Consider the following 56,512-nt stretch of genomic DNA (forward strand, 5'->3'; position numbering starts at 1 on the left):
GCTTCCAACGGATCCACATCCCGATGCCCAAACGCCGGCGAAAACAACTCAATCGTCTCCGGATCCACATGCTGCAAACCCTTCGTCGGATGCCGCAACACACTGCTGCGATACGGCGCATAATCCAGCCTCGGCTGCGTCAACACCACCCCGCCACCCGCCACCGACTCCCGATACGCGCCCCCAAGCGCCCCCATCTCCAAACTCAACTCCCGCTGCGTCTCCATGCCGGCGCCGGGCGCCTCCAGCACATGGCTGTTCTCGAATGCCTCGGTTTCTTCCATGGCATGCCCTCCCTTTTCTGTCTTCGGTGTAACGGTGCTCAACTGTGGGGCCAGCCGGTGTAGGCCTCGGCAAGGTACTGCTGTCCGTAGCGTGAGGACGCCACCCCGGCCAGTTCGCCCAGGATGCGTTTGCGCTCGAAGCTGGTTTGGTCCTCCCGGGAGTGCAGCATGGTGGTCATCCAGAAGGAGAAGTTCTGTGCCTTCCAGACCCGCTCCAGGGCCGTGTCGCTGTAGCCGTCCAGCAGTTCCGGCGAGCCGGTGGCATAGAACTGCCCGAGGGCCTCAAAGAGCACCCTGACGTCGGCCAGTGCCAGGTTCAGGCCCTTGGCCCCTGTGGGCGGGACGGTGTGCCCGGCGTCGCCGGCGAGGAACATGTTGCCGTGGCGCAGGGGTTCGCAGACGTAGGAGCGGAAGGGCAGGACCATTTTTTCAAAGATCGGGCCGCGCTTGAGCGTAAAGCCGTCCGGTCCGTCAACGCGCCTTTGCAGCTCCGCCCAAATCGCCTCGTCGCTCCACGCAGCGGCGTCCTCGCCCGGGTCGCACTGGAAGTACATGCGCTGAACGTGGTCGTTGCGCTGGCTGATCAGGGCAAAGCCGTGCTCGGAATTGGCATAGATCAGTTCCGGTGCACTCGGCGGCGCTTCAACCAGGATGCCAAACCAGGCGAAGGGGTAGGCGATGAAGTGGTCACTGCGCTTTTCCGCCGGGATGGCGCGCTTGCACATCCCCTGGGAACCGTCGGCACCCACGATGAAGTCTGCCTGCACCTCGAAACGCTGTCCGGCCGGGTCGGTGAAGCGCATCTTCGGAACGTCCGTCTCGAGGTCCAGGACTTCGGTGTCCGTAACGGAAAACCGCACGTCACCGCCGTCGCGCTTGCGGGCGGCAGCCAAGTCAACGAACACCTCGTTCTGCGCGTACAGCCACACGGACTCCCCCACCAGGTCCTGGAAGTCCAGGCGGTGGCTGGTCCCGTTGAAACGCAGGTCAATGCCGTCATGCCGGTGGCCCTCGGTCAGGACGCGGCCATCGACGCCGGACTCGGTGAGCATCTTCACGGACCCGGCTTCCAGGATGCCGGCGCGGTGGGTGTGCCGAATGGTTTCGTGGTCGCGCTTTTCGATGACGATGCTCGCAATGCCGGCCCGTGAAAGCAGGTGGGACAGCATGAGCCCGGCCGGGCCGCCGCCGACAATGCCAACCTGCGTCTTGATGACCTGTGTGGCTGCTGGCATGGGATCTCCTTTGGGAAATGTGTTGCGGGTCTCCCACCACTGTGGCACCGGCAACACCCAAAGCCCTCAAGCATTCTCATTGAATGATAAAAGTGCCGGCATCGCCACTCCCTAGCCCCGCCGCTCCCCCACGGCCCGGGCTATGCCCCTGGCCCCGGTCATGAGGGCTGGCAGGACGGAGTGGACGGAGACTGCCTGCCGGGCCACCACCACGCCCAGCGCGGCAATGGCCGTGCGCCCGGGCCCGAGGACCGGCACGGCAATTCCCGTGGTGTCCTCATCCACCAGCCCCTCGAGGGCGGCGTAGCCCTGGGCCCGGATGCGGGCCAGGACCCGCCTGAAGTCGCCGGCCCCCGCGTCGCCGGGCAGGGTGGCCGCCGGGTGGCGGAGCAGGTAGGCCTCCTGCACGTGCGCGGGGGAAAAGGCGAGCAGCACAAGGCCGGAGGATGTGCGGTGCACCGGCAGGCGGCCTGCGACCCGGGCCTGGTTCACCACCGAATCGCGTCCGGACAGCCGCTCGATGAACAGCACCTCGTCATCCTGGAGGACCCCCAGCTGCGTATGCTGGCCAACCACCGCCTGGATGTCCTCCATGAACGGCATGGCGGCCTCGCGCAGGGTCAGTGCCGACGAACTCCGGCTGGCCAGCTCCCACAGCCCGTACCCCAGGCGCACTGCGCCCGAGGAATCCCTGCGCAGGAAATCATGGGCGGCCAGCTGGTCCACCAGACGGTAGGCGGTGGCCAGCGGCACGTCGGCACGGACCGCCAGGACGCCAACGCTCATGGAGGGGACGTCGGCGTCGAATGCGCCCAATATCCGCACCAGCCGGTCCAGCGACGAGTCCCCCGACTTGGAATTTGCCATGGGGCAATGTTCCCATGTGCGGGCATACCGTGATTCGCGTGCAGTGGAAGGCCGGCATTGTCGCGGCAGCCACGGGCGGACCATGCTGGTTGCATGCCCACGATGCAGCCCTTGGCCAACCAGTGTGGCCGCCCCGTAACTGCGCACCTGCCGCCCGCTTCGGCAAGTGCCGCCACGATGACACCCGCACCGGCCCACCCCTGGACACGGGCAGCTCCCCTGCTTCGGGTTCGCGGCAATGACGCCCACCCGCTCCATGCCTCAGGCCTGGCCATGGCGCTGCCGGGGACATGCCGCTGCTGGGGATGTATCCGGAAGGCCGACGCCGGCTACACCCCCGCAACGGATTGACGCATCATTGGGATCATCGACGGCCACGATTCCCGCCCCACGGCCCTGACCATTGAGGACCGGATTGTCAAGGAGGCCGACAAGACCCGGCGGCTGGCCCCGGATGGCCTTGACACCGTCATGGACTGGTTTGGCCTTGACCGGGCACAGGCCCTGCAGCTGTGCTCGGAGCGCGCGCCCACCCACCGGTTTACCGAAGGGGCCCGGACCATTGAAGGGGCCCTGATCGCCTTGGAGTCGATCACGGTTTCGCCCCAGATGCGGCCCTGCCTTTAGCCTGGCCGGTCCCCGACACTAGACTCGATCCAGATCGGGGACCCCAGTCCCCCCAGCTGGCAGGAGGCAGCCATGGCCGGAGGCGGGCGCGACGCCGGGCGTTCGGTGACGTCGAAAGTCCTGGCCATCTTGGAGGTTTTCGAAAAATCCCGGGGGCCGTTGAGCCTGACCGAGATTTGCGGGCAGTCCGGTTTGCCGATGAGCACCGTCCACAGGCTGATGGGCGAGCTGACCGATTGGGGGCTGCTGTCCCGTGGAGCCAACGGACGCTACCAGCTTGGCATCCGGTTGTGGGAACTGGCCCAAAACACCGGCAGGCAGCTTCGGGAAGCCGCCAGGCCCCATGTCCAGGACCTTTTCTCGCTGACCGGCGAAACCGCACAGCTCGCCGTTCGGGAGGGCCACGAAGTCCTCTACATCGAGCGCATCTACGGCACCAAACGCGTTCCCCGCGCCTCCCGCGTGGGCGGACGCCTGCCCATGCATGCCACCGCCGTGGGGAAGGTCCTGCTTGCCTTCGGCGAGGACTGGGTACGCACCGCCTACCTCAACCGTGAGCTGGAACGGCCCACGGCCTTCACCCACGCGAACGCCGGGCTGCTGGCCGCCGAACTCGACAGGGCGCGCGAGCAGGGCTATGCCACCACCGTGGACGAGATGCGCCTTGGCGCGTGTTCCATCGCCGTTCCCGTCCTTCACACCGGCAGGGTCGGCGCAGGACTCGGCCTGGTGCTGCCGTCGGCACAAGCTCCCGGCATGACGCGGCACCTGGCCGCTTTGAGGGGGGTTTCGGCCAAAATTGAGCGCGCGACCGCACACATCCCGCTGGAAACGCTGCTGGGCGTCCATCTGAGCGGGCACGACTGACGGCGGCAGCGCCGGTACCATGATTGACTTCCGCTCAGTGGAAGAAAGGTATTTACACCGGGCTGTGATGGGGGCAACACTGGGGGGGAAGAAATCCGGTGGCGGCGCAAGCCGCACGGCCGGTGGTCAATCAAAGGAGTCCAGATGTCCTCCCCCGCGGAAAACGCCCCCGGTTGCCCGTTCGGCCACGGCGCAGAGGCACCAGCCGGGCACCACGGCTACGAACCGTTCCAGATGAAGGACCCGTTCCCGGCCTACGCCGAAATGCGCGCCGAACAACCGCTCATGTTTGATGAGCGCATCAACTACTACGTCGCCACCCGCTATGACGACATCAAGGCCGTCTTCGACGACTGGGAGACTTTCTCCAGCGAAAACGCCCAGGCCCCTGTGCGGGAGCGCGGCGAGGCAGCCAAAAAGATCATGCTCGATGGTGGCTTCACGGCATATTCCGGCCTTTCGGCCCGGGTCCCCCCGGAGCACACCCGGATGCGTGCCATCGTCCAGAAGGCCTTCACCCCGCGCCGTTACAAGGCCCTGGAACCGGCCATCCGCGAAAACGTGGTCACACGCCTGGAAACCATGCTCGCCCGGCCCGGCCGCGACGGGGACATGGTCCGGGACCTGGCCTACGACATTCCCACCATCACCATCCTGACCCTGATCGGCGCCGACACCTCAAAGATCGACACCTACAAGCGCTGGTCGGATTCCCGCGCAGCCATGACCTGGGGAAACCTCAGCGACGAGGAGCAGGTCCCACACGCCCACAACCTCGTGGAGTACTGGCAGGAATGCCTCCACCTGGTCGGTGCCGCCAAGGAATCCGGCGGCGACAACCTCACGGCGGACCTGGTCCGGGCGCAGGCCGAGGGAGCCGGGATCTCCGACCATGAGATCGCATCCGTGCTGTACAGCCTCCTGTTCGCCGGCCACGAGACCACCACCACGCTGATCTCCAACTGCGTCCGCGTCCTCCTCGCGCACCCCGCACAGTGGGGCCAGGTCGTGGCCGACCCCAAGAAGATCCCGGCCGCCATAGACGAGATCCTGCGGTATTCCGGCTCCATTGTGGGCTGGCGGCGCAAGGCGCTCAGGGACACCACCGTCGGCGGCGTCGACATCCCCCAAGGCGCCGGCCTGCTCCTGCTGATGGGCTCGGCGAACAGGGACGAAGCACGGTTCGAGGACGGCGAGGCCTTCGACATCTCACGCCCCAACGCCCGCGAACACCTCTCCTTCGGCTTCGGCATCCACTACTGCCTGGGCAACATGCTCGCCAAGCTGCAGGCCAAGATCGCCCTGGAGGAGATCGTCCGCCTGGCCCCGACCCTGCAACTGGTGGCCCCGGAGTCCATCACCTTCCGCGAAAACCTTTCCTTCCGCGTTCCCGAAACCGTCCCCGTCACCTGGGAGTCCTAGGCCATGAAAAGCAACAGCTACATCCAATTCTTCGACGGCGGCATTGAACCGACGCTGGACAACCTCGGCGGCAAGGGTGCATCCCTTGTCACCATGACGGAGGCCGGCATGCCGGTCCCGCCCGGATTTGTCGTCACCACGGCCGAGTTTGACGCTTTCATGACGGCTGCGGGGATCGCCGACAAGATCGCCGCAAGGTTGAAGGGGCTCGACCCGGAGGACGTCGCCGAGGTGGACCGCCTCTCCGAGGCAATTCGCACGGACATCTGCTCCCGCCCCATCCCCGAGGAGCTTCGCGAGCTGACCCGCAGTGCCTACGAGTCGCTGATGTCCCGCTTCGAGGCCCCCGTTCCGGTCGCCGTGCGGTCCTCTGCGACGGCCGAGGACCTGCCCGATGCCTCCTTTGCCGGCCAGCAGGACACCTACCTGTGGCTGGAGGGATTCGACTCCGTGGGCGAACACATCCGCCGCTGCTGGGCGTCGCTGTACACCTCCCGCGCCATCATCTACCGGCTGAAGAACAACATCCCCGACGCAGGCCTGTCCATGGCCGTCGTGGTGCAGAAGATGGTCAACAGCAAGGTGGCCGGCGTCGCCATGACCCTTGACCCGGCCACGGGCGACCGCTCCAAGATCACGATTGATTCCTCCTACGGGGTGGGCGAAATGGTGGTCTCCGGGCAGGTCACCCCGGACAACATCCAGCTGGACAAGGTCACCTTGGCGCTCATCCACGAATCCCTCGGCACCAAGCATGCCGAACTGGTCCCCGACGCCGCCTCACACTGCCTCGTCGAACGCGAGGTGGACGAGTCCCGCCGGTCCGTCCGCAGCCTCACCGACACCGAGCTGGCAGCCGTGGCCCGGATGGCCAAGCGGGCCGAAAAGCACTACAAGTGCCCGCAGGACATTGAATGGGCCCTGGACGCCGACCTGCCCGACGGCGAAAACCTGCTGTTGCTCCAATCCCGCCCGGAGACCGTCCACTCCTCCAAGCCGGCCACCGCGCCTACGCCGATCGTGACGGGTGGCTATGCCGCCACCTTCGGCTTCACCCCCAAGCTCCCTGCCTGACTCGGCCCGTCCGCCCCGTTTACCGGCACTTCACCACATCAACCCGGCTCAGTGCTGAGCCACCACGAAAGGGCATGACATGTCCATGAAATCCTTTCCGAAACCCTCGGAGCTGGCCGTCCCCGCCGGCGCCGAAGGCTGGGAAAAGCTGTACCCGTACTACCTGACCTTCCAGGAAAGCCTCAAGGATGAAGAGGACGCCAAGTTCTGGTTCTGCGATTCGCAGCACTGGCCCACCGTCTTCAAGCCCTTCGAGACCATTGGCGGGGAGTTCGCGGTCAAGTGCCTGGGCCAGTACAACGCCCGCCACCTGATGATCCCCAACGCCAACGGGATCGAGTTCCGCATCCATCTGGGCTACCTGTACATGTCCCCCATCCCGGTGCCGGAGGAGCAGATCGCCGCGCGCGTGCCGCTGTTCGAGGAGCGGGTCGGCCACTATTTTGCCAACTGGAACGAAAAGTTGGCCCAGTGGCACACAAAGGTCCGCAGCACCATCACCGAAATGGAATCCCTAAGCTTCGCCAAGCTGCCGGACCTGGTCCCCATGGCGGACATTCTCTCCGGCAAGGCCAAGGACGGCTCGGAGGTGCTGCTGGAAAACTACGACCGGCTGATCCAGCTGGCCTACCAAAACTGGCAGTACCACTTCGAATTCCTGAACCTGGGCTACATTGCCTACCTGGACTTCTTCAACTTTGCCAAGGCGGTCTTCCCCAACATCCCCGACCAGTCCATCGCCACCATGGTCCAGGGCGTGGACATGGAGCTGTTCCGCCCCGACGACGAATTGAAGGAGCTGGCCGCCCTCGCCGTCGAACTCGGCCTGCAGCCCTCCTTCACCAACACGGACGACGCCGCCGCCACCCTGGCCGGGCTCGCTGCGGTTCCCGGCGGCGAACGCTGGCTGGCCCGTTACGAGGAAGCCAAGGACCCCTGGTTCAACTTCACCGTCGGCAACGGCTTCTACGGGCACGACAAGTACTGGTACGAGTACCAGGAGATTCCGCTGGGCTACATTGCCGACTACATCCGCCGCCTCGACGACGGCCAGGAGATCATGCGGCCCAAGGAGGCGCTGATCGCCGAAAAGGAGCGGATCATCGAGGAGTACCGCGAACTGCTCGACGCCGACAACCAGGCAGTGTTTGACGCCAAGCGCGGCCTTGCCGCCACGGCCTACCCCTATGTGGAGAACCACAACTTCTACATTGAGCACTGGACCATGGGCGTGTTCTGGCGCAAGATCCGCGAACTCTCCCGCATGCTGCATGCCGAGGGTTTCTGGAACGAGCCCGACGACCTGCTCTACCTGAGCCGCAACGAGGTCCGCGATGCCCTCTTCGACCTCGTGACCGGCTGGGGCGTCGGCGCCAAGGCACCCATCGGCCCCATCTACTGGCCCGAGGAAATCGAACGCCGCCGCATCATTGTCGACGCACTGAAGACCGCCCGGCCACAGCCGGCGCTGAACACACCGCCGGAATCCATCACCGAACCGTTCACCCGCATGCTCTGGGGCATCACCACCGAACAGGTGGAGCAGTGGCTCGGCGCCGGCGAGGCCGTTGAGGGCGGCGGGCTGCGCGGCATGGCCGCCTCCCCCGGCATCGTCGAGGGCCGGGCCCGCGTCATCCACGGCTCCGACCAGCTCGCCGAGGTGCAGCAGGGCGAAATCCTGGTCGCGACCGTGACCGCACCCAGCTGGGGCCCCATCTTTGGCAAGATCAAGGCCACCGTGACGGACATTGGCGGGATGATGAGCCACGCAGCGATCGTCTGCCGCGAATACGGGCTCCCCGCCGTCACCGGCACCGGATCGGCCTCCACCACCATCACAACGGGACAGTGGCTGCGCGTCAACGGCACCAAGGGCACCGTCGAAATCCTCGACCACCCCCCGGTCTCGGGACCCGGCGCCCACAGCCACACACATGGGGAGCAGATCGATGCCTGATCCTACTGCTGCCGCCCCGGCCGCCCGGACCGTGCTCATCACGGGTGCCGCGGGCGGGCTGGGCCGGGCCTTCGCGTCCGGCTTCGGCGCCCGCGGCCACCGCGTGGTCGTGGCCGACGTGAACCTTGCCGGCGCCGAGGAAACGGCCGCACAGCTCAGGGCCGGCGGGGCCGAATCCCTGGCCCTGGAGACCGACGTCACGGACGCGGCGTCCACAGAGGCGCTCGCCGCCCGCGCCGCCGAATTCGGCGGCGGCCGCATCGACGTCGTCCTCAACAACGCAGCCATCTACGCCACCGTCACCAGGACGCCGTTCGAGGACATCGACCCGGCCGAGTGGGACCTTGTCATGAACGTCAACCTCAAGGGCCCCTGGCTGGTGACCCGGGCGGCGAGCCCCTACCTCCCCGACGGCGGACGCGTCATCAACCTCTCCTCCGCCACCGTTTTCTCCGGCTCGGAAAACTGGCTGCACTACGTGGCCTCCAAGGGCGGAGTGGTCGCCATGACCCGCGTCCTGGCCAAGGAGCTGGGGAGGCGCAACATCACCGTCAACACGATCGCCCCGGGCTTCACCCTCACCGAGGCCAGCTACGGGCTCATGGACAACGCCGAAAACTACGGGGTTGACCGCGGGGCGCTAAAGCGGGCCAGCCAGCCCCAGGACATTGTGGGCGCGGCACTGTTCCTTGCCGGCCCGGACAGCTCGTACATCACCGGTCAAACCCTGGTCGTCGACGGCGGCCGGCAGTTCATCTAACCCACACCACCTGAAGGAGGAGCCATGCCAACGGTTCATTTCACCGACACGGCGGGAACGGTCCGCGACATCGAGGGCAACGTCGGCGATTCGGTCATGGAGACCGCCGTACGCAACGGCGTACCGGGCATCGTTGCCGAATGCGGCGGCTCGCTGTCCTGTGCCACCTGCCACGTCTTTGTCCGCGATGACGACTTCGCCGCCCTGCCGCCCATGGAGGACATGGAGGACGAAATGCTCTACGGAACAGCCGTGGACCGCGAGGACAACTCGCGCCTGTCCTGCCAATTGCGCCTGCACGAAGGCCAGGAACTGCACGTGACGACCCCCGAAACCCAGGTGTAGGACCATGGCTGGGAAGGAAACCGACCTCCTGATTGTGGGCGCCAGCCAGTCCGGGGTGCAGCTGGCCATCTCCCTGCGCGCCTTGGGCTTCGAGGGGCACATCACGCTGCTGGGCGACGAGGACCACCGCCCCTACCAGCGCCCGGCCCTGTCCAAGGAATTCCTGCAGGGCACGGTGGAAAGCGAGTCCCTGATCTTCCGTTCCAACGACTACTGGGACGAGCACAACGTCACCCTGGTCAAGGGAGCCCGGATCGTCAGGGTGGAAAAGGGCGCCGACGGCTCCGGGGTGGCCCATGCAGCCTCCGGGGAGTCGTTTGCATTCAAGCGCCTGGCGCTGACCGTTGGCGCGCGGGCGCGCCACATGGACGTGCCCGGCGGCGACCTGGCCGGGGTGGTCTACCTGCGCAATGCCGACGACGCGCTGAACCTCAAGCGCATTGCCCCGGAGGCCACGGACGTGGTGGTGGTCGGCGGCGGCTTCATCGGGCTCGAGGCAGCCTCCAGCATGCACAAAATGGGCAAGCGTGTGACCGTCCTGGAATACGGCCCACGGCTCGTGGGCCGGGCCGTGGGTACGGACACCTCCGAGTACTTCCTGGACGCCCATCGCGGGCGCGGGATCGACATCCGCCTCAACGCAAGGATCGCCCGGCTGGTGGATTCCGGGGAAGGCGCCGTCTCCGGCGTCGAACTGGAAGAAGGCACCGTGGTGCCGGCGCAGATTGTGCTGATCGGCATCGGGGTCATCCCCAACACCGAACTGGCCGAACAGATGGGCCTGGCCGTGGAAAACGGCGTCGTGGTCGATTCAAACGCGCTGGCCTCGGACGGCACCACAGTGGCCGTGGGGGACGTGGCCAACATGCCCAACCCGCTGCCCGGCGCCCCGGCAGGGGAACGCATCCGCCTGGAGAGCGTCAACAACGCCATCGAACATGCCAAGGTGGCCGCGTATTCCCTCATGGGGCGGCGCGAGGACTATGCGGGCATTCCGTGGTTCTGGTCCAACCAGGCCGATCTGAAACTGCAGATCGCGGGCCTGTCCCTGGGCTACGACTCCACCGTGGTCCGGCGGGACGACGAACGCGGCAAGTTTTCCGTCCTCTATTACCGCGGGGGGCAGGTCATCGCCGTCGACTGCGTGAACACCCCCCTTGACTTCATGGCCGTGAAGAGCGCCCTGGCGAAGGGCCAGAACATACCGGCCGGCGCGGCTGCCGACCCGGCCGTTGCACTTAAGACCATCACCACGGACGCCTGAACCTGATTCCCCAAAGGAGCACCATGAACAACCACAACAGCACCGCCGCGGGCAGCCAGGCCCCGGCGTGGAGCCCGCCGGAACCCGGTCTTGACGCCCGGGACCCCCGCGCGCTGGCGTTCGCCGCGGCGCACCCGGTCCGGCCCATCCCGGCCACCGGACCGGTGGACACCACACCCATAGCGGGCACCCCCGCCCCCGGCCTCGAGGCCTTGTGGGGTGCCGTCGTGCCGGAAACGCGGACCCGCGGCAACGACATCCACCTGCCCATCTCGCTCGCCTTCGCCGCCCGGCTGTGCGACGCCCACCCGGAGGCGGACCGCGAACTGGTGCTCGTGGCGGTGCTCTTGCACGACACCGGCTGGGCGCACGTGGACGAATCCCGCATCATCTCCGAGGGGTTTTCCGGGGACTGGCGCACGGCCGCCATCCGGTACGAGCACGAAGCCGAGGGCTGCAAGGTGGCCCGGCGGGTGCTGCCGCCGCTGGAATACTCCGGGCCGTTCATCGACCGGGTCTGCGAGATCATCGACGGCCATGACACCCGGCACGTCGCCTACTCCCTCGAGGATGCACTGGTGCGCGACGCCGACAGGCTGTGGCGGTTCGACCAGGCCGGCATCGCGCTGGCGTCGTCCTGGTTCGGCATGGACCCGGCCACCTACACCGACCGCCTGGCCGGTGAAATCATCCCCGAACTCATCACGCAGGCGGCTGTTGAGATGGGCACCACCGACCTCTCCCGATCCACGGCCCTGCTCCAGACGAAAGTGATCCGATGACCTCACCCGCGCTCGCCGCCAGGGCCGCCCTCACCCTTCCGTACACCCATGTCGAGTCCATGTTCATCGACGGGAACTGGGTGGCGGCGGACGGGACCGGCCGCAACCAGGTCACGGACCCCGCCACGGGCCAGGTCTGGGGTTCCGTGCCGGACGGCTCCGACACAGACGTGGACAACGCGGCCGGAGCCGCGCGCCGGGCCTTCGACACCGGGCCGTGGCCACGCCTGGCCCCCGAGGAGCGGGCAAAATACCTGCTGCGCATCGCGGACGAGGTGGAACGCCGGGCCGACGTGCTGGCCCTGACCAACACCCGGGAGAACGGCTCTCCCATCGCCGAATCTCGCGGCGCCGCGGCCAATGCGGCCGGGATCTTCCGCTACTTCGCAACCCTGGCCGGCTACCTCGGACGCGAGGACGTCCGCCCGTTCCCGTCCGGCGTCGGCGAGTCCGTGGTCCGGCGCGACCCCGTGGGCGTGTGCGCCCTGATTGCCCCGTGGAACTTCCCGATCAACCTCATGGTCATCAAGCTGGCGCCCGCCCTGCTGGCCGGCTGCACCGTAGTGATGAAGCCGGCCTCCCCCACCCCGCTGTCGCTGCGCCTGATCGTCGACTCCGTCGCCGCGGCGGGCGTGCCGGCCGGCGTGGTCAACATGGTGACCGGGTCGGGGCGCCTGGGCGATGCCATGGTCAGGCACCCCCTGGTGGACAAGGTTGCCTTCACGGGCTCTACACCGGTCGGGCGAAAGATCGCCTCGGCCGCCGGCGCCCTGCTCCGCCCGGTGACACTGGAACTGGGCGGCAAGTCCAGTGCGATCGTGCTGCCGGACGCCGACCTCGATGCCATGGGCGGCGTGCTGGTGCGCTCCTGCATGCGCAACACCGGACAGACCTGCTACATTTCCACCCGCATCCTCGCACCGGCCTCCCGCTACGGCGAGGTGGTGGACATGGCCACCGCCACGATCGCCGCCGGGCGCCAGGGCGACCCGCTGGATCCGGCAACGGTGTTCGGCCCTGCGGCCACGCCCGCGCAGTTCAAGACCGTCATGGAGTACGTCGCGTCAGGGCATGCCGAGGGCGCGCGGGCCACGACGGGCGGCCGGGCGGCCGTTTTGGGCGGCGGACTGGAGAACGGCTGCTTTGTGGAACCCACCGTCTTTGCCGACGTCGAGCCTGCCATGAAAATTTCCCGGGAGGAAATCTTCGGCCCGGTGCTGTCCATCCTGAAGTACGACGGCATCGAGGAGGCCATTGCGCTGGCCAACAACACCGGGTTTGGCCTGGGCGGGCTCGTCTTCGGTGCCGACCCCACGGCGGCGCTGGCCGTGGCGGACCGCATTGACTCCGGCTCCGTTGGCATCAATTTCTTTGCCTCCAACCACTCGGCACCCTTCGGCGGGCGCCACGACTCGGGGCTCGGCACGGAGTATGGCATTGAGGGGCTGAACGCCTACCTTTCCTACAAATCCATCCACCGGCGCGCATCGGCCCGTGGCGTGTAGGCAGGAACCCGCCGAGCGGGAGTCTTGCGCCCGGCGGCAACAGGGTCCTTACTTGTTGCAGGACCGAAATCAACCTGTGGCGCCGCAGACCGGCGGCATCCTGTTTCAGGTCCCCGACAAGGCAGGTCCCCAACAACACCCCGTACAGGAGGAACCAATGTTCGCTCGAGTCAGCAGCTACCATCCCGGCCCCGGGAGCACCGGCGAGCCGTCAGCCGACACCGTCAACCAGTTCCTGGACATGCCGGGCTGCAAGGGCTTCTACTACCTTGTGGGCAAGGATGGCACGTCCCTGTCCATAACGCTGTGGGAAGACGAAAATGCGATGGCCGTCAGCCAACAGGATTCGGAGCGGATCCGCTCGGTGACCAGCGCACAGCAGCACATGGAAATTCTCGGCGTGGATGGCTATGAAGTCCTGACGAGCCGGCTCAGGGACTGACCCGGCCGCCCCATGGCTTCCGCTGCACCGGTGCCCGTAGGATGGCAGCGTGAATGCGGGTTACGGGAAGTTCTCGACCCGGCTGTCCGAGGCGGTTTCGACCCTCGCCCCCGGGTACTTTGCACTGGTCATGGCCAGCGGCATCATCTCCGTCGGGCTCGAACTGGAGGGCTTCGGCACGCTGTCCGCCGTCCTGCTGGGGCTGTGCCTGACCGCGTACGTGGTGCTCCTTGTCCTGAACGTGGTGCGCCTGGGCGCCTTCCGGGGGGCCATCCGCGCTGACTTTCTGCACCCGGGCCGTGCGTTCGGCTTCTTCACCTTCGTTGCCGGCACCAACGTCCTTGGCGTGCGGCTGGACCTGGCCGGCGCCCAAGTGGCTACGGCGGTGCTGCTGGCCGTTTCCGGGCTTGCCTGGGTCGGGCTCGGCTACGTGATCCCGTGGATTGCCGTGCTCGGCCGGGAGGAGAGGCCCATCTTCAAGGAGGCCAACGGGACCTGGTTCATCTGGTGTGTCGCGAGCCAGTCGGTGGCGGCGGCGTCGGCCACACTCGAGCCACTGGGCGGCCAGTGGGAGGCGGGACTGGCGCTGCTGGCGGTCGTCGCATGGTCAGTGGGCCTCATCCTTTATGCGGCGGTGGGGATCTTCGTTTCCCTCCGTCTCATGGTGTACCCCGTGCGTGCACGGGACCTCGGCCCACCGTACTTCGTGTCGATGGGGGCACTGGCCATCGGCGTCGTCGCGGGGGCCCGGATCGTCGAGATGACCGACGCCCCGGTGGCCGTGGAGGTCCACGAACTCGTCGCGGGCATGGCGGTTGCGCTCTGGGCCTTCGCGTCCTGGCTGCTGCCGGTCCTCATCGCGGCGGGCTGCTGGCGGCACTTCGTCAAACGGGTGCCCCTCGTGTACGAGGCCGGAATGTGGAGCGTCATCTTCCCCCTGGGGATGTACGCCGTGTCCGGGATTTTTCTGGGACAGGCGGACAGGCTGCCCATTGTCCTGGCCATCGGACGGGCGGAACTGTGGTTCGCCACCGCGGCCTTCCTCGCCACGTTCTCCGGCATGGCCCACCACCTCTGGCGCACGCTCGTGGCCCCGCACCGTGGTCCGGCAGCGTCGGCCAGCCTGGGCGAAGGGTGAAGGGACCGCACAAGTGACCGGACATCCAGCCGGCGTGCCGGTGCAGGCGGGCCGCCGCACCGGCCTCCCACGCTGCTCACCAGCCCGCCATTGCCTTCAGCGTAGCCGCCCCCGGCAGGGCCCTCCCCACGATGTCGCGCACGGCGGCGTAGGCGAACACCAGGCCGGGGCCGATCGTGATGCCGGGTGCCGGGTAGGTCCCGCCCATCATGGACTGCATGTCGTTGCCCACTGCGTAGACCCCGCCCAGCCGTTCGCCCTCGCCCCCCAGGACCGCTGCCGCGGCATCCGTAATGAAACCGGTCGAAGCTCCAATGTCCCCTGGAAAGAGCCGCACTGCGAAGTATGGGGATCCGTCCACCGGCGCGATGTTCGGGGCCCCGGTCTCGGAACCCGGGTCCCCATTGAAGCGCTGGTACTCGTTCATCCCGCGGTGGAATTCCGGGTCCTCACCCTTCGCGGCCCAGGCATTGGTCCGGGCGACCGTCTCCTGCAACTGGCCGGCGGGCACCCCCAGCAGTGCCGCCAGCTCCGCCAGGGAGTCGCCACGCAGCAGGTAGCCGTCGTCCAGGTAGCGGCGCAGCTGCCGCTCCCGCTGGTACGGGCGGACCATGCCCAGGCCGTACCTTCGCATCCCGGTGGCGTCGGTGATCAGGAAGGACGGCGAGGCCGTACCCGGGTCCTCGTGGTTTTGCATGATCATTTGGTTGCCGAAGAGGTGGTAGCTCGTGGCCTCGTTGAGGTAGCGGCGCCCCTGCTGGTCCACCACGATCATGTGCGGCTTCGCGCGGTCCATGACGAAGTGCGGGAACACGGCCCAGGACCCGTCTTCGCGCCGCCGAGTCGACACGGGCGCATAGAAGGCGTTGGCGAATCCGCCCGTGCCGTAGTGGCCGCCAAGCCCGTCGAGAATGTCGTGGGCCTGGCCGGTGTGGCCGGGTGCTCCGGGGCACCATTCCATCCGGTGCCCCGGCAGCAACGCAGCGCGGCGCTGCGGGTCGCGGTTGAAGCCGCCCGATCCAAAGATGAGGTGGGAGACGGTGATGGTGAGGTCATGGCCGTCTTCCCGCACGCCCACCTGCCACGCATCGCCGTCGCGTGCCACGGAGATGACTTCGCTGCGCGTGAGCACGGGCACGCGTGCCTCGTCGAGGGTGTGCAACAGACCGGTGATGAGTGCGTTGCCCATGGTCCGTCGCGTGTCACACCCATGGACCTTGACGGCATCGCGGTAACGGCGGCGCAGGCCCAGCAGGTGGGTGCGCGATTCCTTGGCGGGGTGGGCTCCCGCCAGGTGCCCGATGTCGTCGCGCTCGATGGACATGCCGTTGAACGCGGTGAACTCCGGCAGCGGCGGGCGCACGAGTGCCAGCCGCTCCCCCAGGACGGTCCCGTCGAAGGTCCGCGGTTCCAGCGCGCGCCCCGACATCCGCGAACCGGGCAATTGCGTGAGGTAGTCGGGGTGGAGGGGGCGTGCCACGTAGTCCACGTGGGACCCGGACTCCATCACCGCCACGGCCTCGGGGCCGAGCTCGAGGAAGGCCTCGCGCAGCCCTGCCGGGGCATGGGGCCCGATGGCGGCGTCGAGGAATGCGCGCGCCTCCGCCTTGGAGTCGACGGCGCCCACCTCGGCCGCGTGGTACGTCCCAGGCACCCACGTGGTCCCGGCCGTGTAGGCCGTCGTCCCCCCAACCTGCCCGGTGCGCTCGACGACCGCCGTGCGGAGGCCGGCAATGGAGGCAAACACGGCCGCGGACATCCCGGCCCCGCCGCCGCCGACCACCAGGACATCGAGGACGTCCCCGTCGTACAATGCCGCGGCCGCCTCCCCGGACGCGTAGGGGATGCTGGTGCCGGCGGGTAGGACCTTCTGGGTGGCTGGGGTGCTCATGCGTTGACCTGTTCGGGTTCGCGGGTGGATGTGGCAGGCCGGAAGGCGGTAATCCCGGTGTCACGGCGCCTGGACAGGGTGGCCGCCAGATGTTCCCCGGCGATGAAGGCGCGGGTCACGGCCGGGCCCAGTGTGGCGCCTCCGGCCGGATAGGCACCGCGGAACGGCGTGGCCGAGACGTTGCCGGCTGCGTAAAGGCCGGGGATGACCGAGCCGTCAAAGCGCACTACCTGCGCGTTCAGGTTCGTGGCCAGCCCGCCGGCGGTGCCCAGGGCTCCGCAGTGCACCGGAACGGCATGGAACGGCGGCTCGGTGAGCGGGCGCAGGCACGGGTTCGGGGTGACGGAGGCATCACCGAGGAAGCGGTCCTCCGGGGTATCCCCCCGGCCGAACACTGGATCCTCCCCGCGCGCGGCAGCTTCGTTGAATTCGCGCACCTGCCCGGCCAACGCGGCCGCGTCCACCCCGATGCACCGGGCAAGGTCCTCAACGGTGGCACCCTCGGCCATCCATTCCGGGGGCGTGCCGGGCGTGGATCCGGCCACGGGGTAGGACTCCAGGTAGCGGCGGTCGAAGATCAGCCAGGCGGGCATGCCCTTGGCCGTGAGCCGGTGCTCGTCGATGGCGCCCATGACGTGGGAGACATCGTGGTAGTTCAGGGCCTCGTCCACGAAGCGGCGGCCGTCGGCCCCGACGGTCAGGGATCCGGGCAGTGTCATCTCGACATTGCCCATGCGGCCCGACGGCTTGCCGTCGTAGACATGCTCCGGGGACGTGATCACGGGGACGCCCCAGAACGCGGTCATCTCTTCGACGGCGGCGCCGATCTGCAGGCCCAGGCGCAGCCCGTCGCCTTCGTTGGACGGGGCGGAGATCGGGGTGACCGGGTGCGCCAGGAACGCGCGCTGCAGCGCGGGGCTCCATTCGAAACCCCCGGAGGCGATGACGACGGCGTCGGCCACGATTTCCACGGCGCCTTCCCCCTCACCTGCGATCAACCGCCAGCGGAGCCCGGTCCGGGCCGGGGTGGCGCCGTCGTCGGGCCTGAGCGAGGTGACCCTGGCTTCCGAGGCGACCTTGACGCCGCGCTCCAGGGCGGAGACAAGCAGGCTCGCGACGAGGGCGCCGCCCATGGTCCGCACGCCGGACTCGGCCCGCGAGGCAAGCAATGCCGGGTCCGGTGCGGAGCCGTTGAGGTTGTCGCGCTCCGCCATCGTCAGCAAGGGGAAGTAGCTGGAGGGTCGCAACGCCTCGCCCAGGCCGTCCACGGAGCCGACGTCGAATGCGTCGTTGTCCAGGCTGCGCCCGCCCTGCGTGGCACCGGGGAACTCCAGCCGGTAGTCGGGCCGGGCGAGCGGCGTCAGGGATACGTGCGTGTGCCCGGTGAGGTAGTCCACGGCACGCGCAGCGCCGTCCACGTACCAGGCGGCCTCGTCCCCCGTGAGCCGGCCTTGGCCGGCGGCCGTGAGGTAGCTGATCGCCTGGTCGCGGCTGTCGGAGTAGCCGGCCTCGAGTCCGGGGCGGTTGGCCGGCGCCCACAGGACGCCCCCGCCGGCAGCGGTGGTGCCGCCGAGCTGCCGCGCCTTCTCCAACACGATGACGTTTGCCCCGTGCTCGGCGGCGCGGGTCGCGGCGGTGAGACCGGCGGCACCGGAGCCGATGACGGCGACGTCCACGCGGGTGGGGAGTTCCTGAAGCGGTGTGGTGATCATGGCTGCTCCGTCATGTCGATGAGGATCTTGCCCACCCGCTGGGTGGTGTCCTGCATGGTCTGGAAGGCCGTCCGCAGGTCATGAACGCCGAAACGGTGCGTGAGCAGGCCCCTGACCGTGTCCGGGTAGCGGGAGATCAGGGCGAGCGCCTCCGGGATCAGGCCCTGGCTGTTGCGCGAGCCGAGCAGGTCCACTTCCTTGAACGGCAGCAGGTTCATCGGGAACGCGGCCGGCCTGGTGGAGATGCCCACCTGCACCACGCGGCCCGCCGGGGCAACGGCGGTGAGCGCGTTGAGCTGTGAGGACGGGACTCCGGTGGCCTCGATGACCAGCTGGGGCCCGTCGGGGGCGTGTGTCCCGATGGCGGCTGCCAGTTCCGCGGCCGGGAAGCCCGACGCCGGGTCGATGAGCAGGGTGTGGCCGGCACCGAACTTGCGGGCCATCCCGAGACGGTCCGGCAGGGTGTCCGCGGTGACGACGGTGACTCCGAGATCGTGAAGGGCCAGCGTTGCCAGCAGCCCGATGGGCCCCGCCCCCAGCACCAGTGCGGTCTCCCCCGCCACGGCGCGGCTGCGCTTGACTGCCTCCATGGAGATCGCGGTCGGCTCGGCGACGGCGCCGAGGTCGGTCGGAAGGCTGTCGGGAATCCGGTGCAGCTTGGGCGCCGCGACGGCGAGGTACTCCACGAGGCCGCCGTCGCAGTAGCAGCCGAGCACCACCTGGTGCGGGCAGACGTTGCCCCGGCCCTGCCGGCACGCGGCGCACCCGCCGCAGTTGATGAGGGGGTCGATGGCGACGCGGTCGCCAATGCACACGCCGTCGACTCCGGGGGCCGTCGCCATGACAGTCCCGGCGAGCTCGTGCCCCTGGATCAGCGGCAGCTCTGAGGTGTAATCGTCTTCAAAGATGTGCAGGTCCGTGCCGCAGAGCGTGGCGAACTCGACCCGCACCAGCGCCTGGCCCGGGCCCAGCCGGGGACGCGGGACATCGGCATATTCCAAGGTCCCCGCGGAGACCGTCCGCACGGCAAGCATGGTCTCCATCTCAGTTCCCTGCCGCGACGGATGCGCCGGCCAGGCGGTCGGCGCCAAATTTGGGGTCCCAGGACTTCACGGTCCGCTCAACGTAGCCCTTGAGGGCGAACGGGTCCTGGCCCATGATTTCCTCGGCTTCCTCCCCCGAATCCGCACGGACAACCAGCAGGGCGCCCGGGCCGGGCCCTGCGGCGTCGGTCGGTCCGGAGACGACCAGGCGGCCGGATTCAAAAAGGCCCGTCAGGAACTTCATGTGCAGGGGACGGTGCTCGTTGCGCCCGGCGTCGGATCCGACGGTGTAGTTGTAGGTGACGGCGAAGAGGGACATGGTTGACTCCTTGTGGGGGTGGGTAATGGTGAAGGGTTCTTGGTGCACGGGAGCGGCATTGGGACTAGGTGCCACGTGTGTCGATGGTTCAGGGATGTGTCGCAGCGGCCGGAACGGCCGGTTCCCGGACAGCATGTTCCCAGCAGGCAGGTTCCGAGGCGGCGGGTTCCGTGGCGGCGAGGTCGAGGGCGGCGATGTAGCCGAAGGTCATGGCCGGGCCAATGTTGACGCCGCCTGCCGGGTAGAAGCCGCCAAAGAGATTTTTTTGGTCGACGCCGACCACGTGCACGCCCGGGACCGGTTCGCCGCGTTCGTCCAGCAGCCGCGCACGGGCGTCAGCGCGCAGGCCCGCGAACGTGCCGAACGAGCCCTGTCGGACGTGCACGGCATAAAACGGGCCTTTCTCGAGGGGTGCGAGCGTGGGATTGGGTTTGACGTCCGGGTCACCGCCATACCGGTTAAACGGGGTCTCCCCGCGCTGGAACTGCGGGTCGGTGCCTTGGCGGGCCTGGCGGTTGAATTCCTCCACTGTCGCCACGAGCCCATCGGCATCGATGCCGCAGGCCTCCGCGAGCTCCGCGAGCGTGTCCGCCTTGGTGAGGTATCCCGAACGCAGGAAGGGAAATTTCGGGACGGGACGGGGCATGGCAAAACCCAGCGGGTAGCGCGCCACTGTGCGCGAGTCCGCGATCTGCCAGGACTCGGCGATGTTCCCATCGTCCGTGGCACGGTTCATTCCGGTGACGTAGTCCCAGTAGCCGTCGGCCTCGTTGACGAAGCGTCTGCCGTCGCGGCCGACACCGATGGCGCCGGGCTTGGCACGGTCCATAATGTGTGGAAACACGCCGGTGCGGCCGCTGGCGTAGGGAACCAGGGAGACGGGACACCAGGCGGCCGGAGCAGCCCCTGAGGTGTCCAGCACCCCGCCGACGGAACGGCCCAGCTCGATGCCGGCACCGTCGGCGGTGTCCGGGGCCAGTGTCCAATGGTCGTCCGCCGTGCGGTTGTGCGGGAAGAACTCCCGGCGCATGGCGGCGTTGGCGGAGAAGCCGCCGGCAGCCAGGACGACGCCGCGACGGGCAGTGAACGTGCGTTGTCCGTTCGGGGTCTCCGCCACCACGCCCACCACCCGGCCGGTGGCATCGCGGGTGAGGTCCACAACCTGATGCTGGACGCGCAGTTCGGCTCCGGCGTCGACGGCGGACTTCAGGAGACGGCCGGTGAGCGCGACGCCATTGACATAGTGCTGGCCGGAACCGGTGGTGAGCAGGTCAAAGAGATAGCCCAGGATGCGCTTGGCCGAATGAATCCAGCCCTTGACCTTGAACTTGGACGCGGCCAGGAACCCCTGCAGGTCCGGCCCCGCCATGATGCCCATGCCCACGAAAGAGGTCTCCCAGTACTGGGGGGCCATGATGCGTCGGAGCTCACGCGTGAACTCGCGGCCATTGACAGGCAGCGGCCCCACGGACCGGTGGCCGGTGCCCGCGTGGGGAAGTTTCCCATAAACATCGCAGATGGTGGCGCCCGGGGTGAACTGAAGGAAAGTCTCGTGCTCGAAGAATGAGACCATTTCGGGCACGGCAGAAAGGAACGCGTGGACGCGGGTCTCGTCGTACTCCCGGCCAACGACGGCCCTGATGTACGTCTTGATGTCGTCGATGGACTCCTCGACGCCGTCCCTCCGTGCGAACTCGTTGCGGGGAGCCCACATCCAGCCCCCGGAGCGCGTGGTGGCGCCGCCGCACTTGCGGGCCCGCTCCAATACCAGCACGCTGAGCCCCTGATGGGCCGCCGTGACCGCCGTGGCCAGGCCGCCGGCCCCCGATCCGACGACGACTACGTCAAACTCCTCCGGGTGTTCGTTGCTCCTGCGTGGCATGCTGGCTTCCTTCCTGCGGTGGGCCGGGACTTAGAACCATGGTGGTGGCGCATCCCACAGCGCGCAAGATTAGCCATGAATTGATTAACAACAAGTCTGATATTGTGTAAAAACTCCACATAAAGTCCACGCCGCCCGCGGCAACCGCCTGGAAGGTTTCGTCATGGAGATTCGCTGGCTGGAAGCCTTCGTTGCAGTGGCCGAGGAGATGCACTTCGGTCGCGCTGCCGAACGCCTGCACATGGCCCAGTCCCCGCTCAGCCAGGTCATCCGCCGGCTGGAACGCCAGGTGGGCATGCCGCTGTTCGAGCGCAGCACCCGCTCGGTTTCCCTCACCGCCTCCGGCGAGGCCCTGCTTCCCTACGCCTACAAGGCACTGCGCACGTTGGGGAACGCCGTCGAGGCCGCCCGAAGCGCCGAGGGTGAGCCGACCGGCCGGCTCACCCTGGGCTTCTCCGGCGTGCACAACCACCACACACTCCCCCGGCTCACCCGATCGCTGCGGCGCGCCTACCCGACGATCGAGCTCAACCTGGTCGGCGGCGTGCGCACCTTCGACGGCCTCAGACTGGTCCGCAACGGGGAACTCGACGCAGCATTCGTCGGATTCCTCGGCACTCCGGAGCCGCCCCTGCTGATGCGCGAGATCTCACGCCAGCACCTGGGCGTCGTCGTGCCCGCCGATCACCCGCTGGCCGGCCGGGGCACCATCCCGCTGCAGGAACTGCGCAGCGAACCCTTCGTCATGGGCCCCGTGGACGGCAATTCCGCCATGACGGTCCAGGCCCGGCAGGCCTGCCAGGCCGCCGGATTCGTGCCCAACGTGGTGCAGGCGGTCTCCGACCCGTTCCTCATCCTTTCCATGGTGGCCGCTGGCGTGGGCGTGACCATCGTGTCCTCCGAAGTGATGCCGATCCTGCCCGAGTCCTCCGCCTGGCTGGAGCTCGAAGGCGCGCCCATCATGTTCCGCCACGGACTGACCTGGTCCCAGGAGAATGAATCGGTGGCGCTACAGGCCTTCGTGCGCGTACTCGACGACGTTTTCCCGGAAGGGGTCTTCAGCTCAGCCCAGGTTGATTCATAATTATATGGTTTCTGCACTTAGTAGTTGATCAATTGGGTCTTGGATATTTTTCAATTTATCCGCCATCCTCGAATGTGTCACCGATCACGCCAGTGCATCGTGGGACACCGGAACTTCACCAACCTCCGGCGCGCAAGGCCGCGTGTCCGGCTCCGATCCGAGGAGAACCACCATGCCCAGCACGACTGCAGCGCCGGCCAAGGCCATACGCAGCGAGAAGCAGCGCCGCAATGCCCGCAACGCCGCGATCTCCGGCTTCGCCGGGAGCGCCCTCGAGTACTACGACTTCTTCATCTTCGCGACAGCCGCCGCCCTGTACCTGAAGGACCTTTACTTCCCGGACGCGGGGGCGGCCGGGCAGCTCTTCTCCCTCGCCACCATCGGCGTCGCCTACATCACCCGCCCGCTCGGGGCCCTGCTGTGGGGCCACCTCGGCGACAGGATCGGCCGCAAGAACGTCCTGATCGCCGTGCTCCTGCTGATGGGCGCCTCCACCTTTCTGGTGGGAGTGGTTCCCACCTACGCCCAGATCGGCGTGTGGGCCCCGGTGATCATCGTGGTGCTGCGCCTGGCGCAGGGCCTCTCCGCCGGCGGCGAGTCCCCCGGTTCGTCGGCGCTGTCCATGGAACACGCCGCCGACAACCACCGTGGCTTTCTCGCCAGCTGGACCATGTCCGGCGTCACCTTTGGAATCGTGCTCTCCTCGGCCGTCTTCATCCCCCTGCAGCTCCTCCCCCAGGACGCGCTGATGAGCTGGGGCTGGCGCATCCCGTTCCTGCTCAGCGCGGTGGTGACGATCGTCGCCCTCATCCTGCGCCGGACCCTCGACGAACCCGAGGTGTTCGTCGAGGCCAAGGTCCATCGCCAAGTGGTCAAGGTCCCGCTGCTGGAGCTGCTGCGCCGCCACCCGCGCACCATGATCCTGGTGACGGGCATGAGCCTGTTCACCATGGTCAACACCATGATCAACGTCTTCACCCTGTCCTACGGGACAAGCGTTTCCGGCATCCCGCGTGACGAGATGCTGCTGTTTGTCTCCGTCGCCAACCTCGCGGCCGTCTTCTTGTTGCCGCTGTGGGCGCATCTCTCCGACAGGATCGGGCGCAAGCCGGTCTTCATCACCGGCGCAGTGCTGCAGGTGGTCCTGATCTTCGCATTCCTGCGCGCCCTTGCCACCGGCAGTGCGGACAATACCTGGATGGTGTGGGTGCTGGGCATCCTGCTGGTGGCCGGCGCGTACTCCATGATGAACGCCGTCTACCCGGCCTACTTCCCGGAGCAGTTCCCTGCCAAGGTCCGCTACTCGGGCATGGCAATCTCACTGATGATCGGCCTGCTGCTGGCCGGGTTCACGCCCGCGATCGCGGCCGGCATCTCCGGAGCACACCACAACTGGTTCGGTGTTGCGCTGTTCTCCGCCATCTGCGTGGTGATCTCCGGTGTGTGCGCCGCATTCAGCCGGGAGACCTTCAGGACGCCGACGGAACAGCTGGGCCTGCGCCAGCAGGACAACGCATGAACGCCCCCAGCCGGACACGACGGACCCAGAGCACGCCGCACACCGGCGAATTGCGCGTCGGCATCATCGGCTGCGGCGCCATCGCCGCCAACCATGCGGATGCCTACGCCTCGCAGGATGGGGTGCACGTCACCGTGTGCATGGATACCGACCCGGAGCGGGCACAGGCGTTTGCATGGGAGCACGGGGTTCCCGCGTGGACCACTGACGCCAACGGGCTGCTCTCCGAAGTGGACGCCGTGAGCGTGTGCACGCCCCACCCCACGCATGAAGCGCTGGTGCTGCAAGCTGCGCGCGCCGGAGTGCACGTACTGTGCGAGAAGCCCCTGGCCATCGATGTCCCGGCTGCGGAGCGTATGGTCAACGCCTGCCGCGCGGCCGGTGTCCGCCTCGGAGGGGTGTTCCAGCGCCGCTACTGGCCCGCAGCGCAGCGGATCCGCGCAGCGATCGACGACGGCACGCTGGGCACGCCGGTCCTCGCCCGTGTCGAGGTGCTGCTGCACCGCGACACCTCCTACTACACGGGAACGCCGTGGCGCGGAAAGTGGAAGAGCGATGGGGGCGGGGTCGCCATGACGCAGGCCATCCACTATCTGGACCTGTTGCAGTGGTACCTGGGCGACGTTGAGTGGGTCATGGCCACCGCGGCCGCGTACAAGCACGGCGCCCACATCGAAGTCGAGGACACGCTCGCCGCCACATTGCGGTTCTCCAGTGGCGCCATGGCGCAGTTCACCGCCTCGACAGCACTCACCCCGGCCCTTGGCCAGCGCATTGCCGTCACCGGTGCCAGTGGCGCGACGGTGTCGCTATTGGAGTATCCGGAGGGTTCCGAGGCGGTCAACGACGTCTGGTCTGTCCCGGGAAGCGAGCTGTTTGCCTTCCCGGCGGACGTGCTTGACGACGTCGACCTGCCCTCGGTCAACGCAGCCCTTGCACCGTTCCACACGCTGCAGGTGGCCGACTTCGTCCGTGCGGTGCAGGACGGGCGGGAACCGGCGGTCACCGGCGCGGACGCACTGCGTTCCCTGCGCACGCTGGCCGCGATGTACGCCTCACTGCGCTCTGGGCTCCCCGAACGCCCCGACGGCCCGCCCGCCGCCGCACCAGGATGCGGAGACGCCAGATGGCCCGTGGATGTCCGGGAACAGGAAACTGGACGGGAGGTCCTGCGATGACCGAGTTGGGTATCGCCCACCTGAGCCTGCTCCAGCTCGACCCCGCCGAACTGGTCCACGTTGCCGCGGAGGCCGGCTTCCAGTTCGTCGGGTTGAGGGTCCGCGGCGCAACGCCGTCGGAGGCATGGCCCGACCAGCGGCCGGGGTCGCCGGCGTCCCGCGCCACGGTGGCCGCACTGCAGGCGAGCGGCCTTCGCGTGCGCGACATCGAGTTCCTTTCCTTGGACGGGCGAACGGGCCGCGAGGCCTGGATGCCCATGTTGGAGGCCGGCGCCGCACTCGGGGCGGACACGCTAAACCTGGCCGGGCAGGACCCGGACGTCTCGCGCCTGACGGACACTCTGGCACAGCTGGTCTCAGACGCTGCGGGATACGGGATCGTGCCGGCGCTGGAGCCGATCAGCTACAACGTTGTCTCATCGGTGCCGCAGGCCGCGCCAATCGCCCGGGCCGCCGGGGCACGGGTGATGCTGGATCCGCTGCACCTGCAGCGCGGCGGCAGCAGCCACGGTGACGTCGCGGCGCTGGACCCCTCGCTGATCCCGGTGCTGCAGCTGTGTGACGGGCCGGCGGCGGTGCCGGAACAGATCACGGTACCCACACCGCTCCCCCGCGGGATGTCAGCGTTGGGCGGTCCGCGCCAGGTGGAATCCCGCGCGCTGCGGCTGGCACCGGGCGAGGGCGCGTTCGACCTGGTGTCGCTGTTGCGGGCCGTCCCGGCCGGGGTTCCGCTCAGCCTCGAGGTGCCCAACAACGGGCTGGTCTCAAGGATGGGCGCCGTGGGGTACGCCCGGTACCTGCGTGAGGCCACCCTGTCCCTTCTGGAACGGATGGCGCCTATCGAGCCGGCGGACACCGTTGACAGCATGGCTGCGGGGCGCTCCCATGGACACTGAACGCACCGTCCTGCTGGGCCTGCTGGGGGAACACATCAGCGCGTCCCTGACCCCCGCCATGCACGAGGCGGAAGGCCGCCGCCAGGGCCTGCCGCTCGTCTACCGCACACTGGACCCCGGGGAGATGGGCCTGGCCCGTCCGGACTGGCCGCGGCTGCTGCTCACCGCACAGCGATTCGGCTTCACCGGCGTAAACGTCACGCACCCCGCCAAACAAGTGGTCATGGGGATGCTGGACGGCCTTTCCGACGACGCCGCCCTGCTCGGCGCCGTGAACACGGTAACGTTCCGGGGCGGACGGGCCATCGGCGAGAACACGGACCATATCGGCTTCACCGGTGCGCTTGCAGCCATGGGCATCGACGCCTCCTCAGGCGAGGTGGTGCAGATCGGCGCAGGCGGGGCCGGATCCGCCGTCGCCTATGCCCTGCTCAAGGCAGGCGCACCGCGGCTGACGCTGGTCGATGTAGACCGGAAAAATGCCTCGTCCCTACGGGATCGGCTTTCACGGGCCTTCGATGCCTCGCGAATGCGGGTGCTGCCACCGGAGGACGCCGCCGGCGCAGTGCGCCTGGCCACCGGCCTGGTCAACTGCACACCCATCGGCATGGACGGGGTTTCCCACCGTTCGCCCGTCGACCTTGCCGCCCTGCACCGCGGCCTGTGGGTGGGCGACGCCGTGTACCGGCCGCTGCGCACCACGCTGGTGCGGGCCGCCGGGCAGCTGGGCTGCAGCGCCTTCGGCGGGGCGCACATGGTGGTCGGCCAGGCCGTGGCGGCCTTCGCGATGTTCACGGGGCAGCAGGCCTCGCACGAGGCCATGTACCGGACATTCCTGGACAGGTCCGGCGTGCCGGACCACGCCTGAGGCCGGGCCCGGCCCGGCGAAACGCAACCCCCGCCAGGCTTATACCGATCGGGCCCGCGACCGGCCGCCATAGTCATTGCCGATCTGCCGCGCCGCTTCCTGGAGCCTCGGAATGACCTTCCTTTGGATCGTGTCCGCCGTTGTCCGGGGCCCCTGCAGGGAGACGTTGACCGCGGCAATGACGTCATCGCCGCGCCGGACGGGCACGGCCACTCCGCGCAGGCCGTCCTCCAGCTCCTGGGAGACCATTGACCACCCCTGGGTCCTGCCCAGTTCCACCTCGGCGCGCAATTGGTCCAGGCTCATGATGGACCGTTCCGTAAAGCGCTCCAGTTGCACGGTGTTGAAGTAGGCGTTCAACCCGGCTTCGGACAGTGCACCCAACAGCACACGGCCCATGGAGGTGGCCCAGGCAGGGAATCTGGTGCCCACGCTGATGGAAACGCTCAGGAGCCGGGGCGAGGGAACACATGCCACGTACACCACATCCGTGCCGTCCAGAATGCACAGTGAGGTGGTTTCGCCGAGTTCGGCGGCCAGCGCCTTCAGATGGGGCTCCGCGATCTTTGGCAGGGCAAGGCCGGCGAGAAAGGAGTGCCCAATGTCCAGTGAACGCGGGGTCAGCTCAAAATTCGGACCGTCGGCACCCAGGTAACCCAAGTCCGTCAGCGTGAGCAGGAAGCGCCGGGCGGATGCCCTCGTCATCCCTGCCCGTGCGGCGACTTGGGAAACCGTCAGCCGTGGATTTTCCCCGTTGAACGCGAGAAGGACGTCAAAGGCCTTTTCAACCGACTTCACAAAATATGCCGCGGTCTCCGCCATGAATCCTCTGCCTTTCCTTCCTGCATGCGGCAGGCACCAATGCTTTGTTCCTGGCTCGATCATATAGGGACACGGAACGCCCAGCGGCGCCGCCGCCACGGCAGCCCGGCCGCGGCGGCCCCAGCCACCATCCGCCTTTCGTGAATGGTGCACACGACGGTCCAAGCAGTCACATGTGACGTGGCTTCGTAAAATCATTGTGGCCCAGTTCACTCTCCTGTATTGTGGCGTGTAGTCGCATTACGAACAGATGCTCGCATTGCGCACAACTAGCCCCTGTAACTCCCAGCCCTCATCTTTCAATGGGGAAGGATCCGTACCATGATCAACACCGCCACCACCCGGTCGGCCGAAGTGGAACAACGCAAGCTCAGGCGCGCGAGGAAGGCTGCCTTGGCGGCGTTCCTTGGCGGAGCCCTTGAATACTACGACTTCTTCATCTACGCCACCGCCGCTTCCCTGATCTTTTCCAAGATCTTCTTTCCTGCCGGGGACCCCACCATTGCACTCCTGGCCTCCTTCGCGACCTTCGGCGTGGCCTACGTGGCCCGGCCCTTCGGTGCCGTCGTCTTTGGCCATCTGGGGGACAAGATCGGCCGGAAGAACACCCTGGTGTTGACCTTGGTCATGATGGGCGCCTCGACCTTCCTCATCGGAGCCCTTCCGGACTTCCGCACTGCCGGCTACTTTGCCCCGGCACTGCTCGTGTTGCTGCGCCTCACGCAGGGGCTCTCCGCAGGCGCCGAAACCGCCGGGGCCTCTGCCCTGACCACGGAGGAAGCCCCGGAAGGACGCCGCGGCTTTTTTGCAAGCTTCACCATGAGCGGGATCTCCTTCGGCATCGTCCTCGCCTCCCTGGCATTCCTCCCGGTGGCTGCCATGAACGACGCCGACCGGCTCACCTGGGGCTGGCGCATCCCGTTCTGGCTGTCCGTCGTCGTACTCGTCGTCGCGTTCCTGGTCCGCCGCTCCCTGGACGAGCCGGAAGTCTTCGAAGAAAAGCACGACCATGGCGAACTGGCCAGGCTGCCCTTCGCCAAAATGATCACCACCCACCCGGCGCAGTTCATCCAGGTTGCCTTGATGTCCTTCGAAACCGTGACCAACACCTTCATGCAGGCCTTCGGCCTGGCCTACGCCGTCTCGGTCGGCGTCAACGCCGCAACCATGTTGTGGGTCAGCATCCTGGGCAACATCATCGCCATCGTCACCCAGCCACTCTTTGCCAGGCTTTCGGACCGCTTCGGCCGGCGCAGGGTGTTCATCACGGGCGTCGTGGGGTCCGGCCTGATGATTTTCGTCTACTTCTCCGTCATTGCCACGGCGAACGTGCCGATGATCTTCCTGACCAGCACCCTGATCACCGCAGGGACCTATGCCGCCTCCAACGCCATCTACCCGGCCTGGTTTTCCGAGCTTTTCAACGTCAAGGTCCGCTACTCGGGCATGGCGATCGGCCTCCAGATCGGCATCCTCTGCGCAGGCTTCACCCCCCTGCTGGGAACGGCGCTTGTCGGTGCCACCAAGGCCAACTGGGGTCCGGCCGCCTGGATCGTCGCCGTCTCCTCACTGCTCGCAGTCGCCGGGGCCTTGTGGGCCCGGGAAACCCACAAAACGCCCCTTCGCGAACTGGGCAACCCGGTCAAATGACCTTTCAACGAAAATCCCAGGCACGCGCCCCGCGCAGCGGCACCCTCCCGCCACCGAATTTCACCTTCCGAATGTCCGTCAAAACTACAAACACGCCATGTTTTGAAATGTATGCCAACGAAGCGGCGCCCTGGAAGGATCGCCGTTCATGGGCCGCCGTTTCATTGCCTAAGGAGTACTGCGCATGAGTAACGTCGCCGAGTCAATATTGTTGGGCCTGATTGGCGAAGGTGTCCTGCCGTCGTTGTCGCCGGCCCTGCATGAACGCGAAGCAGACCGCCTTGGCCTGCGCCTGCTTTACCGCCCCATTGACCTGCTGGAGGTCGGGATGCCTCCGGCGGCCGTTGGCGAATTGCTCAAAGCAGCCGCACACCTGGGATTTAACGGACTAAACATCACCCACCCCTGCAAGCAGCTGGTCCTGCCGTTCCTTGACGAAATTTCCGACGACGCGCGCCGCCTCGGTGCCGTGAACACGGTGTTGATCCAGGGAAGCCGGTTCATCGGGCACAACACCGATTTTTCCGGCTTTGGTTCCGCCCTTGCAGCCGGCCTGCCACAGGCCCCACTCAACCGGGTCGTCCAGCTGGGCGCCGGCGGGGCAGGTTCCGCCGTCGCCTACGCCCTGCTGGACGCCGGGGTGCAAAGCCTGGACCTGGTTGACGTCGATGCCGGCCGGGCGGCGGGCCGTGCGGCCGAACTTCAGCAGATGTTCCCGGACCAATCCGTCACCGGCCGCGGCAGCGCAGAATTGGCCGCCCTGGTGCCGCGGGCCGACGGCCTGGTCAACTGCACCCCCATGGGGATGAAGGAACACCCCGGGGCATCCTTTGACCTGGGGCTGTTGACACCACGGCATTGGGTGGCGGACATCGTTTACCGCCCGATCGAGACGGATCTGGTGCGGTTTGCGCGCGGTCGCGGCTGCCAGGTCATGGACGGCGGCCGCATGGCCGTGGGACAGGCAGTTGACGCCTTCCGCTTGTTTACCGGCAGGGATGCCGACGCCGACCACATGCGCACCCATTTCCTGGACCTCGTTGCCCGGGAAGATGATGCCCGGCACCGTTCGGGCAGGGTAGCCTGCTGATGCACACCGGGATCGCCACGGTCTGCCTGTCGGGGACGTTGCAGGAGAAAATGGCAGCCTGTGCCAAGGCCGGTTTTGACGGAATCGAAATCTTTGAGCAGGACCTCGTCACCTCGTCGATGAGCCCGGAGGAGGTGCGGCGGCGGGCTGCCGACCTGGGCCTGACGCTTGACCTGTATCAGCCGTTCCGGGACTTCGAGGGCGTCGACGACGGCTTGCTCGCCGCGAACCTGCGCCGTGCGGACGCCAAGTTCGAGCTGATGGGGCGGCTGGGCATCGACACCATTCTGGCCTGCTCGAATGTGGCGACCGCCACCCGGGGCGATGACGATGTGCTGGCCGGGCAACTCTCCCAGCTCGCCCGCCGTGCCGGAGGGCACGGCGTCAAGGTTGCCTACGAGGCACTCGCCTGGGGCCGCTACGTGAATGACTACGAACACGCGCACCGTCTAGTGCAGGCCGTGGACCACCCGAACCTGGGCACCTGTCTGGACTCCTTCCACATCCTCTCCCGCGACTGGGACACCGCCCCGATCGAAAAAATGGAGGCGTCGAAGATCTTCTTCGTCCAGGTCGCCGACGCACCCAAGCTGTCCCTGGACGTGCTGTCCTGGAGCCGCCACTACCGCGTTTTCCCCGGGGAGGGCCAGTTTGAACTGGCCAAGTTCATGGGCCACCTGGCCCGCACCGGCTATGACGGAGCCGTGTCACTGGAAATCTTCAATGACGTGTTCCGCCAGTCCGACGTGGAGCGGACCGCCGTGGATGCCATGCGGTCGCTGGTGTGGCTGCAGGAACAGGGCGCCGCGTGGCTCGCCGGGGAAGGGGAAACCGGGCGCTTCCCGCTGCAACTGGACACCCTTCCGCGCGTTCCCGAGCCGACCGGCTTCAACTTTGCCGAAATAAAGGCCGCGGACACGTCACAGCTGGAGACGTTGCTGGGCCAGCTCGGTTTCAGCCCCCGGGGCAGCCACCGCACCAAGGACGTCCGGTTGTGGACCATGGGACAGGCCCGCGTGGTCCTCAGTCAAAGCGGCCCGGCGGCAGCGGAACCGGCCATCTCCGCCGTCGGCATCGACGTGGAGAACCCCCTGCTGGCGTCTTCGCGAGCCCAGCAGTTGAAGGCGCCGGCGGTGCCCCGCAAGGCCCAGGCCGACGAGGAGGTGTTCCAGGGCTTCGCTGCCCCCGACTCGACGGAAATCTTCCTGTGCCAAGGCAGCGGGGACGGAACGGCGGGCTGGACGGACGAGTTTGGGCCGGCCCCGGCCGGGCGCCGTGGACCGGGTGCCGGAGCCGTCATCGACCACGTGAACCTGGCCCAGCCGTGGCAGCATTTTGACGAAGCAGTGCTGTTCTACAGCAGCGCCCTGGCGCTGACACCGCAACCCTTCGCCGAGGTGCCCAGTCCCACCGGCCTGGTGCGCTCCCAAGTCATGGACACGGCGGACCGCAGCGTGCGCCTGGTGCTGAACCTGGCCCCTCTGGTCCAACAGGTCGACGGCGGCAACAAGGCCTACCAGGAGCACGTCGCCTTTCGCGTGGACAACCTGGTCGCCACCGCGCGGGCCGCCAAAAAGCGCGGGCTGCGGTTCCTGCGCATACCGGCCAACTACTACGAGGACCTGGCGGCCCGCTTCGACCTCGAAACAGGATTCCTGGACACGCTCAGGGAACTGGACCTGCTCTACGACCGTGACCCCGCCGGGGAGTTCCTGCACTTTTACACGGCCACCGTGGGCAGCGTTTTCCTTGAAATGGTGGAGCGCCGCGGCAGCTACGACGGATACGGGGCACCCAACGCCCCCGTCAGGCACGCCGTCCAATATGAACTCCGGCGTGACAGCTGCTAAAACGCGGAGGGCCGGCAGCGGTCCGCAACGGTGCAGCCTTCGCACTCGGCCCCGTCATTTCCTGGAAGGATCCGCCGGGCAAGTCGGGGCGCCTGAACCCGCAGGCCCGCCCCAATTTATCGCTGCGCGCCGAACCAGTCGTACAGCGTCCGCCCGCCCCACGGGAGGTTTTGCCGGCGCTGCCGCCCGTCGGCTTCGCCGCAGCTACCCCCGCGTAGCCGTGCCTGCGAAGGAAATCTCCTCGAGGTCGTCGGGGACCAGGTACTCGCCGGCAAATCCGCCCGCCCCGCGCCACCACACCGCTTTGGGAGCCGTGCCTGGCACCAAATGATGCAGTGCCAGCGCCTTCGCGCCCGCTTCCGTGGCCACCGCAACACAGTCCGCGACGGATGTGTGGGCGTGGGTGTGGTGGTCGATCGCGGCCTGCAACGATTCCGCCGGAACCCCGGGCCGGTCGCGATGCACCCAGTCCAGGTCAATGGCCTCATGGAGCAGCAGGTCGGTATTGCGCGCCAGCCGCACCACGTTGCCGCAGCGCCCGGTGTCCCCCGAGATGGTCACAGACCCCTCGGCAGTGTCGAAGCGGAAGGCAAAGGCGGGCGCCACCGGCGCGTGCCGGACCAGAATCGCCGTGACGGTCACCAGTTCGTCGGAGAAAATCTCAAACGGTTCCATGTCCGGGGCCGGGTTGTCATTGGGGTGGTAGCCAATCCCTTCCGGGAGGGCAATGTCCTCCACGTCAAGGAAATCGTAGGGCGAGGGCCGCAGGGTGTCGAAAATCCGGTCATTGAGGTCGGTGGCATAACCTCCCAGGATGGCATCAAACAAGGCCACCGTCCCCGGGGTGGGCCGGTCCGGAAACACCGGCACGGGCGCCTCCGCGGGCCGCCCGGATGGCCGGGGCACCATGCCGCGGTCCCCCGGGCCCATGAGCTTGATCTTGTCTCCCCGTTTCAGGTCGTAGAGGCCGAAAATCGCCAGGGACCCAAGGTCGATCGTGTGGTCCGAATGGAGGTGTGTCAGGAAGATCCCGGAGATCGAGGAGATGCCGATGCCGGCGAGCATCAATTGCCGCCCGACCCCATGCCCGCAGTCAACAAGGTAGCAGCGGTCCTTGACCAATACTGCCGTGGCTATGCCGCTGCGTGCTCCGGCCCCCTGCCCGGTCCACCACATGGGGCCGCCGGCAGTGCCCAGCGTGACGACCCTGGGGTTCAAGGCCGACACACCGGCCACCATTGAAGTCACGCCTTGACCAGCCCATCGGATTCGAAGCTGGCAGGGTCACTCTCCGCGCCGTTGGACCGCCCGGTTTCCTTGGCCACGAAGAAGGCAAGCCCGCTGACAACACACAGGACGCCAAAGAAGGCTGACAACATCCACGTCGAGCCGTGGCCGGTGGCCAAAAAGCCCGCTGCAATGAGTGGTGCGAAGCCCGCGCCCAGAGTGGTGGCCAGCTGATAGGACAGGGAGACGCCGGTGTAACGGAGCTTGGTCGGGAACTTCTCGCTGATAAAGGCGCCGATCGGTCCGTACATCATGGCCTGCGCGATCGGGTTGGCCATGATGTAGCCCAACAGCAGCAGCCAAATGTTGCCGCTTCCGACAAGTGCGAAGATCGGCCAGATGACCACCAGCCCAACGATGGTTCCGGCGATCAGGACCGGCCGGCGGCCGACCCGGTCCGAAAGTGCCGCCCACGCGGGGATGGCAAAAATGTGCAGGAATGTTGAAATGGTCATCATCAGCAGGACCTGTGTCTGCGGTTGGCCCGACTTGACGGCATAGGTCAGCGTGAAGGTGGCCATCAGCGACTGCAGGAACAAGGGCGCCAGGCCGGCGAGGACACAAACGAGCACAGCCTTCCAGTGGTTCCGCAGCACGGTGACAACCGGAACGCCGGCCCGCACGGTTCCAGCCGCTTCGGCGGCTAGCTGTGCCTTGAGGAAGATCGGGGACTCCGTCACGCGGTAACGCAGCCACAAGGCAATGACCACGAGGATGCCGGAGAGCAGGAACGGCACACGCCAGCCCCAGGCCAGGAACTGGCCTGCCGGCAGCATGGTGAAAAGGGCCAACACAATGGTTGCCAGGACCGATCCGGAGGGACCGCCACTGACGGCGATGCTCGCACTGAATCCGCGTTTGCCTGCCTTGGAGTGTTCCATGCCCAGGAGCGTGGCCCCTGCCCATTCGCCTCCGACGGCGATGCCCTGGATCACGCGCAGCGTGACCAGCAGGACGGGCGCAAGCACACCGATCTGTGCCGAGCCGGGCAGGGCGCCGACCAACACGGAGGCGGCCCCCATCAGCGCCATCGTCACAAACAGCATCTTTTTGCGGCCGTACCTGTCACCGAAGTGCCCAAAGATGACGCCGCCCAGCGGCCGGGCGACATATCCCACGGCCAGGGTGACGTAGGAAAGGACAACGCCGACGGCCTCCGGCACGCCACTAAAAAACAGTTCGGGAAATACCAGTGACGCCGCGGTCCCGTACAGCAGGAAATCGTAAAACTCCACGGTCGAGCCCAGGTAGCCGGAAACGAGCGCACGACGGCGGTCCTTGCCATCGCTGAGCCGCTTGGCCCCGGCGTCGGGGCCCCGCTGCGGGGTGGGGGTGATACTCATGGGAACTCCATCGTTCGAGAGGAAGGGAGGAATTATCCAGGCAGCTGTTGTGTAAATAACGCATGGCCGCAGGCGATAATAATTCTACTGTGAGTGAAGTCACCCGGTTCTGTCAATCCCGGGGGGAAATTCGGCGGACTGCCACGGGGGTCGCAAGCGCAGCCCGGGCTGTGTCGAACTACTGGATAGGATGGCCAGGTGAGTGAAAACGCAGCAGTTCCAGCTTCCCGGACGGCCGGTTCCCAGACGCTGGCCCGTGGCATCACGGTCCTGAAGGCCGTCGCGTCAGCAAGGGAAGGGATGACCATCCAGGACGTGGCCGACCAGATCGGCGTCCACCGGACCATCGCCTACCGCATCCTGAACACGCTCAGCGACGCACAGCTCATCCACAAGGGCAGCGACAGCCGGTACCGCGGGGCCTCGGGCCTCCTGCAGCTCTCCAGCGCCGGCCACTCGGCCATGCGTGAGGCCGCCATGCCCGTCCTGGCCGAGCTTGCCAACGAGCTTGGCCAAACGGTTTCACTCATCGTCCAGGAGGGACCCGACGCCGTCGCGCTGGCTGTGGTTGAGCCGCGCAACCGCACCTACCGGATTTCCTTCGCCGAAGGCAGCCGCCACCCCTTGAACCTCGGTGCGGCCGGCCATGCCATCAGCTCCTGCCTCCCGCCGTCTCCGCTCGACCCGGAAGGGGTCCGGCTGGCGCGGGCCAACGGATATTCGCTCACCTACGGGGAGGTGGAGCCCAACATGTATGGATTGGCCGCACCGCTGCGCGGAGTTGCCTGGGAAAGCCCGGCCTGCGTCAACCTCATCACCACCCGCAAGGAACTGGCGGAATCGGCCACCGGCGCCGTCATGGCCGCAGCCGCACGTATTTCCAGCCGCATGGCCTAGCCCTTCCGGCCGGCGCCTTGCGCGCCGCCGTCCCTTGACATGGATCACTCCCACATGGTGTGATACTAATCATCGCCGTGCACTTAGTGTTTATTCACGTGCATTATTTACACAATCCAAGGGAGTCTTCGTGTCCGAAAATTCGTTCACCAGTGTTTGGTCCGATCTCGCGCAGCTTGAGTTCAGCCAGGGTTTCATCCAGGCCCCGAAGTACCGCACCCGCTATCTTCATGCGGGGGATCCGTCGAAGCCGGCGTTGATTGCCATGCACGGCATTACGGGCCACGCGGAGGCTTATGTTCGCAACCTGGAGGCGTTGTCGGAGCATTTCTCGGTCTGGGCGATCGATTTCATCGGCCACGGCTACAGTTCCAAGCCGGACCGCCCCTTGGAAATCAAGGACTACATTGAACAGTTGTTGGAGTTCATGGCCGCCATCGGTGCTGAGAAGGCCTTTTTCACGGGCGAGTCGCTGGGCGGCTGGGTGGCGGCACGGTTCGCCATTGACCATCCCGAGAAGGTGGAGCGGATCCTGTTGAACACGATGGGCGGGACGATGGCGAACCCGGCCGTGATGGAACGGCTGTTCACGTTGTCGATGGAGGCGGCGAAGGATCCTTCCTGGGAGCGCGTCAAGGCCCGTCTGGAATGGTTGATGGCTGATCCGTCCATGGTCACCGACGACCTCATCAAGACCCGCCAGGCCATCTTCTCCCAGCCGGACTGGCTAAAGGCCTGCACGTCCAACATGGCCCTGCAGGACCTGGCCACGCGCAAGCGCAACATGCTCACCGATGAGGCCCTGGGCCAGATCAAGGCCCCGGCCCTGGTCCTGTGGACCACCAAGGACCCCTCCGGTCCTGTCGATGAAGGGCGCCGGATCGCCTCCCTCATCCCCAATGGGGAACTGGCGATCATGGAGAACTGCGGGCACTGGCCCCAGTACGAGGACCCGGCAACGTTCAACAAGATCATCCTCGACTTCCTCCTGGACCGCTAAGCGCCACCGGAAGGACCACCCGCGGTGGAAGGAAAACCAATGACACCACAAGCAATCGACACCGAGGTACTCATAGTCGGGGCAGGACCGGCCGGCTTGATGCTGGCGAACCTGCTGGGCCTGTATGGCCACGAGGCCACCCTGCTCGAACAGCTCCCCGAGCTCATCGACTACCCGCGCGGCGTCGGCATTGACGACGAGTCCCTGCGCTCGGTGCAAACCACCGGCCTCAGTGATACCGTCCTGCCGCACACCACCGCCCAGCACATCATGCGCCTGGTCAACGGCCGCGGCAAGGTCATCATGACCAACGAGCCCAAGGCCGACGAGTTTGGCTGGCCGCGCAAAAACGGATTCGTGCAGCCTCTGGTCGACAAGGCCCTGCACGAGGGCCTGCAGCGCTTTCCCCGTGTTTCCATGCACTTCAACCACCGCGTGGTCGATGTTCTCGAAACGGCCGCGGGCGTCACCGCCACGGTCGAGGTCGACAACGGCACCGGAACACCGCTGACCCGGCAGGTCCGCGCCAAATACATTGTGGGCTGCGAAGGGGGCAAGTCCGGAACCCGCAAACGCATGGGGGTCAGCTTCGAAGGGCAGTCCCCCTCCACCCGCTGGCTCGTCGTCGATGTGGAAAACGACCCCCTCGGCACGCCCAACGTGTTCCTGGGCGCTGACCCCAAGCGCCCGTACGTCTCCATTGGCCTGGCCCATGCGATCCGCCGCTGGGAATTCATGATCTTCGACCACGAAACCGACGCCCAGGTCATGGAGAAGGCCTTCATCCACGGACTCCTCAAGGACCACGTGCCCGACCCTTCGGCACTGGAGATCATCCGCGAACGCGTCTTTACCCATCACGGGCGCATCGCCGGGTCCTTCCGGAAGGGCCGCTGCCTCATCGCCGGCGACGCCGCCCACCTCATGCCCGTATGGATGGGGCAGGGCTGGAACTCCGCGGTCCGCGACGCGACCAACCTGGCCTGGAAGCTGGCCACCGTGCTCCGAGGCGACGCCGACGAACGGCTGCTGGACAGCTATGACGCCGAGCGCCGCGACCATGCCAAGGCCATGATCGACCTGTCCCTGACCCTGGGAAACATCATCAAGCCCACCAACCCGTTCGTGGTGGCCGGACGCGACGCCCTGGCCGCGGCCTTGAACCTCTTCCCCACGGTGAAGTCCTACTTCTCGGACATGCGCTTCAAGCCCATGCCCCGCTACACCAGCGGCGTCGTCGTGGACCCGACGACGTTCACTCCAGGCCGGGCGGGCGCGACGTTGACCGGCCGGCTGATCCCGACCCGGACCTCCAACAACCGCACCTCCCCGGTCGGTGTGCAGTTCATCCAGCCGCTGGTCGCCACGAAGGCCCATCCCGCGCTTCGCCTCGACGACGCCGTCGGGAGCTGGTGGACGGTGCTGGCGTGGGGAAACAACCCGAAGGGCATGTTCAACTCCGCCGACCTTGCCCGGCTCGAATCCCTCGGGGCCGCCTTCGTGGCCGCGGTGCCCGAGTCCCAACGAACTTGGGCCGAATCACGCTACCCGAGCGACGTCGTCGTGGTCGGGGACACCACCGGGGCGTTGAAGGCGTGGTTCGACGACCGGCCCACACCGGTGCTGTTCCTGCGCCCGGACCGCTTCGTCGCCGCCGCCTCCCTGGCCCAGGATGCACCCCGGGCCCTGCACGCCATTCTTCACGCACTCTCATTCACCGAAGGAGCCACCGATGCCACTCGCACTCATCTGCATGTCGCATAGCCCGCTGCTGGAACACACAAACCCACCCGCCGAGGTCAAGGCCGCCGTGGAGGCAGCCTTTGACCAGGTGCGCGCCTTTGCCGCGGACTTCAAGCCGGACCTGGTCGTGAACTTCGGCCCGGACCACTACAACGGCTTCTTCTACGACCTCATGCCACCGTTCTGCATCGGCTACGAAGCCGAAGGAACGGGCGACTATGATTCCTGGGACGGGCCGTTGAACGTGCCCACCTCCCTGGCCATGGACCTTGCCGAACACGTCATCGCCCGTGACATCGAGACGGCGATCTCACGCAAGATGGAAGTGGACCACGGGGCCGTGCAACCCATGGAAATCATCTTCGGGGACCTGGGCCAGGTCCCCGTCATCCCGATCTTCGTCAACTCGGTCGCGCCGCCGTTCTCGAAGATGAGCCGCATCCGCGAATTCGGCACCGCCGTCGGCTCCTTTTTCAAGGACACCGATAAAAGAGTGTTGTTCATCGGTTCCGGCGGGCTCTCCCATGACCCGCCCGTGCCGCAGATCGCCACGGCCACGCAGGAACAACGTGCGTTCCTCACCAACGGCCGCCACCCCACCCCCGAAGCCCGCGCCGCACGCCAACAACGCACCATCGACACCGCCAAGGCCTTCGCCCGCGGTGAAGCGGACATCATGGACCTGAACCCCGACTGGGACCGGAACTTCATCGAGGCCTGCAAATCCGGTGACGTCTCCCGCTTCGACGCGTACATCCCGGCCGAGATGGCCGCAGCGGCCGGCAACTCCTCCCACGAGGTCCGCACCTGGGTCGCCGCCTACTCCGCCCTGGCCGCCGCAGGCGACTACGAGGTCACCTATGACTTCTACAAACCCATCAAGGAATACATCGCCGGCTTCGGCGTCACCACCGCGGTAACCAGGAAATGAGCGAATCCCCCATGAACACCCAACGCAGCGCGCTGCTGGAGTCCCTGGCCCGGGAACTGCTCACGGCCACCGAAACCCTTGTCCCCGTCGCCCCCCTGCGGGACCGGGTGGCGGACATGGACCTGCAGGACGCCTACACCATCCAGTCCCTGCAGCTGGAGCACCACCTGGCTGCCGGGCGGGTGCTGGCCGGACGGAAAGTCGGCCTGACATCCGTGGCCATGCAGCAACAACTCGGCGTGGACTCCCCGGACTTCGGCTACTTCTTCACCGACATGGTCCACCACGACGGCGCCCGGATTCCTGCCACGGCCTTCCTCTCCCCCAAGGTCGAACCGGAATTCGGCTTCGTCCTCAAGGACACCCTGCACGGGCCCGGCATCACCGTCGAACAGGCGACCGCGGCGATCGGGGCCGTCTACCCGGCCATCGAGATCATCGATTCACGCATCAGCGACTGGGACATCACCCTCGTGGACACCGTGGCGGACAACGCCTCGTGCGGCGCGATCGCCGTCGGCACCGAGCCCCTGGACATTGACCCCGCCCACCTCGGCGGCATCGGATGCGCCCTGGTCATCGACGGGCACACCCTGGGCCGCGGCACCGGTGCAGACGTGATGGACAACCCCGTCGCCCCGCTGGCCTGGCTGGCCAACGTCCTGGGCGAACAGGGCGTTGCCCTGGAAGCCGGGCAGCTGATCCTCCCGGGCTCCTTCACCAAGGCCGAACCCGTCACCGCAGGCAGCAGCGCCACCGCCGACTTCGGCCCGCTGGGCTCCCTGACCATCCACTTCACGCACTAAGGACACCACCATGGCAAAGAAAACAGCCGCAATCGTCGGCTCGGGCAACATCGGCACCGACCTGATGTTCAAGATCATGCGCCGCAGCACCAACGTCGAGGTGAAGTACATGATCGGCGTCGACCCCGCCTCCGACGGCCTGGCCCGCGCCGCAAGGCTGGGCATCACGACCTCCGCCGAAGGCGTTGACTGGCTCCTGGCCCAGGACGAACTGCCCGACTTCGTCTTTGAATGCACCTCCGCGAAGGCCCATGAGGCCAACGCTCCCCGGTACAAGGCCGCCGGCATCCACGCGATCGACCTGACCCCGGCCGCCGTGGGCCCTTACCTGTGCCCCGTGGTCAACCTGGACTCCCTCCAGGACGTGCTGAACGTAAACATGATCACCTGCGCCGGGCAGGCCACCACACCCATCGTGGCCGCGGTGTCCTCCGTGGTCCCGGTCGAGTACGCCGAAATCGTCGCCTCCATCGCCTCCAAGTCCGCCGGGCCCGGCACCCGGGCGAACGTCGACGAATTCACCGAAACCACCTCGAAGGCGCTGGAAGTGGTCGGCGGGGCCAAACGCGGCAAGGCCATCATCATCATCAACCCGGTGGAACCGCCCATGATCATGCGCAACACCGTCTACTGCGCCATCCCCGCCGCAGCCGCCGAACCCGGTGGACTCCAGGACAAAATCCGTGCAGCGATCGATGCCGCCGTGGCCGACATCCAGGCCTACGTCCCGGGCTACGCCCTGCGCGTGGAACCCCAATTCGACACCGCCCGAGAGGACTGGAACGGCAACGGCCGCGTCGGCATCTGGATCCAGGTCCGCGGCGCCGCCGACTACCTCCCCGAATACGCCGGCAACCTCGACATCATCACCGCAGCCGCCACCCGCACCGCAGACCTTCTCGCCGAACGCATGAACACCACCGCCGCCAACACCGCCAGAACCGCAGGAGCCCACGCATGAACACCCCTAACGCCACAGCGCCGGACTACAGCGTCCGGCTCACCGACACCACCCTGCGCGACGGCTCCCACGCCATGAGCCACCAATTCACCCCCACCCACGTCCGCTCCGTCGTCCGCGCCCTCGACGACGCCCGCGTGGAAGTCATCGAAGTCACCCACGGCGACGGCCTCGGCGGCTCCTCCTTCAACTACGGCTTCTCCCTCACCCCGGAACTGGACCTGGTCCGGGCCGCCGTCGATGAGGCGAAGAACGCGAAAATCGCCGTGCTCATGCTCCCGGGCCTGGGCACCATCCACGACCTCAACCAGGCCCGTGACGCCGGCGCCTCCGTGGCCCGCATCGCCACCCACTGCACCGAGGCCGACGTCTCCATCCAGCACTTCGCCCACGCCCGCAAGCTCGGCATGGAAACCGTCGGCTTCCTCATGCTCGCCCACCGCACCAGCCCCGACAACCTGGCGAAGCAGGCCCGCATCATGGCCGACGCCGGCTGCCAATGCATCTACGTCGTCGACTCCGCCGGCGCCCTCATCCTCGAAGACGTCTCCGACCGCGTCGCCGCCCTCGTTACCGAGCTCGGCACCGACGCCCAGGTCGGCTTCCACGGCCACCAAAACCTCAGCTTCGGCGTCGCCAACTCCGTCTACGCCGCACGCGCCGGCGCGAAGCAAATCGACGGCACCCTCCTCGCCCTCGGCGCCGGGGCCGGGAACTCCCCCACCGAAGTCCTCGCCGCCACCTTCAACCGCCTGGGCATCCATACCGGCACCGACGTCCAAGGCCTCATGGCCGCCGCCGAAGACGTCGTCAAACCCTTCATCACCCGCATGCCCATCATGGACCGCGCTTCCATCATGCAAGGCTACGCAGGCGTCTACTCCTCCTTCCTCCTCCACGCCGAACGCGCCGCCCAACGCTACAACGTGCCCGCCTGGCAAATCCTGGAAGAAATCGGCAAAGCCGGCTACGTCGGCGGCCAGGAAGACATGATCATCGACGTCGCCGTCCAACTCGCCACCACCAGCTAAGACGCCAAACCACACCACGGGCCCGCCCGGCACCCACCACAGGACGCCGGACGGGCCCGTGGCATTCCCCAAACAATCCCCGCCACCAAAGACCGGGCAAACTTTCATGCGCCGTGGCTGAACGAAACGGCGGGGCTAAGGGAGCGGGGCCTGGGTCCGGGCCTCATCAAGGTAGGAATAGGCCGTGACCCGCGAGATGTCCAGGCGCGCCGCGATCCGCTCGATGCCCTTGCGCATCTGCAGCACGCCTTGTTGGTCCAGCTTGGTGAGCACGGCAATGCGGTCATCCCGGCTCATCTGGTCCACAGGCTTGCCAATCTCGCCGATCGCCTCGGCGATCATCACATCCATCACGGAGACCAGGTCGCGTCCAAAGTATTCCTCCGGCTGCTCCTGCGTGCTGGTTGATTCGTGTGGCAGGAGCCCGTCAAGAAGGGCCCTGGCCTGCTGTATGGCGCTGACGTCGACGTTCATGCACAGGGCAGCGATGATCCGGCCGGCCGAGTTGCGGAAGTACACGGACGAACAGCGCAGCTGGCGTCCGTCGCTGGTGATGCCGCGGTATCCGAACGCGTTGTGGTCCGCTGCCTGGTTGTGGATCACGCCCACCCCAAGGCTCGTGGACGGGCCGCCAATTTCGCGGCCCGTGACATGGCCGTTTTCAATCGCCGCGATGGTGTGGCTGAGATCCGGTTCCGGTGCGGAGAGATCGTGCAAGACCACCTCGCAGCCCGGCCCCACGGCAGCGGCCATGGCGTGCATGACGGGGCGGAACGCGAGAAGGATCTCCTTCACCGACTCATAGGTCCCCATGTGCGCCAGGTGGTCCACAACAGGCGGGGCACCACTCATCATCGTCACGTCCTCACTCATAAGACAGTCCTATACGTCCGATACGCTATAGACAAATTGTAAAAGCCGTAGACAAAATGTTCAAGTGAGTGCTAACTTGGACGAAGTCGCGGGACTCCCGGCGGCACGGACATGTTTTTCGCGGCGGGCAAGGAGGCTCCCATGACAGGAACAAGGCAGGCGCAGCCAACAGCGTGGAGATCGGGGATTTCGGCGCAGCAGCGCCGCACCATAGCGGGCGGTGCAGTCGGCACCCTGATGGAATATTTCGACTATTACCTTTACGGGCTGGCGTCGGCCACCGTGTTCCCCACGGTGTTCTTCCCCAACGACAACGCAGTCGTCGGTACGCTGGCTTCCTTTGCCAGCTTTGCCTTTGGATTCCTCCTGCGACCGGTCGGGGGCCTCATCTTTGGCCACATCGGGGACCGCATGGGGAGGAAAGTGACGCTGATGATCACGGTCATCGGCATGGGCATCTCCACGGCAGCCATCGGCCTCATTCCGTCGGCGCACTCGATCGGGATCGCGGCGCCGGTCCTGCTTCTCCTCTTCCGCATGTGCCAGGGCCTTTTCGTGGGCGGGGAAATGGGCGGCGCGGCGACACTTGTCGTCGAGCATGCACCCGCCGGCCGGCGTGGACTTTTCGGGGCGCTGCTGATCAGTGGAGCAGGAATCGCGAACGTAGCCTCGGCCGGGCTGATGGTGGCGGTGGGAGCGGGCTCGCACTCGTTTTTCATCACCTGGGGCTGGCGGATCCCGTTCGTCTTTGCCCTGGTGCTGGCGATCATTGCCATCGTGTTGCGCTCCAAGTTGGATGAGTCCGACGAATTCAAGGAACTCGCCGCAGCCCGGGCCATGAAGCCGGAAACGCGCAGGTCCCCGCTCAAGGAGGTCTTCCGCCACCCGAAGAATGCGATCCTGGGCATTCTCATCGGCCTGCCCCAGAGCATTGCCGGGTACATCATCCTGACGTTCGGGCTTGCCTACATGGTGTCCAAGGGAACCCACGCCCAGGTGGGGTTCATGGGGACGATGATTGTGGGTGTCCTGCAGATTTTCGCGGCACCGCTGTGGGGAAGCCTGTCGGACAAGATCGGGCGCCGCAAGACCTACATCGGCGGCTGCGTCGGTTTTGCCCTGCTCATTTATCCGGCCTTCCTGCTCTACGGCACCGAAACGGCCGTGCTCATCTGGTTGGGCATGATCATCGGCTTCGTCATCCCGGGCGTGGCCATGCAAGGCACCCTCCAAACGATGCTCGTTGAGATGTTCGACGTCGAAGCCCGCACCACGGGGGTCAACATCGGCTACCAGATCTCCAACACGATCGGCGGCGGCTTCGCACCCCTGATCGCGACGGCCCTCGCCGCAGCATTTGGCAGCGTGTGGCCGGTCATCATCTATGCCGCCCTGATCTGCCTCATCGGCATCATTGCCACCGCCTACGCTTCGTTCCGGCCCGATGTCGAGAACGCCGGCCGGCTGCACGCCTGACCCGCGCCCGGGCCCGGGCGCCCTGCACCGGTACATTGAAAAACACCAAGAGACCAAAGGTACGATTCATGAATTCAACAGCCAAGACCGCCTTCCAGACCAACAACGCCCCGCAGCCGGCGGGACCCTACAGCCAGGGCATTGCGGCGAACGGCTTCTTCTACACGGCAGGCTTTGGCCCGCAGGACCCCGCCACCGGCGCCGTCCCCACGTCCGTGGCCGAGCAGACGCGCCAGGTGCTGCGCAACGTCCAGATGATCCTCAAGGAGCGCGGCCTGACCATGGACGACTGTGTCAAGACCACCGTGCACCTTGCGGACCTGGCCGACTTCGCCGAATTCAACGAAGCGTACAAGGAATTCTTCTCCGAACCCTATCCCGTGCGCACCACGGTCGGGTCGCAGCTGGCGGACATCCTCGTTGAGATCGACGTCGTCGCCGCCCTGCCGGAAGGCAAGTAGGGGCCGGGGCGGACACCATGGAACACAAGCTGCTGCTCGGGGAGCTGGGGAATGCGCGCCTTTCCCCGCGCGAGAAGGGCCTTCCGGTGCGCGCAGCCGGCATGACCGTGCGGGACTTTCTGGCGACAGGGCCCAGGCTCCCGGAGTTCTGGACGCCCATTGTCGCCCTGGACCAGGAAGCCATGCAGGCCAACGTGGACCTGATGGCGCTGTGGTGCTCCGCCCGCGGGCTCAAGCTGATGCCGCACGGCAAGACCACCATGGCCCCGCAGCTGTGGCAGCACCAGCTCGACGCGGGAAGCATCGGCATCACCCTGGCCACCATGGGCCAGGTCCGCACCGCGCGCACCTTCGGGCTGAGCTCCATCATGCTCGCCAACGCCGCCGTCGACGACCGGTCCCTGCGCTACCTCGCCGGTGAGCTTGTCGATCCGCAGTTGCGCTTCCTGTGCTGGGTGGACTCCGTTGCAACGGTGGAGGCGATGGAACGGACGCTCCGCGACGCCGGCACGCCCCGGCCGGTGGACGTCTGCGTCGAACTTGGCGCGGCTGGCGGACGCACCGGTGCCCGCACCGTCGGCGAGGCCGTCGAGGTGGCACGGCGTGTTGCCGCCTCCGACGTCGTCCGCCTGGCCGGCGTCGCTGGCTACGAGGGCGCCCTCGGGCACGACCGGTCGGAGGAAACACTGGCGGCCGTGCGCAGCTACCTCCACCGGCAGGTCGAACTGCACCGGGACCTGGCCGGGCTTTACGACGACGGCGACATTTATGTCACGGCGGGCGGCAGCGCCTATTTCGACGTCGTCGCCGAAGTTTACGGCGCCGCCATGGCGGCGGGCGGGCGAACCTTATGGACGCTGCGCAGCGGCGCCTATATCACCCACGACGACGGCTTCTACCGCCGGATCTCCCCCCTCGACGAAGGAGGTCCGGAGGGCCGGCAGGCCCCGGAGCGGTTCCGCTCCGCCCTCCGCGGAATTGCCCGCGTGGTCTCGCACCCGGAACAGGGACTGGCCCTCCTCGACGGGGGCAAACGCGATTTTCCCTTCGACGAGGGCCTGCCCATCCCCCGCCTACTTGCCCCGGACCTCCACGGCCCGTGGACGACGTTGCCGGGCGCCTCCGTTCCGGCCATGAACGACCAACACAGCTACCTCCGGCTCACCGGCCGGGATGCGCCCGTGGGCGCGGTCGTCTCACTGGGGCTCTCCCACCCGTGCACCACCTTCGACAAATGGCCCTACCTGCCGGTCACGGCCTCCCCATCCAGCGACCTCGTGGTCGGACTGGTCCGGACCTTCTTCTAGCCAACACCATGAACATTCCTGAAAGGACCCCATGATGCGCCTGGTGATGCGCGGTGGAACCGTCGTCAACAACGACGGCCTACGAAAAGCCGACGTGGCAATCGAAGGTAACACCATCACGGGGGTCGGTGCCATCCCCGCACGACCGGACGACCGGACCATCGACTGCCGCGGACGCTTCGTGCTGCCCGGATTCATCGACACCCATTCGCACGCCGACGGCCGTGCAGAGGACGAAGACGTGCAGCGGGCGCTGCTCAGGCAGGGCGTGACGACGGTCATCACCGGCCAGGACGGTGTTTCCTACGCGCCCGGCAACGGAAAATACGCGAGCAGCTACTTTGCCGCGATCAACGGCACCCACCTGCATTATGCCGGTGGCGGCGTCGCGGCGTACCTTGCCGCGGTGGGGGGACGGTCCCGGTTGAACTTCGCCTACCTTGTCCCCGCCGGAACCATCCGCCAGGAAGTATGCGGTCGCTCCAGCGCCGCTGCCGACGCGTCGCAGCTTGCGCGCATGGAGTCGCTGGTCGAACAGGGCCTGCGCGAGGGCGCCGTCGGGTTGTCCACCGGGCTGGACTATGTGCCCGGCATTTTTGCCGGCACCGGCGAAATTGCGGCCTTGTGCAGGCCGGTCGCGCGCGCCGGCGGCATCTACGTCACACACATGCGCGGCGGCTACGAGGCAAATTCCGCTGCCGGGGTCTTGGAGATTGCCCGGATTGCCGCGGCCTCGGGCACCCGCATCCACATCTCGCACTTCCACGCCCAGGCACACATCATCGACGAACAGCTGCGCCTCCTCCGGGACAGGGGCGTTGACACGACCTTTGACGCGTATCCCTATACCCGCGGCTGCACCCTGCTGGCCATGCCCTTGCTGCCCCCCGGGCTCTCCGTCCTGCCGCCGGACACGGTCCTGGCCACCATCACAGACCCGGCCGAACGTGCCCGCCTGCGCCGGGACTGGTTTCCCACAATCGAGCGCAACGCCAGCCTCGGGCCCGAATGGCCCTCGATGATCACCCTGGCCCACATCGCCGCACCAGAATTTGCCTGGGCCCACGGACTGAGCCTCGAAGCCGCTGCGGCCCGGGCCGGCACCGACCCGATCGACTTCACCCTGGATGTGCTCGCCGCCTCCCGCCTGGAGGTCAACGCGGTCATGGCGGTGCGGCACCAGCGGCCCGTCGCCGAACTGGCCGCCATCTTCTCACAAAAAGGCCACATGGGCGGCTCCGACGGCATTTTCATCGGCGCACATCCGCACCCGCGCGCCCGCGGGACCTTCGCCCGGTACCTGCGGCAGTACGTGCGTGAAACGGCAACCTGGTCCTGGCCGCAGGCCGTCCACCACCTCTCAACCGCCCCGGCGGCCCGCTTCGGCCTGGGCCGGCGCGGCACGGTGGCTGCCGGCTGGATCGCCGACCTTGCCGTCGTCGACCCCGACACGGTGGCCGACACCGCCACATACGAACGCCCCCTGGGTGAAGCAACAGGGATCGCCGACGTGCTGGTGGCCGGCAGGCCGGTACTCGCCGAAGGCGCGCTCGCAGCGGCCCGGCCCGGATTGGGCCTCAGACACGAAAACAGCAAAAGCTAAGGATCCCCGTGCCCCACACCATCTATCCAGCGGCCGCGGCGCCGCAGCTGATCACCATCGGCGAGACCATGATGATGCTCACGCCCGAAAATGCCGGGCCGCTGCGCACGGCCCGGCAGCTCTCCCTCCACCCGGGCGGGGCGGAATCAAATGTGGCCAGCCATGCCGCCCGCCTGGGCGTTCGGGCCGCGTGGGTCAGCGTGCTGGGCGACGACGTGCTCGGCCACCGCATCCTCCACGACATCGCGGGCCACGGCGTGGACACCCGCTGGGTCACCTGTGACCCGGCGGCCCCGACGGGGGTGTACTTCAAGGACCCGGGCCAGGGCGTGCTGTACTACCGCCGGGGATCGGCCGCAGCCGGCATGGGCCCGGCCACCGTGGCGTCCGTTCCCCTCGAAGACGCCGCCATCGTGCACCTCTCCGGAATTACGCCGGCGCTCTCGGCAAACTGCGCCGCGCTGGTCGGGTCCGTCGCCACACGTGTTGCCGCCAGCGCCGCAGCACTGAGTTTCGACGTCAACCACCGTCCGCCCCTGTGGCCCGACGGCGTCGCGGCACCGGCACTGCACGCCCTCGCCAATCGCGCCGACATCACCTTTGTCGGCCTGGATGAAGCGGGTGCGCTCTGGGGCTGCACCACGCCGGAAGAAGTACGCACGCTGCTGCCGGGCCCCGGACGGCTCATCGTCAAGGACGGCGACGTCGGCGCGACCGAATTCGGCGCGGGACCAGCCGTGTTCGAACCGGCAATCCCCACCAACGTGGTCGAGGCGGTCGGCGCGGGCGACGCCTTCGCCGCCGGCTACCTCGCCGCAGCCATTCAGGGTGGCGGCACGCGGGAGCGCCTGCGGGCGGGCCACGCACGGGCACACCTGGTCCTGCTCTCCACCAGCGATTTTGTCGCCACCCCCACCGACCCGGATCCGCGCGCCGTGGACGCGGCCACCACCGTCTGAAAGGACCGAAAAGACAATGATTGGGAACGAACAGTTCAATGAGGTTTTTGCCGCGGCACCCCTCATGGCCATCCTTCGCGGAATGGGTGCCGAACGCAGTCTTGCCGTCGCAACCACCGCCTGGGACCTGGGCATCGACGTCGTCGAGCTCCCCATCCAGACCCCGGAGGACCTCAGGGCCTTGGAAAGGGTCGCCGCAGCCGGCCGCGAAAGGGGCAAGGTTGTCGGTGCCGGGACCGTCGTCTCCGTCGAGCACGTCCGCAGCGCCGCCCAGGCAGGAGCGCAGTTCACCGTCAGCCCGGGCCTGGACCTTGAGGTAGTCCGGGCATCAGCCCAGGCCGGCATGCCTCCCCTGCCCGGCGTCGCCACGGCCACCGAGGTGCAGTTGGCCCTGGCAACGGGCCTGACCTGGCTCAAGGCATTCCCCGCATCGGTCCTTGGCCCCTCGTGGATCAAGGCCATGCACGGACCCTTCCCGCAGGCGAAGTTCGTCACCACCGGCGGCATGGATGCAGGCAACGCCGGCGGGTTCCTGCTCGCCGGAGCGCGCGTCGCCGCCGTCGGCTCCGCCTTGGACGACCCGTCCCAACTGCCCCAACTCGCAGCGCTGCTTGGCAACGACGGCCTGGGCACGACGGGGGCACGGTAGTGGCCCCCCGCAGCGAGCTGCTCGCCTTTGTGGACGCCAGACTGGCCTACGAAATCGATGTGGTGGCTGCCGCCCGGGCCCAAGCCCGCGGCAACGCGGTCATCGTCGACACCCGCAAAGGCCGGTCTTGGGACCACGGACACGTGGCAGGGGCAATGCACCTGCCCGAGGACGCACTCGATTCCCTGCCCGCTGCCCTTCCCCGCGACCGCACGCTGATCGTCTACGGATGGGGACCCGGCTGCAACGGCGCCACCCACACCGCACGCCGCCTGCTCGCTGCGGGCTTCGAGGTGCGTGAGATGCTTGGCGGCTACGAATACTGGGTAAGGAACGGATTCCCCGTGATCACGGCCGGTACGGGCCCCCGCCTCGAATCCGACCCGCTCGTTACCGCAGAATCGGACCAGGCCGTCCACGCGGCAGCGCCGGCCCCTGTCCCGGGGCACGGCCTCAGGCATGCAGGATGGGCCGGTAAATGAGCTCTTGGGTACGGCCGTCCAGCGTGGTGCTCTCGAGCAGTTCGAGATCGAAGTCGGCCGCACCCTGGAAGATCGGGCCCTCCCCGGTCTGTCCCGTGATCACAGGGAAAATCGTGACCTGGATGCGGTCCACCAGGCCGGCGGCCATCAGGGCCCTGTTCATCGACAAGCTGCCGTGGGAGCGCAGCGGCACCTCGGACTCCTCCTTGAGCCGGGCAACGACGTCGACGGCGTCGCCCCTCACGAGGGTCGCATCCGGCCAGTCGAGCGGTTCCTTCAGCGTCGTCGACACCACGGTTGCCGGCATGCCCACCATCCGGGTGACCCAGGGGTCGCGCACTGCCGGGTCGTCGGTGCTCCCGGCCAGCATCTGCACGAACTGCCGAAAAGTGGTGGCACCAAAGACCATCCGCTGCCCTGGCCCGTACAGGGCAAGGCGGTGGGCGAGAAGCTCGGGGCCCTGCTTGCCCCAGTAGCCGCTCCAATTGCGGCTGGCGGAGCCGAATCCGTCGAGGCTGGTAAAGACATCGAAGGTGTAGCTGGCGGTCATGGCAACCTCCTCAGGTGCCGTGGACGGACAGTCCACGTTCCACCCATTCATTATGCTCCCCGCACCGGTGCCCCGACAGCCCCGCGGCCAGTGTGATCGGCGTTCCCCGGTGCGTCCATGGCGCCCAAGGCCCCCGGGGTGATCGCGTCGCGTCGTGACGTTCGGCACGGCAACAGCGCGCAGGATTGCTTCGGCACCGCCACCTTGCAGTTTCACGTTGCCGGGGACCATGCTCGACGCCACCAGCCGCGTCCGGGTCCGTTGCGTGCGGGTGGTGGAGCAGATGACCAAAATTGCCGTCACGGCACCCACCGTGGTTCCCAGGGCCCGGTCCAGGATCAACCCGGATGAGGACTGCCCCGCCACAAATTCCGTCATCAACAAAGCCACGGCAGTCATGAACACAAGTGCAACGCTGTAATTCCGGATCACATACACCTCACCGAAGAACTGGAGGGCGGCCAGCAGGAACACCAGCCCGACCGGCGGCCGGGACACCGGCAACAGCAGGGCGGTGAGGACCAGTCCGCCATACGTGCCAACAATCCTTATGCACGGCCCGCTCCCGCGACGCCCACGGCGACAAGATAGCGGCCCGCATGCTTGAGGATCCTGGCCGCCGGGAACCGGGGCGGCTCAACCAGGCCCCGACCGGGATGGCGCCGGCGTGCATGGGGCCTGCCCGAAAAACCGACCAGGAGCACCACGACGACACTTCCCACCACTGTCATCGCCGCATCGAGGATGCGCCCCGGGTATGGAACTGCTGCGCCGGCGGTGAAGGCGAACAGGAAGAAGAACGGCCCCGAGGGCCGTAGCCGGAGGTGACCGGCAACGCTCGAGAGGAGGCCCGAAGCTGCAGCGGCTGCCGCGACAATCCCCCACGCTGACAGGCCCACGACCAACAAGGCCACGCCGACGGTGACACTGGCAGCCATGAGGGTGCCGGCCGCCGCCTGGTACTTGAGGCGAAGCCAGTGCGGCTCCATGCGCCCATAGACGCCCGTCAAGGCCCCGAAGGCCCCATAGACGGTCAGATCCAACCGACCGATGGCCACGACGAAGAGAAGCGGGGCAATGATCCCTGCCGCCACCCGCAAGGCAGGAACCCTATGCCCGCGACCAGGCGGAACGTGGACGAAATTGCGCACATACACTTCCATGGCCAACGAACCCTTCCAGTCCCCCGGCATTTACTTTACCCGTAAAGTAAATTGCCGGCCTGGAAAGCCGGCCCTTCGGAACAGGGCGGCGCAAGTAGTCTGGGATGATGAAGGACTACATGGATCAGCTTCAGGGGCAGTGGATGCGGCTGTACCCCGAGATCGAAACGGCACCCAGCGCGGTGATCGGACGGATCAGCCGGCTGGCCCGGATCATCCAAATGCGCAGCGACGTGGTCCTTGCCTCACGCGGAGTCACACGGGCCGAATTTGGCATCCTGTCCCTGCTGGCCCGGACCTGACGACCCATGACGCCTACGGAACGGGCCGCTGACCTGCTGACGTCGGCGCCGGCCAGCACGAAGAGGGTGAAGAAAATGCTCGGGTCCGGCCTGGTCCGCCGGGAGACAAACCCCAAGGACCGGCGCGGGGCAGTCATTGTGATGACGGAAAAGGGAAAAGCGTCGCTGGCCCCCATACTGGCCTCCGTGCGTGAGTTCGAAGCCGGGCTTCTCCAGTCCCTGGCGGCCGGGGACGGATGGTCCCCTCGACGGGGGTGACGGACCGGTCCCGCTCGCCGGCCCGTCCCGGGTTTGACACCGCCGTCCTTGTTTCCAAAAAGCGGCGATTGTGCCCCGGCCATTTCCTGAGCAGTTCCCTAATGCCGGTTCAGCTTGTGTAGGTCCGTCGCGCATTTTCCGGAAGCGGTCATCCCTGCAACCAGGATGGCGCCAAGGAGGGGCAGTTCCGGCAGGCCGAAGGCGTCGGAGGAATACAGCAGCCTGGCAAAGGGTGCCAGTTCAAGGCATTCGCCGATGGTGTCCGTGCTTCGCCATCCTACAGGGTTGAGCGCCAGCCCGACGTCGATTGGGGCTTGGTTACCTTGGCAGGTCAGTTTCCGTTGCTACTTCCCGGACCCGTTCTTCAATGGCATCCAAGAGCAGTTCCATCCCAAAGTCGAACAATATATCGGTGTCCGGGTAAAGGGATCCAGCGGCCGCACTGGAGTCCGGAAACTTGGCAGGATCCAAGGCGGAGTAAATGCGCCGCTGTTCATCACGGAGGCTGGGCGTGGTCATCCACGGTGAAAGCGCCGCCACCAACCCGTACCCGACCGTGTGGTTATAGATGGCCTGATGAAACAATCCGATGTCCGTGGAAGGAACTCCCGCACGCCGCAACTCGTGAACAGTCCATTCCGTCAAGGAGAAGAGCCGTGGCTGGTCATCGGCCTGGCCTGCCATTGCCTCGGCCAGCCCAACGTGGCGCCTATAGATGTCGAACCATGCCCGCATCAGGGTCGTCAGGTTTTCACGCCAGGGCCGGCCAGGATCCGGTTCCGGGACATCTGCAAAGAGGAGATCGATCAGCGCCGAGAGAAGGTCTTTCTTATTCTTGAAATGGCGGTACATGGCAGTCGAATCGACACCGAGCTCCTTCCCGAGACGGCGGAGCGTCAGGGCACTCAAACCCTCCTGATCGCACAGTTCCCGCGATGCCTCAAGTATCATGTCGCGGTCCAGCCGCGCGTGGGGGGCCGGCGTCGCCCCAGGAACCGGACCGCCGTCGTCGAGCCGAGATTGATCCATCACGTCATCGTCTCATAACAAACAATTCAAAAAAACTCAGTCATCACTGTTGACATCACCGTGGACAATGACGTTTGCTTGCCTAAGCGATTGTCAAAATCCCAACTTCGGCCCGCACGTGGAGGACGCGATGAATGTCAAAAACATCGGTGTGACTGTGCAACGTCGCGCCTACAAGCAGGAGCTTCACCGCTCGCTTGGCCTGTGGGAAAACATTTCGCTGGTCGTCTCTGCCGTAACACCCGCGACGGGCGCCTTCATTATCGCCCCGGTCTTGTTCACGCTGACCGGAACCGGGGCACCGCTAACTTTTGTTATCGCGGCCGTCATGGGACTGGCGTTGGCCTTCTGTTGGGCAGAGTTGGGATGCGCGTATCCCATTGCGGGCGGCGACTATACCTTCGTCGCCCGCATCCTTGGCCGTCCCGCCGGGTTCGTCTCGCTCATTTTGAGCGGTCCCATCCAAGCCGTCTTGATTCCGGCCGTCGTCGCCCTCGGCATCGGGCAGTACGTCGGGGTCATCGTCAACGTCAATACCAATATTTTGGCTGCCGTCATCATCCTGCTCGGTGCGGCCGTCGCGATTTTGGGTGTGCGGCTCAGCGCGATCGCCGTCGGCGTCCTCCTCGCCATAGAACTTCTGTCAGTCGTCTTTGTGGGTGCGCTGGGCCTGCTTCACATCCAGCGTCCCATCGGAACGCTCTTTCATCCGTTGATCACCAATGCCAATGGCACCACGCAAACATTGACCATTGGCGCACTCGTTGCCGGCATCGCCGTTGCGAGCTTTGCCTACAACGGATTCCAGGGGGCGCTCCTGTACTCGGAGGAAACAACGGGGAGCCGCCGCAATGTAGCCCGATCGGTCTTTATCGCCTTGGGAGTCGCGGTAGCGTGCGAGGTACTGCCGGTCGCCATGGCAATCCTTGCCTCGCCGTCACTGGCTGACCTTTCGGCCAGCCCTAATCCGTGGCAGTATTTTCTGACGTCAATGGGTGGAGACACCTTTAATACGATCATCAGCCTCGGCATTGCCGTTGCCGTGCTCAATGCCGTGGTGGCACTCATGCCGTTCTTCGCACGGATTCTCTACAGTTCCGGCCGGGACATGGCCTGGCCTGCGCCCCTGAGCAAGGCCCTCGCGTCAGTTCATCCACAATGGGGCACGCCCTGGATTTCAACGATCGTCGTCGGCGTCGCCGGTGCAATTCTCGTACTGTTCACGGACGTTGCCACATTGAGCACATGCGTCGGCGCCGTACTCTGCGTGGAATTTATCCTTGTCGCGGCATCCGCGATCGTGAGCCGGCTGAGGGACAAAACGACGGACCGGCCGTACCGGATGCCTCTTTGGCCCGCAGCGCCGGTCCTGGCGATCGTCATGTCAGTTGTGGTTCTGACACAGCAGACTTCAAGTGACCTTTTCATTGCGGGTGCCATCGTCGCGGCATCCCTGGCCTACTATCTCATCTACCTCCGTCCCCGGCGTCACACCCACATGCTGATGCTGGATCCCGTCCGCCCCACCACTCCGCCTGGTCCCCAGCATAAGGAGGCCGGCGAGAATGCCAAAGAGCCACTTTGAAACAGCCCCCGACAGTGAAACCCGGAGGAAGTACTGGAATATCGACGATAGTTTCAGGCACACAGCGAACGAAATCGCCGGAAACACCACGGGAACTCCCGCACTGGCGTGGGCCGTGGTCAGCCAGGGGGCCATGGTCCATGTCTGCTCAACCGGAGAAACCGCGCTCGGCAATGGACATCGACCGGACGTGAATACGGTTTTTCGAATCGCATCGCTGTCAAAGAGCTTTGCCGCCGCAACGACGTTGCTCCTGGAGCGCCACGGGCTCGTGGACCTTGAAGCGCCAGTTGCCAACTACCTTCCGGGGCTCGTGGACGCGGGACCGTCCGGAAGGTTGCCCACGCTTAACGACGTCCTGTCCATGTCCGGAGGTTTTCCGTCCGATGATGCCTGGGCCGACCGCCAAGAGACGATGACGTCCGAAGCCTTTGACCGCTTGTTGGCGGGAGGCACAGTAAGGACCACCCGTCCGCGGCAAACCTTCCAATATTCAAATTTGGGGTACGCGATAATTGGGCGCATCATCGAGACCGTGACGGGACAGCCCTACCCGGAAGTGGTGGGGAAGCTGCTTTTTGGCCCGTTGGGACTTCAGTCAACAACTTTTGACCACCGCACCGTTCCCCACGACAGATTCGCCCACGGCTACCGGCTCACTGAACACGGCTGGAAACTACAAAAACCGACCGCCCCAGGCGCCTTTTCGGCCATTGGCGGCGTCCTCAGCAGTCTCTCCGACATGGGCAAGTGGGTCAGCACCCTGGCCGCGTCGACGCTGACGGATGACGGGCCCCTGCCCTCGACGCTCCGGCGTCGAATGCAACAGCCCATCACGCCAGTTCCGTTCACCGTTGACCCTGCAACAGGTCTCCCCTCTTCAAGGGATTTCCCGTGGGGAATCTCCAGTTACGGACTCGGCATCTTCATCGAACAGGACCCGGACTTTGGGCTGATCAGCCATCACGTCGGTGGCTACCCCGGATATGGGGCCCACATGTGCTGGCACCAGTCATCCGGAACCGGAGTCATCGCATTGGGCGGCAGCACCTACGCCCCCGTAAGCGCCCCGGCCGGCCTCGCCCTCAAATCCCTTCTAAAACGGCCATTGGACACATCCCTCGAGATCCACAATTTGGACAGGATCGTCGCCGGCGTCAGATCGTTCATGCTCCACGGCGAAGTCACCGCCGGGGTCTTCTCTCCCTGTGTCGCCCTCGACAGGTCGTGGCAGGAGCGACGGGATGAACTGGCCTACCTGAAAACACACGTGGGCCCGTTGGCTCCGGACGGCTGCCAGGTCTCCATCATCGACAACTCCCGCCTGAAAGTCCGCTTTCACGGGCCTGGCGGGGTCCTGGCGGCGGGAGTTCTACTCACCCCGGTTCATCCACGTCGAGTCCAGGTCCTTGCGTTGGAGGACCATCCGGCCAGGGGCCGCCC

At 66.6% G+C, this 56,512-nt stretch carries 53 protein-coding genes and 2 pseudogenes (1 of these 55 cut by a window edge); 39 read left to right on the forward strand and 16 right to left on the reverse strand.

From position 1 onward, the window contains the following. From MMF96_RS15325 to MMF96_RS15335, 3 genes and pseudogenes are all read right to left on the reverse strand, one after another. Positions 1 to 284: pseudogene (locus tag MMF96_RS15325) on the reverse strand (protocatechuate 3,4-dioxygenase subunit beta); the annotation flags it as partial. A gap of 38 nt (positions 285 to 322) precedes the next feature. Then, positions 323 to 1,519, reverse strand: coding sequence for a 4-hydroxybenzoate 3-monooxygenase (locus MMF96_RS15330; RefSeq protein WP_176616586.1), 1,197 nt, complete (start codon positions 1,517 to 1,519; stop codon positions 323 to 325). A 111-nt stretch (positions 1,520 to 1,630) separates the two neighbouring features. Further along, a complete protein-coding gene (locus tag MMF96_RS15335) occupies positions 1,631 to 2,386 on the reverse strand; it encodes an IclR family transcriptional regulator (protein ID WP_256884025.1) in 756 nt (251 codons plus the stop codon). Positions 2,387 to 2,857: 471 nt separating this feature from the next. On the opposite strand from MMF96_RS15335, the gene MMF96_RS15340 reads away from it, so the two are divergent. The 12 genes from MMF96_RS15340 (at position 2,858) to MMF96_RS15395 (ending at position 14,569) form a co-directional block, all read left to right on the forward strand. Further along, positions 2,858 to 3,013, forward strand: coding sequence for a hypothetical protein (locus MMF96_RS15340; protein WP_256884026.1), 156 nt, complete (start codon positions 2,858 to 2,860; stop codon positions 3,011 to 3,013). A gap of 72 nt (positions 3,014 to 3,085) precedes the next feature. Continuing rightward, positions 3,086 to 3,880, forward strand: a complete 795-nt coding sequence (locus MMF96_RS15345) for an IclR family transcriptional regulator (protein ID WP_176616589.1) — start codon at positions 3,086 to 3,088, stop codon at positions 3,878 to 3,880. Between the two features lie 144 nt (positions 3,881 to 4,024). Next, positions 4,025 to 5,302, forward strand: a complete 1,278-nt coding sequence (locus tag MMF96_RS15350) for a cytochrome P450 (protein WP_256884027.1) — start codon at positions 4,025 to 4,027, stop codon at positions 5,300 to 5,302. A gap of 3 nt (positions 5,303 to 5,305) precedes the next feature. Continuing rightward, on the forward strand, positions 5,306 to 6,376 hold the full coding sequence (locus MMF96_RS15355) for a PEP/pyruvate-binding domain-containing protein (RefSeq protein ID WP_176616591.1): 1,071 nt from the start codon (positions 5,306 to 5,308) through the stop codon (positions 6,374 to 6,376). A gap of 79 nt (positions 6,377 to 6,455) precedes the next feature. Further along, the gene (locus MMF96_RS15360; RefSeq protein WP_256884028.1) at positions 6,456 to 8,333 is read left to right on the forward strand and encodes a PEP-utilizing enzyme; all 1,878 of its coding nucleotides are present in this window, start codon (positions 6,456 to 6,458) and stop codon (positions 8,331 to 8,333) included. Continuing rightward, positions 8,326 to 9,093, forward strand: a complete 768-nt coding sequence (locus tag MMF96_RS15365) for an SDR family NAD(P)-dependent oxidoreductase (RefSeq protein ID WP_176616593.1) — start codon at positions 8,326 to 8,328, stop codon at positions 9,091 to 9,093. Before MMF96_RS15360 ends, MMF96_RS15365 begins: the two co-directional genes overlap by 8 nt. 24 nt (positions 9,094 to 9,117) lie before the next feature. Beyond that, entirely contained in the window at positions 9,118 to 9,438 is a 321-nt protein-coding gene (locus MMF96_RS15370; protein ID WP_176616594.1) for a 2Fe-2S iron-sulfur cluster-binding protein, read from the forward strand. 4 nt (positions 9,439 to 9,442) lie between these two features. Beyond that, complete coding sequence (locus MMF96_RS15375; RefSeq protein WP_256884029.1) at positions 9,443 to 10,702, forward strand: NAD(P)/FAD-dependent oxidoreductase; 1,260 nt, start codon at positions 9,443 to 9,445, stop codon at positions 10,700 to 10,702. A 23-nt stretch (positions 10,703 to 10,725) separates the two neighbouring features. Then, entirely contained in the window at positions 10,726 to 11,484 is a 759-nt protein-coding gene (locus MMF96_RS15380) for an HD domain-containing protein (RefSeq protein ID WP_176616596.1), read from the forward strand. Then, on the forward strand, positions 11,481 to 12,989 hold the full coding sequence (locus MMF96_RS15385) for an aldehyde dehydrogenase family protein (protein ID WP_256884030.1): 1,509 nt from the start codon (positions 11,481 to 11,483) through the stop codon (positions 12,987 to 12,989). Before MMF96_RS15380 ends, MMF96_RS15385 begins: the two co-directional genes overlap by 4 nt. A 157-nt stretch (positions 12,990 to 13,146) precedes the next feature. After that, positions 13,147 to 13,431: a hypothetical protein gene (locus MMF96_RS15390; RefSeq protein WP_176616598.1), complete on the forward strand. Its 285-nt coding sequence runs from the start codon at positions 13,147 to 13,149 to the stop codon at positions 13,429 to 13,431. A 49-nt stretch (positions 13,432 to 13,480) separates the two neighbouring features. Next, complete coding sequence (locus MMF96_RS15395) at positions 13,481 to 14,569, forward strand: tellurite resistance/C4-dicarboxylate transporter family protein (RefSeq protein WP_256884031.1); 1,089 nt, start codon at positions 13,481 to 13,483, stop codon at positions 14,567 to 14,569. Positions 14,570 to 14,645: 76 nt separating this feature from the next. On the opposite strand, the gene MMF96_RS15400 is transcribed toward MMF96_RS15395, so the two are convergent. The 5 genes from MMF96_RS15400 to MMF96_RS15420 form a co-directional block, all read right to left on the reverse strand. After that, positions 14,646 to 16,460 (reverse strand): FAD-dependent oxidoreductase, encoded by a 1,815-nt coding sequence (locus MMF96_RS15400; protein ID WP_256884032.1) that lies wholly within the window; start codon positions 16,458 to 16,460, stop codon positions 14,646 to 14,648. After that, entirely contained in the window at positions 16,457 to 18,172 is a 1,716-nt protein-coding gene (locus MMF96_RS15405) for an FAD-dependent oxidoreductase (RefSeq protein WP_256884033.1), read from the reverse strand. The genes MMF96_RS15400 and MMF96_RS15405 overlap by 4 nt, the downstream gene beginning before the upstream one ends. Further along, a complete protein-coding gene (locus MMF96_RS15410) occupies positions 18,169 to 19,215 on the reverse strand; it encodes an alcohol dehydrogenase catalytic domain-containing protein (RefSeq protein ID WP_256884034.1) in 1,047 nt (348 codons plus the stop codon). Before MMF96_RS15410 ends, MMF96_RS15405 begins: the two co-directional genes overlap by 4 nt. A gap of 1 nt (position 19,216) precedes the next feature. Next, complete coding sequence (locus tag MMF96_RS15415; RefSeq protein ID WP_256884035.1) at positions 19,217 to 19,534, reverse strand: YciI family protein; 318 nt, start codon at positions 19,532 to 19,534, stop codon at positions 19,217 to 19,219. An 88-nt stretch (positions 19,535 to 19,622) separates the two neighbouring features. Next, positions 19,623 to 21,416: an FAD-dependent oxidoreductase gene (locus MMF96_RS15420; protein ID WP_256884036.1), complete on the reverse strand. Its 1,794-nt coding sequence runs from the start codon at positions 21,414 to 21,416 to the stop codon at positions 19,623 to 19,625. A gap of 163 nt (positions 21,417 to 21,579) precedes the next feature. On the opposite strand from MMF96_RS15420, the gene MMF96_RS15425 reads away from it, so the two are divergent. From MMF96_RS15425 to MMF96_RS15445, 5 genes are all read left to right on the forward strand, one after another. Continuing rightward, complete coding sequence (locus MMF96_RS15425; RefSeq protein WP_256884037.1) at positions 21,580 to 22,500, forward strand: LysR family transcriptional regulator; 921 nt, start codon at positions 21,580 to 21,582, stop codon at positions 22,498 to 22,500. Positions 22,501 to 22,672: 172 nt separating this feature from the next. Continuing rightward, positions 22,673 to 24,019 (forward strand): MFS transporter, encoded by a 1,347-nt coding sequence (locus MMF96_RS15430; protein WP_256884038.1) that lies wholly within the window; start codon positions 22,673 to 22,675, stop codon positions 24,017 to 24,019. Continuing rightward, entirely contained in the window at positions 24,016 to 25,197 is a 1,182-nt protein-coding gene (locus MMF96_RS15435; RefSeq protein WP_256884039.1) for a Gfo/Idh/MocA family protein, read from the forward strand. Before MMF96_RS15430 ends, MMF96_RS15435 begins: the two co-directional genes overlap by 4 nt. Then, positions 25,194 to 26,093: a sugar phosphate isomerase/epimerase gene (locus MMF96_RS15440; protein WP_256884040.1), complete on the forward strand. Its 900-nt coding sequence runs from the start codon at positions 25,194 to 25,196 to the stop codon at positions 26,091 to 26,093. Before MMF96_RS15435 ends, MMF96_RS15440 begins: the two co-directional genes overlap by 4 nt. Continuing rightward, entirely contained in the window at positions 26,083 to 26,961 is an 879-nt protein-coding gene (locus MMF96_RS15445) for a shikimate dehydrogenase (RefSeq protein ID WP_256884041.1), read from the forward strand. Before MMF96_RS15440 ends, MMF96_RS15445 begins: the two co-directional genes overlap by 11 nt. 39 nt (positions 26,962 to 27,000) lie before the next feature. Here MMF96_RS15445 and MMF96_RS15450 read toward each other — a convergent pair whose 3' ends face one another. Beyond that, positions 27,001 to 27,783 carry an IclR family transcriptional regulator C-terminal domain-containing protein gene (locus tag MMF96_RS15450; RefSeq protein WP_256884042.1) on the reverse strand — a complete coding sequence of 261 codons (783 nt, stop codon included), beginning with the start codon at positions 27,781 to 27,783 and terminating at the stop codon, positions 27,001 to 27,003. A gap of 321 nt (positions 27,784 to 28,104) precedes the next feature. On the opposite strand from MMF96_RS15450, the gene MMF96_RS15455 reads away from it, so the two are divergent. From MMF96_RS15455 to MMF96_RS15465, 3 genes are all read left to right on the forward strand, one after another. After that, positions 28,105 to 29,433: an MFS transporter gene (locus MMF96_RS15455; RefSeq protein ID WP_256884043.1), complete on the forward strand. Its 1,329-nt coding sequence runs from the start codon at positions 28,105 to 28,107 to the stop codon at positions 29,431 to 29,433. A 184-nt stretch (positions 29,434 to 29,617) separates the two neighbouring features. Next, complete coding sequence (locus MMF96_RS15460; protein ID WP_256884044.1) at positions 29,618 to 30,523, forward strand: shikimate dehydrogenase; 906 nt, start codon at positions 29,618 to 29,620, stop codon at positions 30,521 to 30,523. After that, positions 30,523 to 32,373, forward strand: coding sequence for a bifunctional sugar phosphate isomerase/epimerase/4-hydroxyphenylpyruvate dioxygenase family protein (locus tag MMF96_RS15465; protein ID WP_256884045.1), 1,851 nt, complete (start codon positions 30,523 to 30,525; stop codon positions 32,371 to 32,373). The genes MMF96_RS15460 and MMF96_RS15465 overlap by 1 nt, the downstream gene beginning before the upstream one ends. Positions 32,374 to 32,577: 204 nt before the next feature. Here the strand turns inward: MMF96_RS15465 and MMF96_RS15470 are convergent, their stop codons facing one another. Continuing rightward, the gene (locus MMF96_RS15470; protein WP_256884062.1) at positions 32,578 to 33,612 is read right to left on the reverse strand and encodes an MBL fold metallo-hydrolase; all 1,035 of its coding nucleotides are present in this window, start codon (positions 33,610 to 33,612) and stop codon (positions 32,578 to 32,580) included. 5 nt (positions 33,613 to 33,617) lie between these two features. Further along, positions 33,618 to 35,003 (reverse strand): MFS transporter, encoded by a 1,386-nt coding sequence (locus tag MMF96_RS15475; protein ID WP_176616602.1) that lies wholly within the window; start codon positions 35,001 to 35,003, stop codon positions 33,618 to 33,620. Between the two features lie 198 nt (positions 35,004 to 35,201). Between MMF96_RS15475 and MMF96_RS15480 the strand changes: the two genes are divergently transcribed. The 7 genes from MMF96_RS15480 to dmpG all read left to right on the forward strand — a co-directional run bounded on the left by MMF96_RS15480 (position 35,202) and on the right by dmpG (position 42,372). Beyond that, positions 35,202 to 35,900, forward strand: coding sequence for an IclR family transcriptional regulator (locus MMF96_RS15480; protein WP_176616603.1), 699 nt, complete (start codon positions 35,202 to 35,204; stop codon positions 35,898 to 35,900). Between the two features lie 130 nt (positions 35,901 to 36,030). After that, entirely contained in the window at positions 36,031 to 36,900 is an 870-nt protein-coding gene (locus tag MMF96_RS15485) for an alpha/beta fold hydrolase (RefSeq protein ID WP_176616604.1), read from the forward strand. 39 nt (positions 36,901 to 36,939) lie between these two features. Further along, positions 36,940 to 38,664, forward strand: a complete 1,725-nt coding sequence (locus MMF96_RS15490; RefSeq protein ID WP_176616605.1) for a bifunctional 3-(3-hydroxy-phenyl)propionate/3-hydroxycinnamic acid hydroxylase — start codon at positions 36,940 to 36,942, stop codon at positions 38,662 to 38,664. Then, entirely contained in the window at positions 38,633 to 39,574 is a 942-nt protein-coding gene (locus MMF96_RS15495; protein ID WP_176616606.1) for a 3-carboxyethylcatechol 2,3-dioxygenase, read from the forward strand. The genes MMF96_RS15490 and MMF96_RS15495 overlap by 32 nt, the downstream gene beginning before the upstream one ends. Beyond that, the gene (locus tag MMF96_RS15500; RefSeq protein WP_256884046.1) at positions 39,571 to 40,380 is read left to right on the forward strand and encodes a 2-keto-4-pentenoate hydratase; all 810 of its coding nucleotides are present in this window, start codon (positions 39,571 to 39,573) and stop codon (positions 40,378 to 40,380) included. Before MMF96_RS15495 ends, MMF96_RS15500 begins: the two co-directional genes overlap by 4 nt. Before the next feature lie 10 nt (positions 40,381 to 40,390). Then, on the forward strand, positions 40,391 to 41,341 hold the full coding sequence (locus tag MMF96_RS15505; protein WP_176616607.1) for an acetaldehyde dehydrogenase (acetylating): 951 nt from the start codon (positions 40,391 to 40,393) through the stop codon (positions 41,339 to 41,341). After that, positions 41,338 to 42,372, forward strand: coding sequence for a 4-hydroxy-2-oxovalerate aldolase (dmpG, locus tag MMF96_RS15510; protein WP_256884047.1), 1,035 nt, complete (start codon positions 41,338 to 41,340; stop codon positions 42,370 to 42,372). Before MMF96_RS15505 ends, dmpG begins: the two co-directional genes overlap by 4 nt. A 135-nt stretch (positions 42,373 to 42,507) precedes the next feature. Here dmpG and MMF96_RS15515 read toward each other — a convergent pair whose 3' ends face one another. After that, on the reverse strand, positions 42,508 to 43,245 hold the full coding sequence (locus MMF96_RS15515; RefSeq protein ID WP_256884048.1) for a transcriptional regulator: 738 nt from the start codon (positions 43,243 to 43,245) through the stop codon (positions 42,508 to 42,510). 141 nt (positions 43,246 to 43,386) lie between these two features. Here MMF96_RS15515 and MMF96_RS15520 point away from each other — a divergent pair, with 141 nt between their 5' ends. From MMF96_RS15520 to MMF96_RS15550, 7 genes are all read left to right on the forward strand, one after another. Further along, on the forward strand, positions 43,387 to 44,721 hold the full coding sequence (locus MMF96_RS15520; RefSeq protein WP_176616610.1) for an MFS transporter: 1,335 nt from the start codon (positions 43,387 to 43,389) through the stop codon (positions 44,719 to 44,721). Positions 44,722 to 44,789: 68 nt separating this feature from the next. Beyond that, complete coding sequence (locus MMF96_RS15525; RefSeq protein WP_176616611.1) at positions 44,790 to 45,182, forward strand: RidA family protein; 393 nt, start codon at positions 44,790 to 44,792, stop codon at positions 45,180 to 45,182. A 17-nt stretch (positions 45,183 to 45,199) separates the two neighbouring features. After that, positions 45,200 to 46,489: an amino acid aldolase gene (locus MMF96_RS15530; protein ID WP_256884049.1), complete on the forward strand. Its 1,290-nt coding sequence runs from the start codon at positions 45,200 to 45,202 to the stop codon at positions 46,487 to 46,489. Between the two features lie 31 nt (positions 46,490 to 46,520). Further along, the gene (locus tag MMF96_RS15535; RefSeq protein ID WP_256884050.1) at positions 46,521 to 48,092 is read left to right on the forward strand and encodes an amidohydrolase family protein; all 1,572 of its coding nucleotides are present in this window, start codon (positions 46,521 to 46,523) and stop codon (positions 48,090 to 48,092) included. A gap of 8 nt (positions 48,093 to 48,100) precedes the next feature. Then, positions 48,101 to 49,051, forward strand: a complete 951-nt coding sequence (locus MMF96_RS15540) for a sugar kinase (RefSeq protein ID WP_256884051.1) — start codon at positions 48,101 to 48,103, stop codon at positions 49,049 to 49,051. A gap of 16 nt (positions 49,052 to 49,067) precedes the next feature. Beyond that, entirely contained in the window at positions 49,068 to 49,700 is a 633-nt protein-coding gene (locus tag MMF96_RS15545; RefSeq protein WP_256884052.1) for a bifunctional 4-hydroxy-2-oxoglutarate aldolase/2-dehydro-3-deoxy-phosphogluconate aldolase, read from the forward strand. Next, positions 49,700 to 50,182, forward strand: coding sequence for a rhodanese-like domain-containing protein (locus MMF96_RS15550; RefSeq protein WP_256884053.1), 483 nt, complete (start codon positions 49,700 to 49,702; stop codon positions 50,180 to 50,182). Before MMF96_RS15545 ends, MMF96_RS15550 begins: the two co-directional genes overlap by 1 nt. On the opposite strand, the gene MMF96_RS15555 is transcribed toward MMF96_RS15550, so the two are convergent. Beyond that, on the reverse strand, positions 50,154 to 50,732 hold the full coding sequence (locus MMF96_RS15555; RefSeq protein WP_256884054.1) for a dihydrofolate reductase family protein: 579 nt from the start codon (positions 50,730 to 50,732) through the stop codon (positions 50,154 to 50,156). The two genes, MMF96_RS15550 and MMF96_RS15555, sit on opposite strands and share 29 nt — an antisense overlap. A 217-nt stretch (positions 50,733 to 50,949) precedes the next feature. Between MMF96_RS15555 and MMF96_RS15560 the strand changes: the two genes are divergently transcribed. Further along, positions 50,950 to 51,153, forward strand: a complete 204-nt coding sequence (locus MMF96_RS15560; RefSeq protein WP_256884055.1) for a hypothetical protein — start codon at positions 50,950 to 50,952, stop codon at positions 51,151 to 51,153. Here the strand turns inward: MMF96_RS15560 and MMF96_RS19950 are convergent. Further along, positions 51,078 to 51,230, reverse strand: a pseudogene (locus MMF96_RS19950) (FUSC family protein); the annotation flags it as partial. The gene MMF96_RS15560 and the pseudogene MMF96_RS19950 overlap by 76 nt on opposite strands. A 50-nt stretch (positions 51,231 to 51,280) precedes the next feature. Further along, on the reverse strand, positions 51,281 to 51,832 hold the full coding sequence (locus MMF96_RS15565; RefSeq protein ID WP_256884056.1) for a hypothetical protein: 552 nt from the start codon (positions 51,830 to 51,832) through the stop codon (positions 51,281 to 51,283). A gap of 182 nt (positions 51,833 to 52,014) precedes the next feature. Here MMF96_RS15565 and MMF96_RS15570 point away from each other — a divergent pair, with 182 nt between their 5' ends. Together MMF96_RS15570 and MMF96_RS15575 are read left to right on the forward strand one after the other, a co-directional pair. After that, positions 52,015 to 52,197, forward strand: a complete 183-nt coding sequence (locus MMF96_RS15570; protein WP_256884057.1) for a hypothetical protein — start codon at positions 52,015 to 52,017, stop codon at positions 52,195 to 52,197. 6 nt (positions 52,198 to 52,203) lie between these two features. After that, positions 52,204 to 52,455 carry a winged helix DNA-binding protein gene (locus tag MMF96_RS15575; protein ID WP_256884058.1) on the forward strand — a complete coding sequence of 84 codons (252 nt, stop codon included), beginning with the start codon at positions 52,204 to 52,206 and terminating at the stop codon, positions 52,453 to 52,455. A gap of 318 nt (positions 52,456 to 52,773) precedes the next feature. Here the strand turns inward: MMF96_RS15575 and MMF96_RS15580 are convergent, their stop codons facing one another. Beyond that, positions 52,774 to 53,406, reverse strand: coding sequence for a TetR/AcrR family transcriptional regulator (locus tag MMF96_RS15580; RefSeq protein WP_256884059.1), 633 nt, complete (start codon positions 53,404 to 53,406; stop codon positions 52,774 to 52,776). A gap of 208 nt (positions 53,407 to 53,614) precedes the next feature. Here MMF96_RS15580 and MMF96_RS15585 point away from each other — a divergent pair, with 208 nt between their 5' ends. Next, entirely contained in the window at positions 53,615 to 55,069 is a 1,455-nt protein-coding gene (locus MMF96_RS15585) for an APC family permease (RefSeq protein WP_256884060.1), read from the forward strand. Continuing rightward, positions 55,050 to 56,512, forward strand: partial view of a serine hydrolase gene (locus tag MMF96_RS15590; protein ID WP_256884061.1) — the 5' portion only. It continues 64 nt past the right edge of the window; the window shows 1,463 of its 1,527 coding nt (coding positions 1-1,463); it begins with the start codon at positions 55,050 to 55,052; its stop codon lies off the right edge, out of view. The genes MMF96_RS15585 and MMF96_RS15590 overlap by 20 nt, the downstream gene beginning before the upstream one ends.

The organism is Arthrobacter sp. STN4 (genome assembly GCF_024539665.1).
Classification (GTDB): Bacteria; Actinomycetota; Actinomycetes; order Actinomycetales; family Micrococcaceae; genus Specibacter.

Excerpts from the sequence above, each read along its gene's own strand:
- MMF96_RS15520 (WP_176616610.1), top strand. The coding sequence starts at position 43,387 with ATGACAGGAACAAGGCAGGCGCAGCCAACAGCGTGGAGATCGGGGATT.
- MMF96_RS15490 (WP_176616605.1), top strand. The coding sequence starts at position 36,940 with ATGACACCACAAGCAATCGACACCGAGGTACTCATAGTCGGGGCAGGA.
- MMF96_RS15405 (WP_256884033.1), bottom strand. The coding sequence starts at position 18,172 with ATGATCACCACACCGCTTCAGGAACTCCCCACCCGCGTGGACGTCGCC.
- MMF96_RS15555 (WP_256884054.1), bottom strand. The coding sequence starts at position 50,732 with ATGACCGCCAGCTACACCTTCGATGTCTTTACCAGCCTCGACGGATTC.
- MMF96_RS15385 (WP_256884030.1), top strand. The coding sequence starts at position 11,481 with ATGACCTCACCCGCGCTCGCCGCCAGGGCCGCCCTCACCCTTCCGTAC.
- MMF96_RS15390 (WP_176616598.1), top strand. The coding sequence starts at position 13,147 with ATGTTCGCTCGAGTCAGCAGCTACCATCCCGGCCCCGGGAGCACCGGC.
- MMF96_RS15425 (WP_256884037.1), top strand. The coding sequence starts at position 21,580 with ATGGAGATTCGCTGGCTGGAAGCCTTCGTTGCAGTGGCCGAGGAGATG.
- MMF96_RS15530 (WP_256884049.1), top strand. The coding sequence starts at position 45,200 with ATGGAACACAAGCTGCTGCTCGGGGAGCTGGGGAATGCGCGCCTTTCC.
- MMF96_RS15370 (WP_176616594.1), top strand. The coding sequence starts at position 9,118 with ATGCCAACGGTTCATTTCACCGACACGGCGGGAACGGTCCGCGACATC.
- MMF96_RS15420 (WP_256884036.1), bottom strand. The coding sequence starts at position 21,416 with ATGCCACGCAGGAGCAACGAACACCCGGAGGAGTTTGACGTAGTCGTC.
- MMF96_RS15505 (WP_176616607.1), top strand. The coding sequence starts at position 40,391 with ATGGCAAAGAAAACAGCCGCAATCGTCGGCTCGGGCAACATCGGCACC.
- MMF96_RS15440 (WP_256884040.1), top strand. The coding sequence starts at position 25,194 with ATGACCGAGTTGGGTATCGCCCACCTGAGCCTGCTCCAGCTCGACCCC.
- MMF96_RS15460 (WP_256884044.1), top strand. The coding sequence starts at position 29,618 with ATGAGTAACGTCGCCGAGTCAATATTGTTGGGCCTGATTGGCGAAGGT.
- MMF96_RS15415 (WP_256884035.1), bottom strand. The coding sequence starts at position 19,534 with ATGTCCCTCTTCGCCGTCACCTACAACTACACCGTCGGATCCGACGCC.
- MMF96_RS15515 (WP_256884048.1), bottom strand. The coding sequence starts at position 43,245 with ATGAGTGAGGACGTGACGATGATGAGTGGTGCCCCGCCTGTTGTGGAC.
- MMF96_RS15570 (WP_256884057.1), top strand. The coding sequence starts at position 52,015 with ATGGATCAGCTTCAGGGGCAGTGGATGCGGCTGTACCCCGAGATCGAA.
- MMF96_RS15445 (WP_256884041.1), top strand. The coding sequence starts at position 26,083 with ATGGACACTGAACGCACCGTCCTGCTGGGCCTGCTGGGGGAACACATC.
- MMF96_RS15400 (WP_256884032.1), bottom strand. The coding sequence starts at position 16,460 with ATGAGCACCCCAGCCACCCAGAAGGTCCTACCCGCCGGCACCAGCATC.
- MMF96_RS15535 (WP_256884050.1), top strand. The coding sequence starts at position 46,521 with ATGATGCGCCTGGTGATGCGCGGTGGAACCGTCGTCAACAACGACGGC.
- MMF96_RS15475 (WP_176616602.1), bottom strand. The coding sequence starts at position 35,003 with ATGAGTATCACCCCCACCCCGCAGCGGGGCCCCGACGCCGGGGCCAAG.
- MMF96_RS15525 (WP_176616611.1), top strand. The coding sequence starts at position 44,790 with ATGAATTCAACAGCCAAGACCGCCTTCCAGACCAACAACGCCCCGCAG.
- MMF96_RS15545 (WP_256884052.1), top strand. The coding sequence starts at position 49,068 with ATGATTGGGAACGAACAGTTCAATGAGGTTTTTGCCGCGGCACCCCTC.
- MMF96_RS15580 (WP_256884059.1), bottom strand. The coding sequence starts at position 53,406 with ATGATACTTGAGGCATCGCGGGAACTGTGCGATCAGGAGGGTTTGAGT.
- MMF96_RS15495 (WP_176616606.1), top strand. The coding sequence starts at position 38,633 with ATGCCACTCGCACTCATCTGCATGTCGCATAGCCCGCTGCTGGAACAC.
- MMF96_RS15465 (WP_256884045.1), top strand. The coding sequence starts at position 30,523 with ATGCACACCGGGATCGCCACGGTCTGCCTGTCGGGGACGTTGCAGGAG.
- MMF96_RS15360 (WP_256884028.1), top strand. The coding sequence starts at position 6,456 with ATGTCCATGAAATCCTTTCCGAAACCCTCGGAGCTGGCCGTCCCCGCC.
- MMF96_RS15575 (WP_256884058.1), top strand. The coding sequence starts at position 52,204 with ATGACGCCTACGGAACGGGCCGCTGACCTGCTGACGTCGGCGCCGGCC.
- MMF96_RS15380 (WP_176616596.1), top strand. The coding sequence starts at position 10,726 with ATGAACAACCACAACAGCACCGCCGCGGGCAGCCAGGCCCCGGCGTGG.
- MMF96_RS15330 (WP_176616586.1), bottom strand. The coding sequence starts at position 1,519 with ATGCCAGCAGCCACACAGGTCATCAAGACGCAGGTTGGCATTGTCGGC.
- MMF96_RS15500 (WP_256884046.1), top strand. The coding sequence starts at position 39,571 with ATGAGCGAATCCCCCATGAACACCCAACGCAGCGCGCTGCTGGAGTCC.
- MMF96_RS15355 (WP_176616591.1), top strand. The coding sequence starts at position 5,306 with ATGAAAAGCAACAGCTACATCCAATTCTTCGACGGCGGCATTGAACCG.
- MMF96_RS15585 (WP_256884060.1), top strand. The coding sequence starts at position 53,615 with ATGAATGTCAAAAACATCGGTGTGACTGTGCAACGTCGCGCCTACAAG.
- MMF96_RS15455 (WP_256884043.1), top strand. The coding sequence starts at position 28,105 with ATGATCAACACCGCCACCACCCGGTCGGCCGAAGTGGAACAACGCAAG.
- MMF96_RS15470 (WP_256884062.1), bottom strand. The coding sequence starts at position 33,612 with ATGGTGGCCGGTGTGTCGGCCTTGAACCCCAGGGTCGTCACGCTGGGC.
- MMF96_RS15410 (WP_256884034.1), bottom strand. The coding sequence starts at position 19,215 with ATGGAGACCATGCTTGCCGTGCGGACGGTCTCCGCGGGGACCTTGGAA.
- MMF96_RS15435 (WP_256884039.1), top strand. The coding sequence starts at position 24,016 with ATGAACGCCCCCAGCCGGACACGACGGACCCAGAGCACGCCGCACACC.
- MMF96_RS15365 (WP_176616593.1), top strand. The coding sequence starts at position 8,326 with ATGCCTGATCCTACTGCTGCCGCCCCGGCCGCCCGGACCGTGCTCATC.
- dmpG (WP_256884047.1), top strand. The coding sequence starts at position 41,338 with ATGAACACCCCTAACGCCACAGCGCCGGACTACAGCGTCCGGCTCACC.
- MMF96_RS15430 (WP_256884038.1), top strand. The coding sequence starts at position 22,673 with ATGCCCAGCACGACTGCAGCGCCGGCCAAGGCCATACGCAGCGAGAAG.
- MMF96_RS15335 (WP_256884025.1), bottom strand. The coding sequence starts at position 2,386 with ATGGCAAATTCCAAGTCGGGGGACTCGTCGCTGGACCGGCTGGTGCGG.
- MMF96_RS15450 (WP_256884042.1), bottom strand. The coding sequence starts at position 27,783 with ATGGCGGAGACCGCGGCATATTTTGTGAAGTCGGTTGAAAAGGCCTTT.
- MMF96_RS15375 (WP_256884029.1), top strand. The coding sequence starts at position 9,443 with ATGGCTGGGAAGGAAACCGACCTCCTGATTGTGGGCGCCAGCCAGTCC.
- MMF96_RS15340 (WP_256884026.1), top strand. The coding sequence starts at position 2,858 with ATGGACTGGTTTGGCCTTGACCGGGCACAGGCCCTGCAGCTGTGCTCG.
- MMF96_RS15350 (WP_256884027.1), top strand. The coding sequence starts at position 4,025 with ATGTCCTCCCCCGCGGAAAACGCCCCCGGTTGCCCGTTCGGCCACGGC.
- MMF96_RS15345 (WP_176616589.1), top strand. The coding sequence starts at position 3,086 with ATGGCCGGAGGCGGGCGCGACGCCGGGCGTTCGGTGACGTCGAAAGTC.